Genomic DNA, 44,335 nt, shown 5'->3' on the forward strand with positions numbered 1-44,335 from the left:
TCCAGCAGCGACGCTGTCAGCTCGATCCGCTCCCCGGCAAAGGACAAGCCTTCGGGCCAGCCTCCTGCGCTCAAGAGCCAGGAGCTTCCGCTGTCCTCCAGCATGTAGGCGATACGCTCCAGCGGATAACCCGGATCGATCGGCAGATAGGCCCCGCCTGCTTTCAGAATGCCCAGCAGGCCCGCTGTCATTTCCAGCGACCGCTCGCACAGAATGCCGACCATCCGCTCCGGCCCTACGCCCTGTTCCCGCAGCTTCCGGGCCACACGGTTCGCCCGCGCATTCAGTTCGGCATAGCTCCATTGGCGGCCGCCCTCGACCAGGGCAATCCGCTCCCCCCCTGCTGCCGCCTGCTCCTCGAACAGTTCGCTGATTGTCTTCTCCTTCGGATACGCCGTTCGGGTATCGTTGAACCCGTACAGCAGTTGCTCTTTCTCTTCAGTCGTGAGCAGATCAAGACGGTTGATCTCCTGCTCTGTATGGCAAATGATTTCGTGCAACATTCTTTCCATCCATTGCCCTAGCTTTTTGACTGAGGCTTCGCAAAAGAGCTGGTCGTTATATTTAAACTCAAGCGTCAGCTCAGCCTCTCCCATAATGACTACGGACAGGTCGTAGTTGCTACTGCTATACTCGCTGACAGATTCAATTCTGAGCACATCTGAATCATTCATTTCCTGATCCACCGGGTAGTTTTCAACCACGACGATGGACCGGAATAATTCTTCGTTATTTTTCAATCCGCTCCATGATCGAATGTCCACCAACGGGGTCGTTTCATAAGGAACACGCCCGGAAAGCGCATCACGCACCGACAACACGGCATCAATAATTGTACAATTGTCGGGGAAACGCATATGCAGCGGTATTGTATTGATCAGAACACCCATTATGGATTGAACACCAGCTACAGGTACACTTCTTCCCGAAACCGTGGTTCCAAACACCGCATTTTTCCCGGTAAGCCTGTGGAGCAGCAACCCCCAGGCAGTGTAATATATCGCAGAGACAGGAACATGATATCGTTTGGCAACCAGGTTGATTTCATTTAAGGTATTACCCGGGATTTGTACATAGATGCTTCTAGTTGTTCCCTGCTGCGGCCTATGAATATGTCTGGTCATCGGTAAGGCTGTACTCTCCTCAGCATCTGCTAAATACTGCTTCCAGAAGAGTTCAGCCTCGCCGGACGTCTGATTGCGCAAGTATTTTATATAGGTCTTAAAGCTTCCTTTTTCCTCAGAGTAATACCTGTCCCCCCGAAATAATGCTTGATAGGTCCGCCAGAATTCTTTGATTAACAGAGACAGACTCCAGCCGTCAGACAGAATATGATGGTTGGAGATGACCATCTGATAGTGGTCATCTCTCAATTTAAGAAGTGTTACACGAAACGGACAATCCTCCAAATCAAATTGCTCCAACCGGTCCGATTGGATAAAAGCTTCCAGACGGTTCTGCTGCTCGGCCGTCTCATAGACTGACAAATCAAAGAAATGGAAAGATATCTCATGTGAACGTAACACAATCTGGACAGGATGGTCATTTTTCTTCCAGCGATAGGTCGTCCTTAAGACTGGATGGCATTCGGTCATGACTCGCCAAGCTTCCCGAATTACAGATTCCCGTATTTGCCCGGACAACTTAATATTCAACTGCATTGCATACAGATTATCGTCCGGGGAATGCAGAGTATGAAACAGCATCCCTTGCTGCAAAGGGGACAATGCGAAAATGTCCTCAACGTTCTTCTTGTCTAGTGGCTTTTTAGTCGACATGAATGGACAACCCCTCCTCTTCTTTGAAAAATGTCCGTCAAACTTAGTGATCGCTTACTCGAATAAAGCTTCCAACTCTTCGCTGCTAAGATCAGCAGCATCCAAAGCATCAGTTGTCAAATGGGTGTCATCCTCGGACAACTCCCCGATAATTGTCTGAATATGAAACAGATAGCGATCCAGTAAGTTTCGAATGGTTGCTTCCAGATAAGACTTTGAGTTGTACCGGAGAGCAACAGTCAGCAAGCCGTCTGTAATCCAGCAGGTCACATCTAACTTAACAAAGTGTTCGTGATCCTCATCCGTGTCAGCTGTCAATTGAAATCCCGAGAATAATTCATGATGACCAGAGGATGCAAATTCACCCAAAAAATTAAACTGAACCTCCTTGAAAACTTCCTTCCGCGCCGGTAATTGCTCCGTCAAATAGGTTAAAATCCCATAATGAAATCCCTGATTTGGAATGGCTTGGAGTTGCCGGCTGACATTCTGAATTTGTTGCTTCAAATCGGTGTCATCAGGGATAGACAACCGTGCAGGATACATGGAAGTAAACCAACCTACCGTTCTTGAACTATTTATCTCATCCGAATGTCTGCCATGGCTCTCCAGGTCCACTATAACCTCTTTCGTATTTGCCCAGTCCTTAAGACTTTTAACTAATGACGACAGAAGCACATTCTGTACAGAAGCTTGCGACAAGGCCCGACTGGCTATTCGCTTCAAGCTGCCCGTTTGTTGACGGTTGAGCACGCCCTCCAATGATTTAAAATGTTTAAATTGCCATTCCGTCGTATCCAGATCGCTAGGGATAGAAAAATCCGTTCTTTGAACGGTTGTCCAATATGCAAGTTCTTCCGAAAAGTCCATCGTTTTCGCATACGTTTCAAGCCAATTGCCGTATTCCTGCAAAGACACTGTTTTGGCAGGCAATGACGGTACCCGGTTTTGCAGCAGACTTCTGTAGATATGGAATAAATCGTCCAGCAAGATTCTCCATGATACACCGTCCACAACTAAATGATGCGCAGATGCCATCAGCTTCCAATCGTTACATTCAACTTGGATCAAAGAAGCGCGAATGAGCAAGTCATTCGATAAATCAAATGGCCTTTGCAGATCCTTACTTACCTCCTGCAATGCAGCCTGTTTGTCCTGCCGTTGACTAATGTCGACCACACCAATCTGAAAAACTGTTGCCAGGTGAGCTTCATTATAAAAAATATGTTTCTCCTCCAGATTACAATTCAAGCGCAACCCGTCATGATGCTCAAGCAGCAAGCGAAATGAGCTTTCCATATGATCAATTATCGGTACCATTGTCAAGTCCATCTGCACGGTTTGCACATAGTGGCCAGGTTTGCTCCAATTCAAATCCATAAACCAGTAGTCGATTGGAGTCAGCGGCTTTTCTCCCCTGACTAAACCCTGCTCGTATTGACGTCTTTCCCGATTCAAATTGACATTGCTGCAAATATTAGCTATGGACTGATGCTTCAAAATGTCTCCCACACTGATGAAGAAGCCTTGCTCATTCAGCTTGGCAGACAGCTGTATAGCCAGGATGGAGTCACCGCCCATCGCGTAAAAGCTATCACTCACGCGGATAACCTCGTTGTTAAAGACTCCTCTCCAAATTTCGGCCAATTGCTCTTCCAGATGGCTAAGAGCTTGCGAACTGCAATCTTCAGTCGGACCCGCTTCCGGAACCAACGGCATTTGTTCCAGCATTTTGCGATCGATCTTCCCGGAGTTTGTCAGAGGCAGCTGCGGTAACCGGACAAAATACGCAGGAATCATATAGTTTGGCAAAGCACGGCCCGCATGCGCTCTTAACGTATGGACCTCCAACGGCTGATCAGAAACATAGTAGGAGCAAAGAAAGGCACGTCCATTCTCGTCACGCTTGAGTACGACAGCAACCTGCTCGACCGGCTCGATTTCTACCATTTGCTGTTCAATTTCTCCCATTTCAATCCGATAGCCTCTAACTTTCACTTGAAGGTCGATCCTGCCCATATACTGCAATGTTCCCGCCTCGGCCCAGCGTACTAGATCGCCAGTACGGTACATTTTGCCGCTGCCGCTCACTGGACTTTGAACAAAGCTTCTGCCGGTCAGTTCCTTATTGTTCAAGTAACCCCGGGCAACCCCTGCACCTGCTATGCACAACTCACCCGGCACGCCTGGAGGCTGGAGCTGTCCGAGCTTGTTCACCACATACACTTTCACATTGCTTAACGGACGTCCGATCGGTACAGATGTAAGCGAATCATCCTGAATAGAATAGTTTGTAGCATAAACTGTTGCTTCTGTAGGACCATAAATATTTTCCAATCGTGCACCGGGAAGCATCCTGCGGAACTTGCGGGCCAATTCGGCTGGAAAAGCTTCTCCCGCAACAAAAACATATTTGATGCTTGATAAGTGATAAGCGAGTTGCTCGTATTGCAACATCATTTGAAGCATGGACGGTACAAAGTTCAGATGCGTAATTTTATGTTCCTGAATGCTTGCAAACAACTGCATGATGTCTTTTTCCCCGTCAGGGGGTAAAATGACAAGCTTGCCTTCCCCCACAATCCATCCAAATAATTCGGTTATGGATACATCGAAGGTAAATGTTGTTTTCAATAAATAAGTGTCCGCCTCCTCCAGAGGATACTCCGCCTCCAATGTGTATAACAGGTTCATGAGGCTGGCATGCTCGATCATGACCCCTTTAGGACGTCCGGTAGACCCGGAGGTGTAGATTACATAAGCCAAATCATCAGGCTTATGAATCCGGGCCAGCCCGCCGCCATCTCCTGTATACAAGGCTTCATCGGATAAATCAAAAACGTCCACATTTAGCTGCTCGTAGCTGCTCTTCCATTGCAATTGCGTAAGAATCAAAGCAGAACCGCTATGTTCCAATATGTAACGCACACGTTCTATAGGGTAGTTCGGATCAATTGGTAAATAGGCGCCTCCAGCCTTCAGGATAGCTATAATACCTACTAGCATTTCGAAGGAACGCTCTGCAGCAATGCCAACAATCGAATTTTCCTGTACTCCCTTCTCGCGTAAATAATGGGCTAATTGATTCGTCTTGCGGTCCAGCTCCCCATAGGTCAGCTGTTCATTCCCAAATACCAATGCCACCCGTTCTGGTGATGCAGCTGCCCGTTCTTCAAACAATTGCAGCAATGATGGGGGCGAATCAAAAATGATATCGGTATCGTTCAAGGTCTGAACCACATTATCATATTCCTCTGCAGACAACAGGACTGCCTTATCTATCTTCTCTTCGGAAGCATGAATGAATTGATACAAAATTTTCTCAAAATAAGCAATGAGTTTTCTTGTTTTCTCAGGCTCCCAAATCGAGCCGATACGGATGATGCATTGATCCAAAGTGACCGATACTGTAAAGTCTAATAATGTATGATTACGGTCATGCAGCAGTTCCATGTCCAGGCTAAAATAATCGTCATTGAGTCCGGTTTCCGCCAAATCTTCATACACATGGAAATCGACAAAATTAAACATAGTATCCACTAACGGATTCTCCCCTTGGGCCGCCTCCCCTAAACAGCGATAAATCTCCAGCAGGGAAAGCCTTCCGTAGGTCTTCATTTCGATCGTTTTGTTCTGAACCGACTGCAGTAAATCCCTCCAAGTCCAATCTTCCTCTATACGCGTTCTGAAAGGTACAGTATTCAAATAGCATCCCAATATGCGGTCTCCGTCTTCGCACTCCGGTCGGCAATGCTCAACCAAGCCAACAAGCAGATCATTGTCATAAGAAAACATATTCAAGGCGGCAATGTACGCGGAGAACAGGATGCTCTTTAAATTGGTACGGTATTTACGAGCGACGACGTCCTTTAATTGGTTCAGTATTGGCTTATCCAGCTCATGGATTACAAAGGAATGCTGCTGGGAATAATCTTCTGATGTGGAGACTTCGTATCTGCGGTAATCCTCCAACTCTTGTCTCCAGAAAGCTTTATAACTGTCGTAATTTTTTAATTCCTCCTGTTCCAGTATGAAGTCTTTTGGACTAGCATGGAGTTCAACCGGCCGTGTTGATGCCTCATTCCCCTGAACGTACAATTGAATCCATTCGGTCATGAACGCTGCCAGGCTCCAGCCATCGAGAATAGCATGGTGGCAGCTTACACAAACCTTCACATGATGGCCGCCCAAGCTGAATACCTTCACGCGCCAGAGAGGAGCTTGCTGGATCTGGAAAGGAGCTTGCTTATCATCTTCAAAATAGCGCCGAATGAGCTGATGCTGTTCGAATGGTGAATACATCTCCAAAGATTCCATTTCGATTGATATTGGCACCTCGGTGAAGACGATCTGTACCGGCTCAGCAAACCGATCAACACAGAGTGCTGTTCTCAAAACCGGATGGCTCTCTACCACAATCTTTAGCGCGTTCTTCAACTGCTGAAGGTTGAAAAGATTTACGTTCAGATCATAGCCAAACTGGTCATGATACATGGCTTCATCCGGATTTTTCAACCCGTGATATACCATGCCCAATTGAACATCACTCATGGGGTATACATCTGCAATTTTTCCGGACCATTCCTCCTGACCTTGAGCCGCTTCGCACACATCTTGCTTAAGCTTCTTCCACCTTGCGAGAATCTGATCTCGGGCGATGGCCCATTGGCCGGCCTCACCCTCGCTGACGCTTTCGCTTTGCATATACGTATACAGGCTGCGAATCGTCGGATATTGATAGAGATCTTTAATTTTAATGCTGCTATTCAGACATTCATTGATTGAGGTCACCATACGAATTGCCTTAATCGAATCTCCACCCAGAATGAAGAAATCGTCATGAACGCCAAAGTGCTCTACAGCCAACCTTTCACGCCATATGCCCATCAGCAGTTCTTCCTCTTCCGTAGCCGGCGGTTCAAACTGAATGCCACTATCCATTTGCTCATCGGGATTTGGAAGTTTCTTCCGATCCACTTTACCGTTAGCGGTCAAAGGAATTCGATCCATTTGTATGAAATAGGAAGGAATCATGTAGCCGGGAAGCCGCTGGTTCAAATAATCTCTAATTTCCGCTTTAGTTAGTTTTCGGTCTGACACTATATAAGCTGTCAATTCGTGGTTGCCGATGATATTAGGACGGGCCAAAACAATCGTTTCTGAAACCGCCGGATGCCTTAACAACTGCGATTCAATATCCCCCAATTCAATCCGGTGTCCTCTTATTTTCACTTGATGATCCATTCTCCCCTGATATTCCAGACTGCCGTCAGGCAGCATTTTAACCAGATCACCGGAACGATAAAGCCTTTCATTATCTGCAAATGGACTGTGTATAAATTTTTCGTTCGTCAGTTCAGGAAGATTCAGATAACCCCTGGCGAGACCCTCTCCCCCAATAAACAACTCCCCGGTAACCCCAACAGGAACGAGCTGGAGTCGAGAATCCATCACATATGCTTTGAGTGTTGGAATCGGTTGACCGATATCGCTTACATTACTATCGATTTCCTTGGAGGTTATTTTCTTAAATGTAACGTGTACTGCTGTTTCCGTAATTCCATACATGTTGATATATTGAATTGAAGGAAATACTGCCGCAATCTCTTGCAGCATAATCGGAGCCAGCGCTTCCCCGCCAAAGATTACATAACGGAGCGGCAAGCTTGTCACGCCTTGATGTAAAATCTCTTTCAAAAGTCCATAAAATGCTGTCGGCGTCTGGTTCAATACGGTAACGTGATGTTTATTTACAAGCGATAAAAATTGCTGCGGGTCTTGTGCAGTTTGTTTAGAGACAACAACCAGCATGCCCCCATGCAGCAAAGCCCCGTACATTTCCCAAACTGAAAAATCAAACGTATAGGAATGGAACATCGTCCAGACGTCGGTATCCCTGAAATTAAACAACGGTCTATCATTGAAAAACAGTCTGACCACATTACGGTGCTCCATTAACACGCCTTTGGGCTTTCCTGTCGTGCCTGAAGTATAAATGACATAAGCTAGATTTTCCGGACGGTTAACGGGCGGCAAATTGCTGCCGTCTCCTGTATAAAGCTCAGCGCGGTCTATATTCAGAGTGTGTCCCTGGAATCCGGCAGGTGCTGTCAAATGAGACTGTGTAAGTAAAATCCCGGCCTTGCAGTCCTTCAATATATAATCAATCCGCTCTTCCGGAAAGTCCGGGTCAATTGGCACGTAGGCGCCCCCGGCCTTTAAAACAGCCAGCACGCCTACGATCATTTCCAGAGAACGGTCCATTATCATGCCAACGAATTGTTCCTGCTCTATACCCTTGAGGCGGAGCTGGCGCGCAAGTTGATTCGCACGCTCATTAAGATTGGCATAGGTCAGCTGATTTTGCCCAAAACATACGGCTACATGATTTGGCGTACGAAAGACCTGCTGTTCAAACAGATCAGTCAGGCTGACGTCGTGCGGGTAACCAATAGCATGAAAATCATTAATGCTTCGCAATTGCGCCTGCTCCTCGGGCGGTATGAAGGAAATTTGCCCGATCGGCTGATCGATATTCCCCGAGATCCCCTCAAGCATCTGAGTATAATACTTCAAGAATGCATTCATCCGGCTGTCGCTAAAAAGCCCCGTATTGTACTCCAGATGGAGCACTATGTTATCCGAGGCCGGATAGGCATGCAGCGCCAAATCAAATTTGGCCGTATTTGTGGAGAGCAGACTGAATCTGGTCTGAAGCTTACCCATTCGGGTATGTTCAAAGTAATTCTCATGCAGGGCAAATAGTAACTGGAATAAAGGATGCCTGGACGCATCCCGTTGTACAGGAAGCCTTTCCATAATATTTTCAAAAGCTGCTTCACCGTGATCCAGAACTTCCAGCACTTCGTTTTTCACCTTTCTCAAACATTCCGCAAAGGTATCATCACCTGAGACATGAAAGCTTAGCGGAAGTGTATTCACAAAATAGCCGATCAGCTCTTGTGTTTGGCGGACGCGGCGATTGGCCACAATTGAACCGATAATCATCTCTTCCTGATGTGTGTAACGGTGCAACAAAGCGACAAAAGCAGCAAATAGCGTGACATAAAGCGTGCAATCCTCCGCCCTTCCAATCTCGATTAGACATGCCTTCAACCGAGAGTCGATTTCAATGGCGATGGTTTTTCCCTCGTGGCTCAATACTCTCGGCCTTGTAAAATCTGTAGGAAAATCAAGCACAGGAACAGATTCAGTAAATCGATCGGACCAATACTCCAGGTGACTGCTATACGATGGCTGATTGGAGAAGTCTCCCTCCCAAGCGGCATAGTCCGCATATTGAATAGGAAGCTCCGGCAGTACAATCGGCGCCTGCTCTGCAAAATGGGAATATAAGTCTGCAAGCTCATTCAAAAACAGCCCAACTGACCATCCATCGAAAATAATATGATGCATCACAACGAACAGAATATGGCTATCATGGCTGCATTTGATCAATTGAAACCGGTATAATGGCGCTTGTTCCAAATTAAACGGTTTGTTTGTCTCTGCTTGAAGCAGCCGGTGCAGCCTTAGCTCTTGTTCATCCATAGTTAAACCTGACAAATCTTGTACAGAAAAATTCAGTCCGCATTCGCGATCCACATAGGAGTAAAGTTCGCCGTCCGTTTCTGTATAGAAGGATTGTAAAACTTCATGACGGTTTACAATAGATTGCAGGCTGTCGGTCAGATGGTCTACGGAAAGGTCACCCTTTATTTCCAATGTGAATGCTGTATTATAGTAGGGACTCTCCGGTTCTCTTTTGAAGAAATACCATTGCTGTTTTTGTCCTTGAGAAACCATTAAGGAGCCCTGTCTGTTCACTAGAGGGATAAGCGGCTGCTCATTCTTATGGCCGTGAACCGCTCTTCCCGCTAATTCTGCTATCGTAGCCGATTGGAATAGATCTTGTATCGTAATCCTGACCCCAAATTGCTCCTGTACAATGGAAATCATCTGAATAATGCGGAGAGAATTCCCCCCCAGAGCAAAGAAATTGTCATGAATGCCGATCCGTTCTTTACCCAATACTTTGGCCCAAATACGGGCCAGCCTTTCTTCCGCCTCATTTCGAGGAGCCGTATATTCGGAATAGCCAAGTGATAGCTCCAATTGCAATAAGGCTTCCCGATCGATTTGGCCTGTCGCCGTTTCAGGCAGTTCATTTCGCATTCTGAATTTTATTTTGTAGTGAACTGACGGATAACGATTCATCATAAAGTGTTGAATATTGGCTTGTAAGTCTTGCACAGCCTGCTTATTGTCACCGGACGCAAGGAGATAGGCATAGAACGTATATTCCTGTCCGGGAGGGTGGAGCAACTGCTGCGCGATACGTGCCTTCCTTTCATTCAGACCGATATAGAGCACCGGCTGATTCAACCTGCTCCCTATTTCAAAAGAGAGTATCCCTTTTTCTGCTGTAATCGGATAGAAGCCTTTTTCCATCAGCATGGATTGGATCGCTGTATTTCCATGACTCATCCCAAGGCTATCCCACATTCCCCAGGCAAAACATTGGCAGCGCAGGCTGCTTGTATTTCGGATGTGCCCGGCAAATGCTTCTACAAACCGGTTGCTTGCGCTATAGGGACCCATCATCATACCGGGGTCCAGGGTCTCCGCTGAAGAAGTCGTTATGAACACAGAATCAGGACGGTCAAGGAGAAGTTGATGCAAGATAAAGGTCCCATATACTTTGGCATTGTACAACTGTTCGATTTGGTCATCATGACAGTTAGTCAAGGCCGTCTGAATACCAACGCCTGCCAGATGAATGACGCCGGACAATTGTTTTTGCAAGGAACTCTCATATTGTTCTATTAATTCCTTAATGCGATCATAATTGGTTACATCAACGGCCTGATACTCCACTTTACCACCTGATTCAGTCAGCTTTTGCAGCTCAATATAACGAAGCAGTGGCACAGCAAGCTCTGAGTCCTGTTCAATAACAGACCCCCATTGTTCCTGTGGCGGGAGAACAGTTCTTCCCAAAAGTACGATTGTGGCCCTATGGCGTTGAAGCAAGTGCCGAACAACAAGTTCCCCCACTGCACCCAACCCGCCTGTAACCAGATACAATCCTTCATCGTCAAATGCCGGCTTTTGCTCTTTCATTAAAGCTTCAGCATCGACTATTTCCAGAGCAGCAATGTAACGAATTGAGCCGGCATAGTACGCCATATCTCCGCCCATGCCAACCCTGAACTCTTCAAGTATCTGCTCGCTGTGCAGACCTGCATTAATATCCGAGAAATCGACCTGATGCGAAATGACAGCCGGATATTCTTGACTGCCAGCCCTCAGCATGCTCTCGATAGTTGCTTTCTCATAGGCAATTGAAGTATTATCCCTGCTGCCGGCATAAGTTGTCGCCACAAGCAGGTTAACGGACAGCTCCTTTTCCGCAATGGCTTGATATAATGCGACAATAGCAAGAGAGCCTGTCCTTTGCGCCAGGCGTAATTGTCCAATCTCCTTCATTTCCGAATATGGAGTATAGTTCCAAAGGTGGAGCATATTGCGGATCTGTACCTTCGCCTGTTCCAGTTCAACAAATAAGGTGACGTAGTCTTCCATCCGGTCCGGATTAATTTCAAACGTAAATTGGTCTATCTGCTTGTAAGATTCACCAGGATAAATGAAGTAGACTTGCTTGTCCAAACCGGGCGAAACGGCAAGCTTCTCTGCGATTGAGTCAGCCAACCCCAACCGGTCTGAAAACATAATAAGCTCGTCCAGAAACTGCTTCTCTGTCAATTGCACAAGGCGCTGCTCTTTCCAGACTCTCTGAAAAAACCAGGAAGGAAGTGTATTTATTTCTAAATGGGTATTAACAAGCTTAATTTCATTGTGAAACTCTCCAGCTCTAAACCTCTTGACTAATTCGCTGTGTTGAATCTTGCCGGAGTTTGTTTTTGGGAAAGATTCTTTTGAAACTGGAATAAGATAAGTCGGCTCAATGCCAATGTGCTTCACAATATGATATTTAATATCTTCAACCACCTGCAAATAGAAGGAAGGATCATATATGTACGGGGTGAAAAAGAGTGCCAACTGATCCTCATGTTCCCCCGGAGCTGATATGGTAGCTGCTGCCGTAAAGGTTGTCTCTACTCCGAACACTTCTTCCATGACCGCTTCAATTTCATAATTGAAGTGGTTTTTTCCGTTCAGGATAATCATATCCTTCTCGCGTCCGGTTAAAGTCAACACTCCATCCTGCAAAAAGCCCAAATCCCCTGTATTGAACCAGCCGTCTCCGACAAATGACTCTGAATTGGCAGTTGGATTAAGGTAATACCCATCCATTAAATCAGGACCCTTTACTTGCAATCGCCCGATCTGACGCTCCCTTTTCAACTGGTTGTCTTGATCCACAATACGGATAGACATATTGGGAATTGGCCTGCCTAATTCAACGAAGGATACACAGTTGATATGGTTTTCATTGATGACCTTAAGGGTGCTGCTCAAGCTCAACTTGTCAATATGATGAACCCCTGCCAACCGGTTCTGTTCCAAGCAGAATTCTTTTGAAAAGGTTACACCAGAAGATGTTTCCGACATCCCGAACGCAGGTGAAATTGCATTCGTCTTTAAACCGAATGGGGCAAGCAAATGTAAAAATGCATAGGCTGTCTTAGGCACAATACTTTCTGCTGCATTAATAATGTACCGCATAGAGGAAAGATTCCAGCTTTTTTGCTTCACATTTTCAGCCTCTGCTGCAACCAGTGCAAATGCAAAGTTCGGCGCCCAGCTCATCGAGGCCTGATATTTATCAATCAGTTCAAGCCATTGCAGCGGATCTGACATGAAGGTTTCCGTTGCAGCTATAACTTGCTTACAGCCCAAATAGACGGAAGTTAAATGAGAAAATACAATACCGCCCACATGATCCAAAGGCATCCAATTCAACCATACCTCCCTGGACGACAGTTCAAAAAATGCAGAGACTGACTGCACCAAAGCCAATAAGCTTTTGTTTCGATGCTGCACACATTTCGGAATGCCAGTGCTTCCAGATGTCAGCAGGCTTAACGCAAAGCTTTCCAAGCCTTTCACCGGAAGTTCAGTCGCGAATTCACTCTGCTCTAAAACTTCAATGGCAAACACCCGAATTGCTGTAAAATCCATAAACTCTTCCAAAGCTTGCAGGTGCAACACATTAGCTTCATCCGACAGAATAGCGGGGTGTCCCAGCAGCTCCCAGGAATTATACAATTTATTCAAGGCGGCATTCTTCTCCGTATACGTTGGGGCCGCTCCAATAGGAGCAGGGATAAAGCCTCCCAAAATACATGCCCAGAACCCGGAAATAAAGTTAAAGTTGCTTTTGCACTGAAATAGTACATGCTCACCTGGGGATAGTCCGGCTATCTGCAGCCCTTTGGCAATTCGCCTGGCACGGTTCAACAATTCAGCATAGGTTACGAACAATTCGGAACTAGGTTCATCCAAAAAAGTAATACCTTTCCCTTCATGAGAGGCTGCTTTGAGCAATAAATCGGCAAGGGAATCCAGATTGTCATTCAACTCCAGGCGGATGCCATGACTTTCCGCAAAAGGAGCCAGTACGGATGACTGCTCCGTATTTCCAGGGATTGTCTCCTGAACGCCCACGGCACGGGAAGCAAGCTGATCCCCGGATTCCTCCAGCAAGTCGTTGACGTATATGGAGGCTGTCTTCTCGTAACCGCTCTGCACCAAAATCGTCGATATATTGAAACCGATGTTCTCCTGCAAATCCTTTTCAAGATTGGCAGCCATCGTATCACTTGAAAGATCTGAATTGAATTCCATTCGTTTTCCCTCCTTATATAGACCCTTTGATGAAGCAACAATCGCCTGACTAACTGCAGCTTATTTTTGTCAACAAGTCATTCTGTTTTCTGCACTACTTGTTAACGTTATCTGGATACAGCTGGTCATTTATATGTTGAATAACTTCCGGATAGCGGTCTCGAATAAAAAAATGCCCTCCCCCAATGGCAATGAATGAAGTGTCGGCATGGGTATAGTTCTCCCACAAAGAGATCTCCTTGGAAGTAATCTTGTCTGAGTCCCCGTAGAACACCGTAATCGGACAGTCCACTTTAGCTGACAAGTTCGCCTTATAGGTTTCGATGAGTTCGTAATCAGCCCGGATAATCGGCAGGAAGGCCTCCTGCAGAAACACAGATCTGACAAACTCTTCGTTCACCCCTCCATCCCTATACAGTTTCTCAAGTAAAGCCTCATCATTTAATTTAGAATATTTTTCAATCAGATGATTGCTACACGGTGAGCTTTTTGCTGATATAAAAAGTCGTTCAGGCGATGCAAAACCAGCCTCCATCAGCTTTTTTACCATTTCAAAAGCAATCAGTCCGCCCATACTATGTCCGAAGAAGCTATAACGTCTATTCCTGCCGATGATCTCCATCACCTCAGCAACAGCTTGGTCAATTAACAAATCCATCCTGGTATGCAGAGCCTCGCCCAATTTTCTGCCTCTCCCCTGCAATTCAAAGGGAATCAAATCAATACCACCCGATCTCAGATAAGGCTGCCACTCATAATAAATCGCACTGGAGCCTCCAGCATAGGGGAAACAAATCAGTTTGATATTTGCCACAGTATGCACCTCACTTAGTAAAAATTTTGGGGCCAAACTAAAAAAGCCCATTCCTTTCAAAGGAATGGCTTTTCGTGGACATAGCTTCGCCCGTTCATGAATATGAAAATGCAACATATCCACTACATTTAGTCAGATTTGATCTCAGAGTTATCCCAACGTACCGAAGCAGCGACTGGTTTTTCCCTGATGCTTTTTTTACAGATCTTTAATCACATACATATGGAGACAGTACTTCAATTCCGACATCTATGCCTGTTTGCTTACCTAAAAAATCCAGAACGATTCGGGCTCTTTTTTTGCGCTTGTCAATCTTCTTTATCATGGCTTCCTTGCCTTTTAAGGGACCTTTATAAACTTTCACTTTAGCGTTTTCCACATATATAGATGAATAGCTGATGATCTCGTCATGATCAATAAGTTGTATTATTAAAGCCATTTCCTTTTCATCGATTTGGGAGAACAATTCCGTTTGGGGATCTTCTGTTTCATGAGTGGTGTCGTCATATCTGATAGGATCACAATCATCGTAACGAAAATTATTAAGAAGTTTGTAATATCTCGGAATCTTTTTTAAGTCGTGGTAGGTCTTAACATTCATTCGTGCCTTGATAAATACATATCCGGGAAATAACGTTCTGCACTTCTCGTAAATAACACCCTGTTTTCTTTCAATTAATTTACGCTTTGGTACTATTGAGAGAATGGTTGATGGATCAAATTGCTTACGGATTTCGGAACGGACAAAATCTTCTTTTCCAGTTTCAACATGCAATGCGTACCATTTCATTTAATACAATCAATCTCCTTTACCATGTCTATTATACAATCTGAAAATGGTTAAAAAAGATCGTCATTACCAAGATTAAGCGGCTGCTATATAAACAAGAGCGCCGATTAATGCTATACAAGTCAGGTTCTGTATCCGATGAAAATCTTGCTATCAAAAAAGATGGAGTACAGCCCAGTATACAGCTATAATGCTTTAATGTTTTGCGATTATCAACAATGTGTGAACCCCTATTACATAAATTTAGAGAAACACAGTTCCGATGTGAATGATAAACGATTATTTTATATCAAAAACATAAATTATTATTTTTTCCTTTTTAAGGACTTTATATAGAAGCCATTCTATCATAGTAAATCGACAGGAGTCAACCAAATTTTACCAACACATTTCGACACAGAGTGACTTTTAGAGTGTTGTTTCACCTATAAAAAATCTGTGAATTAGTTCTAAAATACTATCCATTCACAATCCCATTTAAATAAATTTCATTAATTGATTTCCTGTAAATATAAACAGAAGAAAGCGATAAACCTTATACCTATCAAATGAAAATGGTTTATAATGTAAAAAATACCATCACTATTCTCTCTTGCGTTAAAATAAATTGTACAAAAAAAGGACCGCAACATAGAGAGCCCTGCAAAACGAATACGCTGCTTCAGCAAGCCAGACAATTAGCCGCATCGTTCCATGCGGAGCTGTATAATCTTGTGCCTGAAGATCATCTGCTTCGCAGGATCCATGCAGCGGTGGACGTGCAAGCTTTCCCAATAAATGTCCGTCAAGGTACCTGTAGATCCCGAAGAGAGCATATCATCCACAAAGTGTTTGATGTTTCCCAGTACTGGTTTTGTAAAATAAAACGGTAGCTTCCACCTTTTAAATTTTCCCTGAAAAGAAACTTTATCCCTATTTCATACGTCTAGTCATCGAAAGAATTATAGAAATCATTGGGAGGTCTTTCATTTGCCAAAGCGGTTAATCGGAGCAGCAGCCATTATTCAAGATGCAGAAGGACGTGTATTGCTTGTCAGACATAGCTACGGGAAAAAAAATTGGGAAATTCCAGGCGGACTATCCGAGCAGGATGAATCTTCCGAGAACACCGCCATTCGGGAGGTTCAGGAGGAGACAGGGCTCGTTGTGACTGCAGGCCGGTTAACGGGGGTCTACTACGATCCCGAATATGACATGCACCATTTTGCCTTTATTTGCAGCTCAGCCGACCAGGAGCTTCCGAAAGCCTCCTCGGATGAAATCTTGGAGGTGCAATTTTGCGATGCAGATCATCTGCCGCGTCCGATCAGTGACTTTACGGTACAACGAATCAAGCATGCCTTGCAGGCAAATCATGAGCAGCTCTTCCATGTTATCGGCCCGCGGCAGTGGCTTGAATAGGCTTGAGAATTTTCATCCCCCTACAAACAGTGACCGCAGCGATTGATGGGGCATCTCTCGGGTTGTGTCCGCGTAATATCCAGCATAGCATATCGGATATCAAGAGTTTACGATGTACAGCAAGCTGATTGAACAGTTATTAATGAATAATTGGCAGACATTATCTACTTTATTTTATGGCGGCTGGGTGCTGCGCTTTGCAGACGGTTACACGTTTACAAAGCCTCACCAGCATACCGTATTTAAAATTACACCCCATACCTCCCCTGCAAATCTCGATCAGATTTTGGAGCAGAAGGGTTACTCGGTTAAAAATAAGTCGAATGTTCAAACTCTAAAGCTGGACAGCATCAAACAACCGGAATTGCACTCCTTTCAAATTGCTGAAAAACCTGATGCCGAGTGGATTGAAAACTTTTGCCGGCTTAACGAGGATTCAACCGGGCATAAAAATACGATACTGCAGCTCTTGTCCAACATTAAGACAAAAGCCGGATTTATATCACTCTATCATGACAACCAGGCAGTACCGGAATAAAGGATTCGCGGAACAGATGATACTGAATTTACTTCACTGGGGCAAAAACAATGGAGCTGCACACAGCTATCTCGCTGTCTTGTCCGATAATCTGCCTGCACTGCGGCTCTACTCCAAGCTTGGATTTGAAGAACAGTATCCCTACTGGTACCGGGTTAAGGAATACAACTGATGCCCATGCAGAATGAATCTATTTTCTCTGCCGGCCTTTATGCGATGGGCTATATTTCCTTTTAAAAATAATCGAGGCCAGCAGAATACCTGCAAATCCTCCTGTAATAGGGGCCACAACCACCATGCCGATTACATTGCCTCCGGATGAGAGCAGCAGTTTGAATAGAAGAGTCAACAGCGCCACAACTGCCGCAACAAACCAGAATAATACTTTTTGCCTGCTGTTTGCCCGGTCCTCTTCACGTTGCGGCCTTACCTTTGCCGTTCGTAACAAGTGAATGACAAATATAGCTTCAGCCAGCAGCCCCATCATGGACAAGCTGTATTGCAGCCATTTGAAAATAGGGAGCCCCAGCACCGCCTGCTGCAGTCCGTCCATCCGCACTACGAAATATCCGGACGCGTGGGTAAAAGCATCCACCACAATATGGGAATAAAACCCGATGATGACCGAAATAATGAATATCATCCATGCGCGAAAGCTTTGCATGCCCCATGGCTGTATAAGCCGCTGCGCCCTTTGATCAAGATTTAACCACGCCGGCAAATGTGCAGCGAGCGGCGCTTTTATGAGATAGTGAAAGCAGAAGGCGAGTACAACAGACAAAGGGATGGCTTGCAGGAGCAGGCCGCTTACTGTATGTCCGATGCTTTGGTACGGTTCCAGCATAATAAAATATTCGAAGTCTGGGGACATGCTTCCCAGGATAAGCCCGGTTAAGCTGAAATAGGCGGGCTTCAAGCTTTTAAGCGGTGCCGCATATAACGGGTGACTAAATGTAAATGGCAAAGCGAAACCTCCGTTACTGATAAATTCAAACTTCATAATCACCGGCATTCGGCTACCCGATATCGTCCGTTTCCTCCAGGAATCCAGCGTTTATTGCTGTATATATCAATGTATATAGTTCTCCATAATTTTGGTTAACTCCTTCACCATCAACCCTACGATTTCTGCAAAAATAATCCAAGCAGCGCGTACGCCCCACTTAGCTTATTTCAAAAGACTATCTTGCTTAATATTGATCCTCGCCGGGACTGTCACTTGGCAGCAATAAACATAACGACAAAAGGACCGCACCCTGGCGGTCCTTCCAGTTACATATAAATGTTGTACCTAACTGCGTTTGGTGAAAATTTGAAAAACAACATCGAACTTGTCCTTCACAATTCCATATGCCGGGCTAAAATAAATGGCCGCGAGCGGCCGCACTATTTGCCCGCCCTGCTGGAGCGATTCATACGTCTGTCTGGCCGTATCCGCCTTATCTACCGATATGCATATGGATACCTGACTACCTGGCTGATCATACTCGCCAGCATCTGCATCGGCAACGAACAGCTCCGTATCACCTGCCTTAATGACACAGTGGGCGATTCGCTTTCTTTCCTCCTCGGTCAGCGGACGATTCCAGCTTTGTGGCGGCGCATCGCCAAACGTTTGCTTGAAAACGACCTTTGCCTGAAGCGCCTCCTCATAAAACCGGATGGCTGCCTCTGCCTTCCCGTCCAGCATGATGAATGGGGTCATTTGCATGCTCATCATAAACAGCTCCTTTTAACATTTTAATTTCACTTGCTATTAAGCTTGGCTTCGATCTCATTGTAACGTATAATAGTGACAACTATTGTCATGATTAAACAAATGATTTGAAACCTTTTTTTGAATGTCAAATGGCATTCTCTAAATGAAATTAAGGGAGGTGCAAGCTTGTCCAAATCCAAACGTTTGCTGGAGCTGATGATGACCGTCAACCGGAAACGCAAATTCACGGTCAAGGAGCTGGCCCGTGAATTTGGCGTATCATCAAGAACGATATTGCGGGATTTGCAGGAGTTAAGTGAATTGGGAGTGCCTTTATATTCAGAGGTAGGACCGCATGGCGGCTATCAGGTGCTGAATGAGCGTATGCTGCCGCCCATTGCTTTTACGGAGGAGGAGGCTGTCGCGATTTTTTTCGCCAGCCATGCTCTGCGCCATTACTCCAGCCTGCCGTTTGAAGCGGAGATTGCGTCAGCGCTGAGCAAGTTCTACCATTATATGCCCGGCGATGTTAGAGACCGGATCGACCAGATGAGGAACCGGGTCGATTTCGTCGCCCCGTCGCGGCAGACCGAAGCTCCCTATTTGCCTCAGTTGCTTCATGCAGCAGTCGGCCAGAAGGTTTTAGAAATTAAATATGCATCGCGCAAGGGCACAGCCGTCCGCCAAATTCAGCCCATAGGAATCTATGCGAGCAATGGATTGTGGTACTGCCCGGCTTACAGCTTTGAACGCAATGGAGTGCGTGTATTCCGCTGTGACCGCATTCTCTCAGCTGCCGATGCACCCCCGGACATAGTGCCTCTCGATCTGGGCAACGTTCATCTCGGCAGCAGGGAGCTCGTACAGCAGGAATCTTCAGGCAGACGACTGCCGTTGCGGGTCAAGCTTAGCCCTGAAGGCATGCAGCGATGCGAGGCAGAGCTTTGGACAGCAGGCAAATTATTTCATTCCATGGATGGCAGCGGCTATCTGGAGAGTACCGTCTCCACAGATGACCTCCCCTTCTTTGCCAATTTCTTTATTAGCCTGGGATCGGAGGCAGCCGTTGAGGAGCCGGCCGAATTGCTGGAGACAATCCGGAGCCGACTGGAACAGCTTCTGGAAAAATACAGCGGACAGGATAAGTGATAGAAATAGCCGGTCATACTAAGCCAGCACTCGAAGCACATCATCGATTTTCCGTATATGGGACAAGACGCCATAGTTCATCCAGGACATGAAGTCCACCTCATACACCCGGCGGCTGCGTACAGCAGGGAGACTGTTCCAGATTTTGCTCTTCAGAATCTCTCTCCCTTCGCCCTCACGCCTGTCAAAGGTAATAAACAGATGGTCCGCATCCAATTGCCCAAGCTGTTCTTCGCTAAGCTCAACGCGCCGCTCTCCCCTGGCGATCCGTTCTGCGAACGGATGCGGCTGCAGACCCAAATCCTTGTACATCACGTTACCTATGTAGCCCAGTTTCACATCACCGTACAAAGAAACACTGCATGCCGAGATACGCAGTACCGCCACAGTCTGCCCCCTCATCGTCTTGGACAGAAGCTTTTTGGCATATTCGGCCTTCTTCTCATATGCGTGAATGGCTTCACGCGCCTCGTCCATTTTTCCAAAAACCGGAGCAAGTGAATATAGCGCAGTGCGCCAGTCCTCCCCGAAAAACGGAAACTTGAACAGCGGAGCAAGCTGCTTGCATTTCTCCAGATGCCAGCGGTCAAATCCCGCATCCAGAAGAATCAGTTCCGGCCTGTACACGGATAGCTGCTCGACATCCATAATGGATATATCGATTTCCGGAACAACATCCAGCCCCAGATAGTCCTGCTTGCCCCACAATGCATGAGACATTTGGGCAACTGGCGTAATGCCCAATGCCAGCAGATAATCCTCCATAAACGGCGCGAAGACACGCGGGTTATGATGCTGTCTCCGCCGGTACTGTCCAGGTGAAGCCCCAATCATCTGCTTGAATTTGCGGTTAAAATAATATTCATTGCTGTAACCGACCGATAAGGCGATATCATATAACCGGTCATCCGTCATCAGCAGCAGCTGCTGTGCCCGGTCCATCCGGATGCCATTCAAATATTCCAGTGGAATTTGCCCCGTAATTTCCTTGAATACTTGCGTATAACGCCAGCGGCTGATACCCGACATCTCTGCAAGCCGCTCCACATTCAATGATTCATAGTAATTCTCCTGAATATATTCCACTGTACGCTGCACGGACTCCCGCTCGCTTGGTGTACGGTTCTGGACCGCATTTCGCTGGATGATAAAGAGCAACAGCTCCTGAAACCGGATATGGTTATGAAAGGCCTCCACCTGCCCTCCTTCTCCCCAATGTCTGCTAATCGTATTCACAAGCAGCATGCACTGGGAGAATGGCTGGCAAGTGATTGCCCCGGGTCTGAGCATCAATATGCCATCAGCGGGCTTAAGCTGGCTGCTCGTGCTTCCATGCACATCGAAGCCGAGTTGATAATAGGACAAGCCTTGCTCTCCGGCTTCGATCCCGTGCGTCAGGCCCGGCTGGAGGAAAAAGCCGGTTCCCCGCTCTAGTTGATAGCCGGTTCCCTCCACAATTATCCTGCCGGTTCCTTCAGCTGTAATCAGAATGGTATAATGCTTGAATACATGATTAATCTTTTTCCAGTATCCAGCCTCCTTGCACAGCCTGATGTCAGCAAGGGAATAAAATAAAGACATGTCCGTCCCACTCCAAATTGAGAATAGTTTTCATTTACTAAGTGTATAGCATAACAGAAAGCTCTTCAACCGAAGTTAAAGAGCTTTCTGACTATTGTTATTTTACCATTGCATTCAGCAAATCATCGAGCTTCATGCTGTTGGCAATGATTTGTCCGCTTTGCCAGTGGGAGCGGTTGAATTTGTAGACATTGCCTTTCTTCACAGCCGGTACGGAATTCCACAGAGGGCTGTTCAGCAGCCTCAACGCTTCCTTATTTTCAGCCGTATCCCAGTCTCCGTTAGAAGGGAAAACAATTAAATGATCCGCATCCAGCTCCGGAATCGATTCCTCCGACAGAATCGCGTGATAATCAGTCATCTCTTTGGCCATTTTGTGCGGCTCCAGACCGAACTCCTTATAGATTACACCTGTGTAACGGTTTTTAATGCCGAATAATGCCAAAGTCTTGTCTGCGACATTGACCCGGACCACAGCGACCGTTTCTTTGCCCGCTGCCTGCTGCAGCTTCTCCTTGGCTTCGGCAACCTTATTTTCATACGTCTGCAATATAATTGCCGCCTTATCCGGAATGTTCAACACATCGGCAATTGTGGTCAATATTTGCTTCGAGTCCTGCAAAATATCTTCCTTCAGCCTGTAGGTTGGAGCAATTTTGGAGTACAGTTCATACTTGGCCTTATCAACAGCGCCGTCCACAAGTATCAGATCCGGGTCATGTTGGAGCAGTACCTCCAGATTGCCCGAAATATCGAATAACGGGAGATCGAGATTTAAATATTCCTGTGTTCCCCAGGACGGGTGATACCATTGTACAACCGGTGTTACATCCAGCGCTTTCAGATAATCCTCCAGGTAAATAGCGGCTACCCGCTTCGGATGTGCCGGAATGACGACCTCGCCGAACTCATCCGTTACTGTACGGGTTGCTGGATGCTCTTCATCCTTGGCCGCCTCTGTACCATCAGCAATTCCTGACTGCTGCGCCTGCTCTATATTTGTCTGCACTGGCGCCTCTTCCTGAGTATTCCCTGCTGAACCGCATGCCGCCAGACCGGTCATCAATATGAGCAGCACCATTGCTCCTGCTATCATTTGACCCAACCTTGCCATTACTTGTCAACTCCTGTCTCTTGCTTTATTGATTCTCATTCTCATTACGACAATGACTATACTACCCTTCCCTTTGCCTTGCTGCAATGCACTTTCACCATCCATTTTTTTATACAAACTCAAGAACTGAATTATCGTCTTGAGTGCCGACAAGCGGTGCTCACTTCATTTTCAGAGACTTTTTCCTTGAAAATTCCAGTCAGCAACCATACGTACCTGTCAACTTTTTTGATCACCAGTTTAAATGCTCATATTCCCAAAAAAAGAAGCGCCCTCTTGGAAAAAAGGTGCGCTTCTTGTGTTTTATCTATAGCTCCATATTAAATACGACGCCATTTGCTTCCGTTACAACATGGCAAGAATGCTAGGGTCTTTGATTTTGCTGTCTTCAGCAAGCAGCAGCAGCTTGGACATAATTTCCGCTGTTCTCGGGTCGCTGTCTGCAAATGGCAGGAATAAACGGCCTCGGCTCTGGGAATGCACAGGCAGAATGTTCAATGCGCTGCCGCCTTTCTTATGGACGATACCGGAGCCCATGTGCACAGAATACTCACCCAGCTTGCCGGTAATATGCGCATGTGATCCGTCAATCCGCACATTGCCAACTTTCAACAGCATGAGCAGTTCCCGGGCAATAGCGCTTCGCATCTCAATCGTAGAATGGCTCGCTTCCGGATCAACGCCACCTGCATGGGCTACACTTACCACAAGGTCGATATCCCGCATGACTTCCGAGAATATAATTTCCGGGATATCCTCCAGCTTGACCGGCTGCATCGACTCCCGGTTGAAAAATTCAACCGTCTCCAGCGTTGGCGGCTCGATTTCTGCCGGTGAGAACCAGTCAGCCATCGCGTACATGCGGGCAATCAGATTTTCCTTGTAGTACACCTTTTGCAGCCCTGATTCATAATCTACCGTCCATAGCCTGCTGCGCAGCAGCGCAACGGTACGCTTAGGCTGTACCTGATGTCCTGCATAACGGCGGGATACCGTTCCTGTATCCGTCTCATCCGGGGTCAGCCTGTAATACTCGCGGAACACCTGCTTGAACGGCTGCCTGATCTGCCTCTCGAACAGATCGCGCTGAAATGCGCTCCAGTCTCCCGACGCATACAGATGAACAGGGTGCGCCAGCAGCAGCTCAGCATCGGGCTGCAGCTCCGTTAGAGAGCCATCCGGCTGGCGCAACGCGAAACATGATTCAGCCTGCTCGTTTTCCGGTTGATGCATATAGCCGACTGCTCCGCTCTCCTGACTCACCCATACCAGATGCCGGGCAAGTGAAGCGACTACCGGATTGCGGGTTATGGCTGCCAGTTCCCTGGTTGTGAACCGCGAGCTTTTCTCCATAGCCTGCTCAAGGCTTTGCTTGGCACGTGCATGCTGGTCCTTGAGAGACTTTTGCATGTCCTTAAGCAGCAGCACCTGCTCATGCTTTTTGATCGCTGCCGGAACATTCTTCAGCAGCTTGCCTCCCTTTTCTGCCCGGAGTTCAACCTGGCCCTCTTCGTCAAATTCCAGCCACAGATTGGCACCACCAATTTCCTGAGGCTGAAAGAAATCCGAAATTTCCCCAAACTTCTCCGCTTCCAGTTCCCACATCATCCGGTTCACATCGCCGTAACCGAAATTGCGCGCCAGATTGCCCAGGGCAATGTCGCATGCCTTCCCTTCGCTCTCGCGGCGCTGGGCACCAAACTGTTTGCTTTCCTTCAGAAAACGCTGAATGAACTCATACCGCTCCAATGCCTCGTGTTTGTCACCGGACTTAATCGGCAGCAGCGTGTAGCTGAGAAGCTTGTCTTTATTGCGCGCGGCGCGAATTTCCTCCACAAGCACCTGCTTGTCCAGTTTGCCCAGGGCAGCATCGGCAAAAAGCTGCGCACGGCGGTGTGAGCTGCCTCCGTCGGTTATATATTTAGCACAGCTGTACAGCATATTGAAACGCTCGCTGCCCAGCGTCTCATAAGCGCTTTTGAACCATTCCCCGTCAAAAGCGCCGTCGTTGAAGCTTTGGGCACTGACCGGCGAATAAATCGCGACCTCTGTTTCCTTCTGGGCGGAGAAGCTCTCATTAATATGAGCGTGGAAATACCAGGCCGCGCTCTTAAGTCCCGGCCAGCCCAGATGCTGCTGAACGATATCCACCCATTGCGGGGCGTACATAGCAGCTTCCAGCAGCCGCTGCTCCGTAATACCCGATTGTACAAGAAGCTCGCCAAGCAGGTTGGCATCCTCTCCCGGTGCCGGGTAACAGCTCTTCAACAGTGAGCTGAGCACTTCCTTTTTCGTCTGCTTGCTGCCGTATACGTAGCCGCGCTGGAACGTCTCCTTGCCCAGGCCACGCAAAATACTGATAAAGAAGCGCATCCCCTCAAACCGGTTCACATTCTGGGCCAACTTGGATACCCCGGTAGGCAGATCTCCGCGGCTGGACTCGATTTCAACAATGCGGGTTACGGCCTTATCCACCAGCGGCGGCACCGAAGGATATTGCTGTATCAACTGCTTGCCCCACTGTGAATGGGTCAACAGGCGAATCAGATCCCCGGCAAAGTGGCCGGAAAACATTTCCTGCAGCAGCAACTCATCCCCGATCATTCCCAGGTAATGCGCCTTTACCAGGGTTTCTACCGACAGCCTGGCAGCAGATTTCTTCTTCATCAGCTTGTAGCTGGAAAATGAGGTGAAGAAGTATTCACGGAACTGCTCTTCATGATCTGTATGCTTTTCTGCTTTGCCGAGCCAATATTCCAGGTATTCCACGTCCAGAGCAGGAAAACCATCATTTTGCCGGTAGTAGTAGCTATTGCCTGGCCGCATGCGTTCGACTGCGCATTGCTCCACCGTCAGACGGTTGCGCAGAGAACGGTAAATGCCCATGCAGAGGGCAAAGTTCTGCACCGGATCGCCCTCGATAAAAAGCAGCCTTACCAGTTGTTCGGTAATTCGGATATGCTTGAAATCTTTCAGCGCATTATTCAGCCGGTTGGATTTCTCCTTGTCCAGCACATCTGCATACAAATTTGTCAGCCATTCCTCGTTTTGCTCATTGTTATTGCAAAAGTGCCGGCTTGCATACAAAAACTGCGCCATGACAACAGGTGTCAGCTCAAGTTCACGGACAGCCTGCCGCCATACCTCCGGCAGCGGATAGCTGTCCAGCTTATCCCGATCAAGTTCGCCTTCACCTGCAACCTTTACAGGGGACAGACCATAGTTCTGGTTGCCCATCAGCACCTTCTCGGAATAATGGCTGTAATATTGCGCTTCATACTCATAATCCCGGTAATGTTCAATAAGCGACTCAAAATGTTTGTAGATGCCCAGCAATTTATCCGGGTCCCAGGCAGCGAGCTGTTTCACATAACTATTCTCCAGCTCCGTCGCACCCGGCTTCTGCCCTCCAACGAGCTGATAATGATCAAACTGCGACGGTATCTCAAGCTGATTGGCAGGCTCATACAGCCCGAAGCCGTTCTCAAAACCGTATTCCGGCTGATCCTGATTGAGCAGCTTATCGATCAGCACTTGCTCCTGGGAGGTCGCTTTGCCTTTGGAGTGAAGCTGCTGAACAAGACTCATTGCCGTCTCAAGCAATTTTGCCCGGTTCTCATCCTGTTGAATGGACTCGGCGATTGTGAGGCCGGCCAGCCGCTGCTGCTCGTTTGATGCATTCAACAGCACCGACAGCCTCTTCCCAAGAGCAGCATCCTCCTGTTTTAACAGCAGCTGGATACTTGCTTGACGGATCGAACCTGTCTTCGATTTCAGCAGCGCTGTGACCTTGTCCAGCTCGGCTTCTGTAAGGTCCAGTGAGTCCAGCAGCTTCAGCGCGGTTTCCCGGTTGCCAGGGCTTTTGTCACCAAGCGCAGACAGCAGATACTCCCGCGGCTTTCCTTCCGCAGCGCTGCCGATCAGATTGACGAGGAAGCCATGGCGGATATGAATATCCATCCTGCTGCCGCAATCAATGAGATGATCAATCATGACGGCATCCAGATCATAAGCAGCAAGCGTCATCATGCAGCGGAGCAGGTCGTCAGCAGTAAGGGAGACGCTCCAAGGAAATGAATTCCCTTCAAAGCCCTGTGACGGCCCCTTCAGTTGGCTGAGTGCATGCATAAGGGCCATAAACTGTTCACGCCTTACATTCAGCTCGGCACTTATCGGAGAATCGCTCAGATCAATTTTTCTCTTGCTGTCGCCAGAGTCATAGTTATAAATCACCTGATGAGTGCTGTAGTAGCTTTTTAAAATCCAGGCTACCTGCTCGAGATCGTCTGCTGCACGGGTCAATTGCTCCCCCGCCACAAGATGCTGGAGATGGGACACATTGATTTGAGCCAGAAAATACAATGCTGCCAGCTTCTGATAACGCTCACCATGATTGAGTACCTTGGCGGCCCCTTCCACCGCGTCCTCGACAGCATATGTAGCGGCTGCCCAAAGAGAGAAATAGAATTCCAGCGAATCCCGGCTGCCTGCCGCTTCTTCCCGGTAAGCTTCATCTGTAAGTGTACGAAGTGCAAGCTCGAGGCATTTGCGGATGACAGCCGGCTTTTGATCGCTAAAGCCTAGCCCTGTCCACGTGTCCAGCGCGCGGATGACCGAACTGAAACGATCCAGCTTATGCTCAAGCACGATCCGGAGCAAATAAATGGAAGCCTCCACTGTACCTTCATCCAGGCTTTCCATAATATGCTGCCGCAAGCCTTCCTGCAGCTGGGCGGCAATCAGCAGACGGCCCAGCATGTCGTAGCACTCTTCGCTATGGCTTTGGACAATGCCGCGAATCATCGTCCGGGTCAGCAGCGCTCCCTGATTCTCACCAAACATGATGTTCCGCAGTGCTTCAATAACAGCCGCATTGCCATTGTCAACCTCGCGGGCGATCTTATCGGCCATAATGAAATCTGCATGCAGCACCATATCCTGTCTGGTCAAGTAATCTTCAAGTGTGAAATCATAAGCCAGGCCGGAGTAATAGTTCATAATCGTCGTCAGGAGCACATCAAAATAAAAGGCCATATTGCGTGACCGGTAGCCTTTGCGGTAATAATTCATCATCGAATACGGATACTGCATCCTCCGCTTTAGCAGATCCAGCAATTCCTCTCCCTGCTCCTGTCCAAACAACAGCAGAAGCGCGCCCGCAAGCGGCCCTTTCAGCAGTTGCCCGGCATCTGCCAACTCTTGGACCGGAGAGCCATACGCTTTATCAAGACCCGCCAGCAATTGCTGCTTGCGTTCCTCTTTAACCTGATATTCAGCTTCCAAATAGTCCAGCAGGCTCACAGCAATGGAATCATACGGCTGCCCCTTCTTTTGCTCTATCTGCTTATACAAATGATCCGGCAATGCCATGTTTCTTTCCACGTTCTTACGCTCCATGTCCCGTAGTCCCCTCCGTATTAGCGCATCATCCCTGATAACAGGGTCAAACGAATAAATGTCAGTACCGATCCCGGCTCAATTGTGAGCGGATCGTCCAGATTCTCTACAGCCTCATCATTGATCAGCACCTTGAAAATGCCATCCTCAAACGCCTGCAGCGCTGTCTTTACCGCCTGCCCGGCATCCGCTTTGCGGTCATCATATGCCGCCATAAATCCAACCTTGCCGGTATCAGCCTGCTCCTCAAGCCTCTCCGGGGTTAAATAAGGGAAAATCGACTGCTCCATGCTGCGAGCATTGAAGCGCTCCACTTCATCTGCAACAATGGCTTGAATCACATCCCGCAGACATCGGATCGGATCAGGCAGCGATGCTTCTGCCTTTTCCAGTACAGGTCTGCGTCTGCCTGCAGCCTTCACTCTATAATAGATTTGCAATTCTTTTCCTCCTTGGCGGTACTCGATAATGGCCTTCTTGTTGAGCCGTGCCCCATTTACCTCTTTGATTGATCCATTTTAATGAATGGATTATATCACAGCCTTTCCTTCCGTTCCCCTTTTTTCATAAAAATGCGAACATAAGACTACCCGCCCATGACTAGCGGCCTAAAAAAAGAAGACCTTAGGAGCACTAAGGCCCCAAAGGTCTTCTACAGAGTGCATGCCACATTACGGACACGCTGTATTCAATTAGGCATGGCTAAGTTCCAGCTCATCCTCTTCATCACGGTTGAACGCTTCACGGTCAAACTCGCCCTCAGCATTCGCTACAAGCAAGGAAGTAACGGTCGTGCCTGTCGCATTGACAGCCGTTCTGCCCATATCGATAAGAGACTCAACCGCAGCTACGATCGCAATCCCTTCCAGCGGAAGACCGACTGCTGTAAGTACTACAGTTGTAGAAATGGAAGCAGGTCCCGGTACACCAGCAACACCGACAGATGAAATAACGCTGACAAGCACAATCAGAATATACTGGGTCAAGCTTAGATCAATACTGAACACATTCGCAACGAACACTGCAACGACAGCCGGCCATACTCCGCCGCAACCGTTGAAATTCATTGATGCGCCAAGCGGAGCGACAAAGCTTGCAATACGCGGTGATACGCGCAGACGCTTCGTAATAACCTCCAGATTCACCGGCAGTGTCGCATAACTGCTGCGTGTGGTGAAGGCGACCGCAATCGTCGGATAAGCCTTCTTGAAGAACTTCAGCGGGTTGACCTTGGCAACAAAGGATACCAGCCCGCCAAATACCAGTACAAAGTGTACCGCGAGCGCAATGTAAGAAACAATAATCAACATCGCCAGCGGTTCAAGGGTTTCCCATCCGTATCTGGCTCCCATGACTGCAATCAGCGCATAGACACCATAAGGCGTAAAGCGAAGCACGAACTTAACGACCTGATGCAGCACTTCAGTCAGTGAAGCGAACAGCGCTTTGACCGGCTCAACAGCCTCTGGCTTCTTGCTTCCGACCTTGACAATTGCAATTGCAATGAAAAGCGCAAAGATCAGAATCGGAACGACCTTGCCGCCAGCCGCATCCGCGATCGGATTGGAAGGCATCTGATCCAGAATAACCTGGAAGAAGGTCGGAACTTCACGCGCCTGGAAATCAGCAGGCGTCTCCGCCGGAATTCCAGAGCCCGGATTGAGCGATACCGCAACCAGGAGCCCAATAATGGCCGCTACCCCTGTGGTTCCTAAAAACCAGCCGATCGTCTTTACGCCGATTTTGCGCAAAAACGCCAAATTCGTAATTGAAATGATACTGTTAATAACGAGAACAAAGACGAGTGGAATGACAATCATGCGAATCAGGTTAATATAAATAGAGCCAATGGTGCTCACTCCCTGATATTGCAGTTCAAACTTGTTGAAGCTGATCCCCGCGATCAAGCCAAGCCCCATAGCGATGAGAACCCGGTTACCGAAGCTTATACGCTTTTTCGCCAGAAAGATCAGCACAGCGATGACGACCGCCGATACGAGCAGGCTGATCCAGTTCGTCTGTAGATCATTAAGCAAATTATTTTGGACCATAAATCTCTCTCCCCTTATCTTCAGAAAATGCACACAGTAGAAATAGGCCTGAAGATCCCCTCAATAATTCCTATCAAGTTACTATGTTTTATGTATGCTACTATAATACCCCAGGCAAAGGCTGTCAATCCTTTTTCAAAATTTAGGAGATCGGGTAACGCTTACAAGCTTGTCCCAATCTTTTTGTCCAAATCTGCAAAGCCGCTGTGGGCCTGCATTCTTCCATTGTCCGCCACAACATTGTCCGCCTGAAAAAAATAAAAAGGACAAGCTTACTCTTATAGTGGTACAACCTGGGCAGACAATGCACGGGCACCCCTGCTGTAATCATTCTTTGCTGTAACTCTCTCAGCAAACTTCCTGCCCTCTCGGCAGACGCCATATTGTACATGGAAAAACAGATCTGTCTATGGCACAATAGTGATAAGATTCAACAGTAACCAATTTGCTTACCTATTAAGGAGCGTGTTTTACATATGACATTTTCAGCATTTGTCGTCGATTATAAAGAAGGCCAATTTACAAGCGGCATTCGCCAATTGGAAGAGCAGCAGCTGCCCGAAAGCGAGGTTACGATTCGGGTAGCCTATTCCAGCATCAACTACAAGGATGGACTGGCTTCGGTTCCGGAAGGGAAAATCGTGAAGAGCTACCCGTTCATTCCCGGTATTGATCTGGCCGGAACCGTAATTTCATCGGCCGATCCCCGTTACAAAGAAGGCGATGAAGTCATCGTTACCGGCTATGGGCTTGGGGTATCCCATTTCGGAGGCTTGAGCCAGATTGCCCGTGTGCCTGCGGACTGGATTGTGCCGCTTCCCCAGGGATTGTCACTGAAGGAAGCGATGCTCCTTGGGACGGCAGGATTTACAGCGGCGCTGTCCCTGCAGCAGCTTGAGCGAAATGGTCTGAAGCCGGGACACGGCCCTGTGCTCGTCACAGGTGCAACAGGCGGAGTGGGCAGTCTTGCCGCAGCGATGCTCACGCAAAGCGGCTATGAGGTCGCCGCAAGCACCGGGAAAGCTGCCGAGCATGATTATTTGCGCCTGCTCGGCGTATCCGAAATTTTAAGCCGGGAAGAGGTATCGCCTTCAGAGCTTCAAGCCCTGGGCAAACAGCGCTGGACAGGAGCTATTGATTCTGTAGGCGGCCATACATTGGCCCACGTCATCAGCACAACGCGATACGGCGGCTCCGTAGCCGCCTGCGGACTGACTGGCGGGACCGATGTGCCGCTGACCGTATTTCCTTTTATTTTGCGGGGGGTTAACTTGCTCGGGATTGACTCGGTACAGTGTCCGATGAAGGAGAGAATCGAAATTTGGCGAAGACTTGGCACTGACTTAAAGCCAATAAAGGGGCTCACGGAATTGTCCCGCGAGGTGACGCTTGAAGAAGTTCCTGACGTACTCGCAGCCATTTTGCGTGGAGAGATTCGGGGAAGGACAGTTGTTAATCTTCAAGAGTAAAAGTAAAAGATCTCTGTACGGCAATCGCTTCAGTGGAGCGGTTGCCGTTGTTTTGTTTCCAGGGTTATTGATGATTTTGATTTTTAGGCGTATAGTAGGATCAATAGATATCTTCTATAGTTTTACTTATTTAGAATTTTATTTAAATTATAAGAATTTTAAACAATTGCATGGAAATCCATCATCGAAATCTGCGGATCAGTCGTTTTTACTGCGGCTTCTCAGCAAGCGCATGACTATTTAGTACGTATAAGTATTGAGAGGAGTATTTACATGAAGGTATTAGAAGTAAATCATCCGCTTGTTGCGGTTATGCCAGAGCATGCCCACGCCTTGTCCATATTGAGTACACAACGCTCCTACGAAAACTGGGTGTACAGCAATTTTATTCAGATCTTTTTTGAACAAAAGCCTGTAGTTGATAATGATAAATTGCTTATTCGTTTTCGCGATGATGGTTTTGTCCATAAAACTGTGCTCTCAATGTCCGATGAAATTTTAATATCGACTTTTAAAAGATGGTTTGGCGAAGACGTAACAAAGCCTCTAATAGATTGTATTGATAACGGTATTTATGTTATTTCTAACCTCGACAGCTATTACATCCCTCCTCATAAATCCTTTTACAACCAAATACACAGACCACATGCTACTTTAATTTACGGCTATTGTCCTGTTGAACAGTATTTTCTAATCGCTGATTTTTTTGATGGATTTTATGGATTTGAAAAGGTTTCTTTTAATAATATCCGCTTAGCCTTTCAGAGCCTGAGTACAGAGCACTTTCCTAAAGCGCTGCTGGTCACGAAAAGGGATGCCAATTACTACTTTGACCTTCAATATGTCATCAAGTCGTTAACTGAGTATCAATTATCCATTTGCCCACAGGAGCAAGCGATACTGAGGAGTAATCGGCAATATCATATTGCCTATGGACTGAATGCATGCAGAGCCATAACCGACCTTATGCCATACTACCAAGCCTCTTGCAAAGATTGCATTGATATTCGCTCACTGCAATTAATATATGAGCAGAAGAAATTAATGAATGTTCGATTGAAGAAGCTAGGCGAAATTGTAACAATTGGAAGCGGACTCAAGGAGGACTTTATAAACCTTGAGTATAAGGCGCTTAAAATGCGCAATACATCTATTAAATATCTCGTAACAAATAACCCGCAATTCATAGGAAACATTGTAGAGCTCTTAACACAAATCGTGAAGGAGGAAAATGAATTACTATCACGGCTTCTGGATGTCCGGGGAATTCGAATTCTTGCATGAAATCAAAAATGATGCATAAATCTCAACAGATGTACTTGATGAGATACTTTCGTTCACCTAATAGAATTTAAAGGAGTGATTTTATGTCCGAGCTTATGACCCATGTCAAGCAATTCTATGAATGCCGCAAAATCCAGCTCTTGATGCTGCTTGAAGAACACAATCTTCCCGTAGAGCTGCTGTTCTACAATGCCTATGAGAGCACACAGCTTTTCAATGATCATATGTTTGTGCAAAATGAGAACCGCTGGACTTTTGAAGGCAGCTCAGCGACCCGCGAGGATATCGGGCTATTCAATATCAGACTGGAAGAGATTCGTATTACATCCGCAGAAGAGCTGGATACACTGTTGCCGGAACGCTTGAAGAGCGGACAATTTGTCTATATTTGGGTCAATCTCGACTACATGCCGCATTGGATATTCGGCAAGGATTATTTGGAGACAGGCTCCCTCCATTCTGTATTTCTCAAGGGTGTGCGGACAGACGGGGATAAAACGCTGTATTTGCTGGAGGACAACTACCCCGAATTTTGTGATTATGTTGACAGCAGCGTGATTAACAATGCGATTGCCACTGGTGACCGGGTGTGGACGCATCTGGTGACGATTGTACATCTTGAAGGATGGCACGCTCAGCGTCTGCCGGTCGAGCTCGGAAGTCGCTTCCATAACTGGCACGCAGCATTGACGGATGATTTCCGGCTTTATGATCATATTGAACAACTTATTGAACTGGAGCCTGAAGATCCGAAAACCTTCTATGAGAAGCTGGAGCATACGCTGTCTCTCATTACCGGCTCCAGATATTTGTTTAGCCGCTTTTTGAAGTTTGCAGGAGGGCCGGCCGAGCTTACAACGCGGCTGGATGAATGCAGCCAGCTCGCAGAACGGATGAAAAATGCTTTTGCGAAGGCTGTGTTTACAGGCAAAGTAAACCGGAGCAAAATGCTGCCCCTGTGCAGGGAGCTGAAGCAGATTGACATGGAGTGCTTTCAACTTCTGAGAAACAATGACTTTGCTCCGGATTTCTCTTCCTCTACAATAACTCCAGCCGTATAATCTTCTGATTATACGGCTTTTTTCTTCATGAATGATCTGCCTGAAGGCTATTCTGCCTGTGCTCCCTGTCCGTATAGCATCCCGGCTCTTCCCAGCGTTCCAGGCTTCCTCTTACCTTCCGTAATTATACAGCAGCACGCAGCGCGAGCAGACCGGTGTCAGCCCTTCCCCCAGCACCTCCCGGTGCTTGCGGAAATTGTCGCCATGGAATACTTCATGCAGACCGGCATTGTTCAGATCGCCCAGAGTAAACTCCGGAAAAAATTTACACGGATTCACCTTGCCGTCCGGCATAACGTCCAGACGATTGGCAATGGACAGGCACTGTGCACGTTTCATTGCCGGTTTCTCCGAACCGAGAATAAAGTCGCTCACCTCGCCTGGCTCCAGTGCAGGCTGGAACCGGATTCTGCGCTTCCATACCCGCCGGTTAATCCGCTCCATCTCGGCCTGCAAGGCCGGAATATTGTCCGGCGATACGCGGAAGGAGAAGGAATGCCAGCTGTAACGCTGCTGCTGCTCGATCGCTTCCAGCCAGTGAAAGCGTTCCTCGTAATATTCGTCCATTTTGGCCGCGATCGATTCCGGAATATACCAAGGGAATACGAAGTAGACCGTGTCTACCCCAAGATTTTCGAAATATTCCATGAAGTCGTACAGCTTCGTGACCATCGAATCGCTGATCGTCAAGCTGATTGAAATCCGGCCCCGGTATTCTCCTGTCTGCTGCAATTCCAGCATTCGGTTTACCGCCTGGACGACCTTCTTGAAGGTTCCCTTCCCACGAATGGCATCATTCTCCGCCTCGAATCCGTCAAGACTGATCAACAGCGTCATATCCTCGGATATTTTCAAAATGGAAGGCAAATTCTTTTCAATCAGCAGGGCGTTCGTGCAAATCGTCGTATTGCGCGGATCACGGGCCAGCAGCTCCGCCAGCTCATTGAATTTACTGTAGAAGAGCGGCTCCCCGCCCCACAGGTACAGCCTCGATTTACGCTCGCGCGTCTGCTCCAGAATGCTCTCCAGCATGGAAAATTCGATCTCCTGATTTTTGACCTCCTTGGCCATATCATGATGGAAACCGTCGTTCGCCCACTCAAAGCAGTGCTTGCACCGCAAATTGCAGCCGTTGTTCAGCTTGATTCCGATATCATCGGGAATATCAAGCGCAAATGCCGGATCGCGCTTCAGCGCCCGGCTTGCCCGGGATATGTTCTGAATGGTCCGCTTCATATTATCGAAGGTGTTGCGGTCAAATTTGATTTGTGTTTTCGGTTGCATGGACGCTCCTCCTTGCTCTATGGACTTGCAGCAATACTGGCGGACTACTGGAAGTCCGCATCGCACGTACGCAGCTTAACTGGCTGCAGCTTTCTCGCGCTCCAGGAAGCTTGCCAGACGCTCAATCGAGCTCATATGCTCGTAATCGAAGGTTTCAAAGTCGATCTCCAGGTCAAAGGCATCCTCAATCGCCAGCACAAAATTAATCATTTGCAGAGAGTCCAGCCCGACTTCCTGAATAATGTCAGTCTGCGGCTTTAATGAGGGCCGCAGCTCCGGAGTGTTTTTCACTTCGCATAAGATAGTCATAATGGTTTGAATCATGTAGAATGCCTCCTTTTTTATGTGTGGGATACTTGTATGCTCGCCCGAGCATGCTGCATAAGCTTCTCCAGCAGCCCGATCCTCGCCAAGGAATCCTGTAGTGGAATGTTATCCCGATTGCCGTCTATGATATCCGAGAAAAAGGCCAGTTGATTGGTAAAATAGTTTTGTGCGTCGAAGCTGATCTTCTCCGTCTTCCCGCTTCCCTTGTGTTCTATGCGAATGGCAAGCTTGTAGCTGCCCATGCTCGGACGGAAGAAATGCTCGACCGTGACAGCAGCTCGCTCAAATTCAATTGTATGCCGGGAACCGGCCGGCAGCTCAAAAGAGGTCAGCAATTCTGCACGGATGCCCCCTGCTAGATTCAGCTCCGCGCGGAACGACCAGTCGCACCCGTTCGGGCCGTCAAAGGCCGATTGTGCATTGAAGCCTTCCAGATCCAGGCCAAATACCGCTTGTATGAATTGCAGCCAATAGCAGCCGAGATCGTAGAAGACGCCGCCCCCGCATTCGGGGAGACTCCGGTAATTGAGCTGCTGCGGGTCCTGGAACGGGACTGCGATATAAGATTTGACCTCTGTCACACATCCGTAAGACCGTTCCTCGACCATCCGTCTGAGCTCCTGCTGCCAGGGGTGGTGCTGAACCATCAGCCCTTCCAGCACCGGCAGCTGTACCGCCGATTGAACTGCCATCAGCTTGGCAAGCTCATCTGTATTCAGGCTCACCGGCTTTTCCACCAGTACCGGCTTGCCGTATTGCAGCGCCTTGATGGCCCATTCCTGATGCAGTTCATTGCTGAGCGCAATATAGACGAAGTCAATTTCCTTGCAGCCGAGCAGCTCCTCATAGCTCCCGAATGAACGGGCAATGCCGTACTGATTCGCATATTCTGCGGCCCTCTGCCCTGACCGGCCCGCTACAGCATACACATTCAGATGCTGCAGCTGCCTGACAGGCTGGAGCAGCGCACGCTCGACGATCCGGGCGCACCCCAGGACACCGATTTGTTTGATGGTCATCACGATGACCCCGCCCTCCTTATTTGGCCGAAGTCGTCTTGAAGTTCAGACAGCAGGCCTGGCAGATCGGGAAGGAATTGCGCTTTAGATAATTGCGGTATTCCTTGTATTTGGGCCCGTTCCAAATGTCCAGCAGCCGCTCCTCATAGACATTGCCGAGCGACAGGTCGTAAAAGGCGTGGCAGGAGGTGACATCGCCTCTGGCGTTAATTTCCGTGCTCAGCCATGGGAATTCGCATCTCTTTTTGGCATGGGGGAGCTTGTCACTGTTCCCGCTGAAATACAGCTCCACCGTCTCCTCTGTCATGTTGGACGGATAAGCGTTAAAGAAGACGCCCTTCTCCTTGCAATACCGCTCGATATTGCGCACCTGCCTGGCGATCTCCTTCGCGTCCATCTCGCTGAACTCCGACAGTTCGCGGACAAACCCTCTGGACCCGTCAGCCGTCGTATCCACATCAAATTGTGTCTTCAAAATGTTCCGGTAGTTGACATGGTCCTCAGGTGTAATGAAGGACTGGAACTCCAGACTGATATGATCGAGCTGTGTGATATCAATACTATTAAAAAACAGTTCCTCCACATGCATGTAGGTGAGCGGGGTAATAATGAAGATCGTGCCAATCTTCGGGAACTGCTTTCCTTTCTCCTCACGCAAATTATGCAGCTTCTCAATCCCGCGGGTTGCCCGTTTGAACACCCCTTTGCCCCGCTGCTGATCATTGATTTCCTCTGGCCCATCCATGGAAATCCAGACGCGGTGCGGCTCATTCTCGATAATCATCTCCGCATGCTTCTCAAGCAGTGTTCCGTTGGTCGGGAAGGCGACCTCACTGCCATAATATTTAAGCGCCGCCAGCACCTCATCTATTTTCGGGTACATCAGCGGCTCCCCGCCGAACAGATCGTAGTAAGGCCTGGCCGGACTGCAGTCTTCTATAATTTGCTTAACAACATTAATATCAAGCTGTTTTAATACCCCTCTTTCCTTGTAAGCCCCGTTGTCTCCCCACTCATAGCACATTTTGCATCTCAGATTACAGGCCTCCAGAAGCTGCAGCCAAATCCAGCGGGGCATGGACCTGCTGAGTGATGGCGTAATACTTTCATTTTGAAGTTGTACAGACATAAATAGGCCTCCTAATGGTCGATATCGTTGTGATCCGGTGCTTGCCGACTATCCACAAACCAGTTATCGCTGCAAAATCTGCCTGACATTGCTGCTTACGCCGAAACATCACCTCCCATTCGTAATTTCATGCAGCAGATTGCCGGACTCATCCCGCGCGCGGACAAGGTTATGATGAATCTGCTCCAGCACATCCGCTGAATAATGCTGTGCCTGCCAGGCCTCATAGCTGATTCCCAGGCCCAGTGACTCCCAGAGTCTTGCGTTCGACCGCTCATGCTCCCCGAAGGGCTCCAGGAAAATGAGCGGCGTGGCGGCTGCCAGCGAATCCAGCAGTGTCGCTCCCCCCGGCTTGCTGATAATGCCGCTACTGTGCCGGATCAGCTCAAAGGCCCTGGGATAATCATGCGAGTCCCCATATGTATTGGGCTGGCTTGCATGGATCTCGGCAAACGGAGGAAAATCCAAGTCGCCGTCCGCATTGCGGTGCCACGGGCTCCATTCCGGGTCCAGCAAATAGTAACGGTGGTTCCCTCCGGCATGCGCTGCCTGCTGTGCTCCTTCACGGTAATAGGTCACGATATGCAGAGCCGCTCCGGCAGACGTCAGCTCGGAAATCTTGTCCTTGTACGTGCCGATCCCCCAACCGCCGCCATGGATGACATAGCGCCTCTCCCTTTTTTCAAAGGGGACAGCCTTCTCCGTGCTGACCGCTATTGTCTGCGCAATCCGTTCCTCTCCGGGCGGGTAGAGCCAAATATTTTCAAATTGGCTGCAAGCATCCCCATAGACGGAGAAAGATGGCGTATCACTTGCATCCAGACGAATGAGCCGAATATCTACTTCCGTCCCGCCGAGCATATCCCGGTAACGCTCCAAAACTGGAATCCAGAATCCTGTCAGCGCCAGAAACCTTCGCCTGCCATCCTGCCTCCACTGCTCCAGCAGCGCAGCAGTCTTGCTCTCATCCAGACTGCTGCGGCTGTCCCTGGCCAGCTTGTAGCCTGTCTTGGCTACCTTGAAGCTGTCATGGAATGCCTTGCGGTAACGGGGAATATTCTCCCGCGTCTCATCATCATAGAGATGCTCCAGCATGTAAATATCTGCCGGTATACCCTCCTTGCGAAGCTGGAGCTGCAGCAGCTTTGCCGGTATATAGACGCCCAGGGAGTTGCCTGCACTGAGCAGCGTCACCGTATGCGCCATCCAATCGTCCTCCTTATTATTCCTGAGCGTAATAGCTTGAGGCAGTGTTCTAGGCACGGACAATAAACGAAAGTTGCCTATATGGAGGCGGACTGTGCCTGCACAGCCGAGAATCGTTCGAAGTCTTCCAGCATTTCTTGCAATCTTGACGCTTCATTTCCGTAGAACAGAACAAAAATACGGTACAAATGCCGGTCCGCTTCCTGGGTGCATGCGAAGGTATAGATTAAAAATTGATGGTGCTGGTCCGGGCGAAGCTCGACCTCCAACTGCTCTTTCAACTCTTCAAAAGCAAGTCTGTCGCTGGTCTCCAGACGAATATAGCGGCTCTCAATATGCTGGTAATGCGGAAGAAGAGATTCAATAAGAGGCAGCAGGTAGGTCACCTGTGTAAATCTGGCATTGATTTCGATAACCGGATACAGGGTTCCGGTATGATCAACAATCGAATCGATCCCGGCAATTCCGCGGTATCCCAGCTCTCGCAGCACCTCGCCAAGCCGGAGTATTTCCGTGCGGTACTGACCGATAACATCAGCTTCATAGTTTGGCGTATAGTTCGTGCCAACGTAGACACCGTAGGTATTAATTCGCTGCTCCGTTACCGCCAGCAGATGGACAGATTCAGGCCCGATCCACAATTGGGCGTTCAATGACTGACGGATCGGGTGCCATGCCTCCAGCAGCAGCTCAAATGAGGCTGTCCGCTTACGAATATATACCGACAGCTGTCTGAATTTATGCTCGTTCTCAATGATCGTCAGCCCTTTGCCGGATGAACCGTATGCCTGTTTCAGCACGGCCTGTTCGAATCCGGCCTCGCGAAATGCCCCATAGGTTTCATCCAATTCCTCCGGAGTCTTGCAAAATCTGCCTCTCGTTACGGCAAATCCGTTTTCCTCTGCCAATTTTCGTGTCCTGTACTTGCTATTCAGTTCTCTGACCTTACGGGCATCAGAATCGATTAGCTCCCAGCCGTACGTGTCGGCCAGCACTGTAAATTCCGGAGTCAGGATGAAGGGCATGAAGGTGCAGTTGCCGGGGGCTGCTGCTGCTGCAAATGACGCAATCTCACCTGCGTCCCGGGTCACACATAAATGCGGCAGCTGACCTTTGTGTCGTTTGACATCGGCCAGAAACTGCGGGTCGGGAACATGCAGCAGCCAGACGACATCACCCGGCTCGGCGATCCACAGCAATTGCTGCTCCTGCTGCTCGATTAGCGCGTTGTGCTGCGGTTTCGCAAATGACGGAAACAACGGCTTTTCATTCCAATTCTGATCCTCATTGATGTTCGCATGCCAAAGCACATGTCCTTCTCTCGCCTTGCGAAACGGTTCAATGTCCAGAATACGGCCATTCATAATCTCACCTCTAATCAAAAGTGGATTGCGATTAAAGATTGGAGCTGCTGTAGGCTTTGAGCGCCTGCTTCCACAGGAGCCGGATGAGGATGAAGAAGATTAACGGAGCCAGTATCCCCCATAGAAGATGAATGCCTCTTAGCCTGTTTAGAACAAGCAATGGCGCATAGTTCGTAATAATAAAAACCGGAATGATAAAAGTGCCGATGCGCTGTATCCATTTGTTATAAATCATGTATGGCATGTTGTTCGCATCCCATATCGAATAAGATATTTCGCTTGCAGCGCTTGTATTCACAAACCAGAATGACAAGAGAGCCGGGATGATCATCACACAGTACGTCAAAATGGTCGCAAGCGCCAGAAAGATAAGAAACGCCCCAAGATTAAACAGCGTAAACGGAATCTCCGAAGCCTTCCAGCCAATTGCCACCATGACAGACCCGGCCACGATATTGGGAAGGGGCATTCCTGTCTCAATATAGCGGAAGGAGACAAGGAATTGCAGGGAGACGGGCTTGACCATCATCAAATCCAGCATTCCGGTACGAACGTATTCAGTAATGCGCAGAAAATTGTTATAGAATAGCCCCATATATAATCCGGTCAGCAAAATATGGGTGCCCATAAACATAAGAATCGTATCGGGCGTCATGCCATCCACATGTACATTGGTTTGATAGACGACAGATACATACAGCAGCTTCGCCATTAGAAAGGCCGTTTCTACGAATATCCCCGCCACAAAATTAAATCTGTACTCCATTTGGGACAAGAGCGAGTTTTTCGCGAATAAAACGAGAAGATACAGATGCCTCCGCAGCTCGATGACCACATTCAAGCGTTCAGCCTCCCAGTCCGAGATACCTTTTCATCCCCTGCTTCCAGACGAGCCGGCAAATGACCAGCAGCAGCAATATCCAGATGGCTTGCCCGGCCAGTCCCTGCCAGACCATCGGCCCGTCAATTCTTCCATTCAGCAGATTCACAGGGAAATAGATTAAATAATGAAACGGCAAAAATCGAAATAACAGCTGCAGCTTCTCTCCGAAAATTTCGAGCGGGAACATGCCGCCGCTCATAATTTGAATCAACAGGCTGGTGACGACGAAAAAATAAGAGATTTCCGACAACCAGAATGCAAAAGCACAAATGCTATATGAAATCAGGAAACTAAGAATAATAGACAAGATAAGAGAAAGGCAAAAGACCAGGATGCGTTCTTTTGATGTATGAAGATTAAAGGAATTATTTAATGCGAAGGTCAAAACTAAAATAATAATTAAGGAGGTTGCAAAATGAATCAGCCGCTGTCCAAGATAAGAGCTGATGCGAAAGCCGAAATAGGTAATCGGCTGAATAATATACTTATTCAATCCGCCGCTCTTGATATCCTCTGCGATGGCATATTCCATATGGGTCAGGACAAGCTTGGAGATAACGGCCGCCAGTATCGTATACATGATCATTTCATGATAGGTATACCCGAACACCTGCTGTTCCCCGGCGCTTGCATACACCGCGGTCCATATATAATAATGCACAATCATCGGGAACACGGCACTGATCAGGGAGAGAAAAAAATTAAAACGGTATTCCAGCGAACTCTGAAAACCGATACGGAATGACACGGCATATTTGTTATTTCTCATACACTGCCGCTGTACAGTCGGGCAATGCCGTCCTCGATCTGCAAATCTTCAATATTGAAGTCAACGACAGGGAACTTGTCCAGGAACTGTTGAAGGCATAACCGGACCTCATCCTTCCCTACCTCGACAACAGCATAATTCCCGTCTGATTCCTTTACATCACCGAAGGCTAGCAGCAGTTCAGGAGAAATCTCTTCGGAGAAGAACAGCTTGATCAGCTTGCGCTCCTCATGCCGGGTTCCAATCCGCTTCAGCTCGCCATCGTACAGAATCGTGCCGGCGTTAATGAGAATAACTCTGGAGCACAGGTCTTCAATATCCTTCATATAGTGACTTGTCAGTATAACCGTTGCGCGGTATTGCTCATTGTAATATTTGAGAAAATTGCGTACCGCCCGCTGTGACATCATATCCAGCCCGATAGTCGGCTCATCCAGATACATTAGCCTCGGACGATGGATCAAAGAAGCTATCAGTTCCATCTTCATCCGCTCGCCCAGCGACAGTCTGCGTACCTGTACGCCCAATAGCTTCCTGACCTCCAGGAGACCAGACAACTCATCAAGCGTTCTGCGATATTCCTCATCAGGAACCTGATAAATGCATTTGTTGAGGTAAATAGATTCTCCTGCAGGCAAATCCGGCCATAGCTGGCTCTTCTGCCCCATTACAATCGAAAACAGCTGCTTGAACGGCTTCTTCCGCTCCCAAGGAGTATACCCGAACACATTGGCACTCCCCGAGGTAGGATGCAAAATACCCGACAGCATTTTGAGCGTCGTCGTCTTCCCGGCTCCGTTGGGACCGAGGAATCCGACCATTTCGCCTTCCTCGATAGCGAAGGATACAGCATTTACAGCCTTCTTCACCAGCTTTTTTCGGAAAAACAGATTTTTGAGCGACTGCCGCATGCCAATATCTTTCTTGTAATACTCGAATTCCTTGACCAGCTGGCAGACCTCAACAGCATTCCCCACAGGCATTCCCCTCTCCAGGAGCAAATCTCAGCATGCCCATACATACAGCGGGCCATAACTTTCTTTCATTGTAATTAAATGACAGCTTTTTGTACATAGCACCAGAGTATTATTTTGAGAGAGGGGCATAAGCGAGGGAGTTAGACGCCGGATGTCCGGGCGTCAACTTTACAGGGGAATACGGTATTCGGAGCATTCTTCGATAATATGCTCGCCCTGATTATAAATCCACTTGAAGCGGAAGACGTCCCCGGCATAGCGTGTCTGGCGGAGAATATCCGGCAGGATGATCTGCTCGAAATTGGCGCGGATTGTGTGTTCGATTTCATTCAGCCGCGCTTCATTGGCAGCCCGCAGCTTCTCCGCTTCCTCCAAATCAGCTGTATTCTGAATATAATAAGCCAGTCCGATTTGCTTGGCTGTTGCATGCTCGGGCAGCGGCTGTCCCGAACCGTCGAATATGTTTTTGACTGTTGCCAGCCAGTCCTGATACAAATTCATGTGAAGCTCTATCGCCATCATGTTCTCCTTTGTTCCATGAAATCAGTTTTTATGTTCCTTGCGGCTATCAGCCGTTCCCGCCTGCTTTGGGCGCATGCAATATCGCGGTCAAGAGTCCCGGAAAGCGGATTTCCAGCTCATTTGCGCGAAGCGACAGAAAGTGCTGTGTCCCTTGTACCCGTACATAGATCACCCCGGACTCGCGCAGCGTCCGTACATGATGCGTCATCGTCGATTTGGCGATTTCATACTGGAAACTGCCGCAGGATTGCTCACCGCTGACTGCAAGCTCACAGACTAGCCGCAGACGAATCGGATCGCTAAGCGCCGAAAGGACCGTTGTCAGATGAATGTTGTCCCGGTCCGGGTGATGCAAAATTTTCATAAGCTTTCCCCCAATGGCCTGCTGTTTGGGAATGACAGCTGTTGGATCTATTTTTTATGTGCTGTCGAACAGGCCGCTTATGCCCGTATTATACCATTCCCGCTGCGAGTTTTACATTCATTTTACAAGGTTTTCTCTTTACTATTTGAAAGCATATAGCGCAAGTTATCCCCTTGGATTTCCTCCCGAAACTGTATTCGGCAAATTCCCCGCAGGTCATACGTGTAAGTCTCGTTGAACTGGGTCGATGTCGCGATCCGGTTTAGCGAATCATAACCGAACGTATACTGCGCCATGCTCTTGAGTCCGCCTGAAGCATTTATCGCTTCCTGCTTCACCGGACGGCCCAGGATATCCATCGTTTCTTTGGTTACGTTGCCTTCCGGATCGGTCGTTTGAACCGTGCGCTGAATATCATCGTAGAGCACAGTCGCGAATGCATTGTCGGTTCCCGGGAACTGCGTACGCGTGAGCCGGTCCCAGGCGTCATACGTATAGGTCGTCCGTTTTCCGGTTGCATCGTCGCTTCGGACTAAGCGTCCGTAGACATCGTA

At 48.0% G+C, this 44,335-nt stretch carries 30 protein-coding genes; 7 read left to right on the forward strand and 23 right to left on the reverse strand.

Annotated elements, in window-relative coordinates; translation table 11 throughout:
* The 4 genes from H583_RS32980 to loaP form a co-directional block, all read right to left on the reverse strand.
* The coding region (locus H583_RS32980) for a condensation domain-containing protein (RefSeq protein ID WP_036709723.1) at positions 1–1,778 on the reverse strand (1,778 nt) is incomplete at its 3' end.
* A gap of 54 nt (positions 1,779–1,832) precedes the next feature.
* Positions 1,833–13,589, reverse strand: a complete 11,757-nt coding sequence (locus H583_RS0113990) for a non-ribosomal peptide synthetase (protein ID WP_028560987.1) — start codon at positions 13,587–13,589, stop codon at positions 1,833–1,835.
* A gap of 94 nt (positions 13,590–13,683) precedes the next feature.
* The gene (locus H583_RS0113995) at positions 13,684–14,403 is read right to left on the reverse strand and encodes a thioesterase II family protein (protein WP_051236466.1); all 720 of its coding nucleotides are present in this window, start codon (positions 14,401–14,403) and stop codon (positions 13,684–13,686) included.
* Positions 14,404–14,611: 208 nt separating this feature from the next.
* Complete coding sequence (gene loaP, locus H583_RS0114000) at positions 14,612–15,193, reverse strand: antiterminator LoaP (protein ID WP_028560989.1); 582 nt, start codon at positions 15,191–15,193, stop codon at positions 14,612–14,614.
* Positions 15,194–16,162: 969 nt separating this feature from the next.
* Between loaP and H583_RS35350 the strand changes: the two genes are divergently transcribed.
* The 3 genes from H583_RS35350 (at position 16,163) to H583_RS37600 (ending at position 17,304) form a co-directional block, all read left to right on the forward strand.
* Entirely contained in the window at positions 16,163–16,594 is a 432-nt protein-coding gene (locus H583_RS35350; protein WP_051236468.1) for an NUDIX hydrolase, read from the forward strand.
* A 112-nt stretch (positions 16,595–16,706) separates the two neighbouring features.
* Complete coding sequence (locus H583_RS0114010; protein WP_028560990.1) at positions 16,707–17,132, forward strand: hypothetical protein; 426 nt, start codon at positions 16,707–16,709, stop codon at positions 17,130–17,132.
* 16 nt (positions 17,133–17,148) lie between these two features.
* Positions 17,149–17,304: a GNAT family N-acetyltransferase gene (locus tag H583_RS37600; RefSeq protein ID WP_245585917.1), complete on the forward strand. Its 156-nt coding sequence runs from the start codon at positions 17,149–17,151 to the stop codon at positions 17,302–17,304.
* A gap of 18 nt (positions 17,305–17,322) precedes the next feature.
* On the opposite strand, the gene H583_RS32990 is transcribed toward H583_RS37600, so the two are convergent.
* Positions 17,323–18,096, reverse strand: coding sequence for a DUF4184 family protein (locus H583_RS32990; protein ID WP_161631200.1), 774 nt, complete (start codon positions 18,094–18,096; stop codon positions 17,323–17,325).
* Positions 18,097–18,423: 327 nt separating this feature from the next.
* Positions 18,424–18,852, reverse strand: coding sequence for a VOC family protein (locus tag H583_RS0114025; RefSeq protein ID WP_342663529.1), 429 nt, complete (start codon positions 18,850–18,852; stop codon positions 18,424–18,426).
* 165 nt (positions 18,853–19,017) lie between these two features.
* On the opposite strand from H583_RS0114025, the gene H583_RS0114030 reads away from it, so the two are divergent.
* On the forward strand, positions 19,018–19,980 hold the full coding sequence (locus tag H583_RS0114030) for a helix-turn-helix transcriptional regulator (protein ID WP_028560992.1): 963 nt from the start codon (positions 19,018–19,020) through the stop codon (positions 19,978–19,980).
* An 18-nt stretch (positions 19,981–19,998) separates the two neighbouring features.
* Here the strand turns inward: H583_RS0114030 and H583_RS0114035 are convergent, their stop codons facing one another.
* From H583_RS0114035 to H583_RS0114055, 5 genes are all read right to left on the reverse strand, one after another.
* Complete coding sequence (locus H583_RS0114035; protein WP_036709725.1) at positions 19,999–21,561, reverse strand: helix-turn-helix domain-containing protein; 1,563 nt, start codon at positions 21,559–21,561, stop codon at positions 19,999–20,001.
* Positions 21,562–21,658: 97 nt separating this feature from the next.
* Positions 21,659–22,675 carry an ABC transporter substrate-binding protein gene (locus H583_RS0114040; RefSeq protein WP_028560994.1) on the reverse strand — a complete coding sequence of 339 codons (1,017 nt, stop codon included), beginning with the start codon at positions 22,673–22,675 and terminating at the stop codon, positions 21,659–21,661.
* A 345-nt stretch (positions 22,676–23,020) separates the two neighbouring features.
* The gene (locus H583_RS0114045) at positions 23,021–28,072 is read right to left on the reverse strand and encodes a DUF4132 domain-containing protein (RefSeq protein WP_028560995.1); all 5,052 of its coding nucleotides are present in this window, start codon (positions 28,070–28,072) and stop codon (positions 23,021–23,023) included.
* Between the two features lie 20 nt (positions 28,073–28,092).
* Positions 28,093–28,512, reverse strand: a complete 420-nt coding sequence (locus H583_RS0114050) for a hypothetical protein (protein WP_028560996.1) — start codon at positions 28,510–28,512, stop codon at positions 28,093–28,095.
* 252 nt (positions 28,513–28,764) lie between these two features.
* The gene (locus H583_RS0114055; protein WP_028560997.1) at positions 28,765–30,123 is read right to left on the reverse strand and encodes a dicarboxylate/amino acid:cation symporter; all 1,359 of its coding nucleotides are present in this window, start codon (positions 30,121–30,123) and stop codon (positions 28,765–28,767) included.
* A gap of 476 nt (positions 30,124–30,599) precedes the next feature.
* Here H583_RS0114055 and H583_RS0114060 point away from each other — a divergent pair, with 476 nt between their 5' ends.
* The 3 genes from H583_RS0114060 (at position 30,600) to H583_RS0114070 (ending at position 33,937) form a co-directional block, all read left to right on the forward strand.
* Positions 30,600–31,592 (forward strand): acrylyl-CoA reductase family protein, encoded by a 993-nt coding sequence (locus H583_RS0114060; protein ID WP_036709728.1) that lies wholly within the window; start codon positions 30,600–30,602, stop codon positions 31,590–31,592.
* 273 nt (positions 31,593–31,865) lie between these two features.
* Positions 31,866–32,876, forward strand: coding sequence for a cysteine peptidase family C39 domain-containing protein (locus H583_RS0114065; protein WP_028560999.1), 1,011 nt, complete (start codon positions 31,866–31,868; stop codon positions 32,874–32,876).
* Positions 32,877–32,959: 83 nt separating this feature from the next.
* Positions 32,960–33,937 carry a hypothetical protein gene (locus H583_RS0114070; protein WP_028561000.1) on the forward strand — a complete coding sequence of 326 codons (978 nt, stop codon included), beginning with the start codon at positions 32,960–32,962 and terminating at the stop codon, positions 33,935–33,937.
* Between the two features lie 111 nt (positions 33,938–34,048).
* On the opposite strand, the gene H583_RS0114075 is transcribed toward H583_RS0114070, so the two are convergent.
* The 12 genes from H583_RS0114075 to H583_RS0114130 form a co-directional block, all read right to left on the reverse strand.
* Positions 34,049–35,221 carry a radical SAM protein gene (locus H583_RS0114075; RefSeq protein ID WP_028561001.1) on the reverse strand — a complete coding sequence of 391 codons (1,173 nt, stop codon included), beginning with the start codon at positions 35,219–35,221 and terminating at the stop codon, positions 34,049–34,051.
* A 75-nt stretch (positions 35,222–35,296) separates the two neighbouring features.
* The gene (locus tag H583_RS0114080) at positions 35,297–35,545 is read right to left on the reverse strand and encodes an acyl carrier protein (RefSeq protein ID WP_028561002.1); all 249 of its coding nucleotides are present in this window, start codon (positions 35,543–35,545) and stop codon (positions 35,297–35,299) included.
* Between the two features lie 17 nt (positions 35,546–35,562).
* Positions 35,563–36,567, reverse strand: a complete 1,005-nt coding sequence (locus H583_RS0114085) for a Gfo/Idh/MocA family protein (RefSeq protein ID WP_028561003.1) — start codon at positions 36,565–36,567, stop codon at positions 35,563–35,565.
* Between the two features lie 19 nt (positions 36,568–36,586).
* Positions 36,587–37,696 (reverse strand): radical SAM/SPASM domain-containing protein, encoded by a 1,110-nt coding sequence (locus H583_RS0114090; RefSeq protein WP_245585918.1) that lies wholly within the window; start codon positions 37,694–37,696, stop codon positions 36,587–36,589.
* A gap of 108 nt (positions 37,697–37,804) precedes the next feature.
* Positions 37,805–38,902, reverse strand: coding sequence for a hypothetical protein (locus H583_RS32995; protein ID WP_051236474.1), 1,098 nt, complete (start codon positions 38,900–38,902; stop codon positions 37,805–37,807).
* A gap of 77 nt (positions 38,903–38,979) precedes the next feature.
* The gene (locus H583_RS33000) at positions 38,980–40,266 is read right to left on the reverse strand and encodes an ATP-grasp domain-containing protein (protein WP_051236476.1); all 1,287 of its coding nucleotides are present in this window, start codon (positions 40,264–40,266) and stop codon (positions 38,980–38,982) included.
* A 31-nt stretch (positions 40,267–40,297) separates the two neighbouring features.
* Positions 40,298–41,101 (reverse strand): ABC transporter permease, encoded by an 804-nt coding sequence (locus H583_RS0114105; protein WP_036710000.1) that lies wholly within the window; start codon positions 41,099–41,101, stop codon positions 40,298–40,300.
* A gap of 10 nt (positions 41,102–41,111) precedes the next feature.
* A complete protein-coding gene (locus H583_RS0114110; RefSeq protein ID WP_028561006.1) occupies positions 41,112–41,918 on the reverse strand; it encodes an ABC transporter permease in 807 nt (268 codons plus the stop codon).
* Positions 41,915–42,901 carry an ABC transporter ATP-binding protein gene (locus H583_RS0114115; RefSeq protein ID WP_028561007.1) on the reverse strand — a complete coding sequence of 329 codons (987 nt, stop codon included), beginning with the start codon at positions 42,899–42,901 and terminating at the stop codon, positions 41,915–41,917. The genes H583_RS0114110 and H583_RS0114115 overlap by 4 nt, the downstream gene beginning before the upstream one ends.
* Before the next feature lie 162 nt (positions 42,902–43,063).
* Complete coding sequence (locus H583_RS0114120; RefSeq protein WP_245585919.1) at positions 43,064–43,417, reverse strand: hypothetical protein; 354 nt, start codon at positions 43,415–43,417, stop codon at positions 43,064–43,066.
* Between the two features lie 46 nt (positions 43,418–43,463).
* On the reverse strand, positions 43,464–43,781 hold the full coding sequence (locus H583_RS0114125; RefSeq protein ID WP_028561009.1) for an ArsR/SmtB family transcription factor: 318 nt from the start codon (positions 43,779–43,781) through the stop codon (positions 43,464–43,466).
* A gap of 122 nt (positions 43,782–43,903) precedes the next feature.
* Positions 43,904–44,335, reverse strand: a 432-nt coding sequence (locus tag H583_RS0114130) for an RHS repeat domain-containing protein (protein ID WP_154665926.1), incomplete at its 5' end; no start/stop codon positions are given.

It is taken from the genome of Paenibacillus pinihumi DSM 23905 = JCM 16419 (assembly GCF_000422505.1).
GTDB classification, from domain to species: domain Bacteria; phylum Bacillota; class Bacilli; order Paenibacillales; family Paenibacillaceae; genus Paenibacillus_D; species Paenibacillus_D pinihumi.

Bases quoted from the DNA above. Each gene is read 5' to 3' on its own strand.
- H583_RS0113990 (WP_028560987.1), bottom strand. From the start codon at position 13,589: ATGGAATTCAATTCAGATCTTTCAAGTGATACGATGGCTGCCAATCTT.
- loaP (WP_028560989.1), bottom strand. From the start codon at position 15,193: ATGAAATGGTACGCATTGCATGTTGAAACTGGAAAAGAAGATTTTGTC.
- H583_RS0114010 (WP_028560990.1), top strand. From the start codon at position 16,707: ATGTACAGCAAGCTGATTGAACAGTTATTAATGAATAATTGGCAGACA.
- H583_RS37600 (WP_245585917.1), top strand. From the start codon at position 17,149: ATGATACTGAATTTACTTCACTGGGGCAAAAACAATGGAGCTGCACAC.
- H583_RS0114025 (WP_342663529.1), bottom strand. From the start codon at position 18,852: ATGATGAGCATGCAAATGACCCCATTCATCATGCTGGACGGGAAGGCA.
- H583_RS0114035 (WP_036709725.1), bottom strand. From the start codon at position 21,561: ATGTCTTTATTTTATTCCCTTGCTGACATCAGGCTGTGCAAGGAGGCT.
- H583_RS0114040 (WP_028560994.1), bottom strand. From the start codon at position 22,675: ATGGCAAGGTTGGGTCAAATGATAGCAGGAGCAATGGTGCTGCTCATA.
- H583_RS0114045 (WP_028560995.1), bottom strand. From the start codon at position 28,072: ATGGAGCGTAAGAACGTGGAAAGAAACATGGCATTGCCGGATCATTTG.
- H583_RS0114055 (WP_028560997.1), bottom strand. From the start codon at position 30,123: ATGGTCCAAAATAATTTGCTTAATGATCTACAGACGAACTGGATCAGC.
- H583_RS0114060 (WP_036709728.1), top strand. From the start codon at position 30,600: ATGACATTTTCAGCATTTGTCGTCGATTATAAAGAAGGCCAATTTACA.
- H583_RS0114065 (WP_028560999.1), top strand. From the start codon at position 31,866: ATGAAGGTATTAGAAGTAAATCATCCGCTTGTTGCGGTTATGCCAGAG.
- H583_RS0114070 (WP_028561000.1), top strand. From the start codon at position 32,960: ATGTCCGAGCTTATGACCCATGTCAAGCAATTCTATGAATGCCGCAAA.
- H583_RS0114075 (WP_028561001.1), bottom strand. From the start codon at position 35,221: ATGCAACCGAAAACACAAATCAAATTTGACCGCAACACCTTCGATAAT.
- H583_RS0114080 (WP_028561002.1), bottom strand. From the start codon at position 35,545: ATGATTCAAACCATTATGACTATCTTATGCGAAGTGAAAAACACTCCG.
- H583_RS0114085 (WP_028561003.1), bottom strand. From the start codon at position 36,567: ATGACCATCAAACAAATCGGTGTCCTGGGGTGCGCCCGGATCGTCGAG.
- H583_RS0114090 (WP_245585918.1), bottom strand. From the start codon at position 37,696: ATGTCTGTACAACTTCAAAATGAAAGTATTACGCCATCACTCAGCAGG.
- H583_RS32995 (WP_051236474.1), bottom strand. From the start codon at position 38,902: ATGGCGCATACGGTGACGCTGCTCAGTGCAGGCAACTCCCTGGGCGTC.
- H583_RS33000 (WP_051236476.1), bottom strand. From the start codon at position 40,266: ATGAATGGCCGTATTCTGGACATTGAACCGTTTCGCAAGGCGAGAGAA.
- H583_RS0114110 (WP_028561006.1), bottom strand. From the start codon at position 41,918: ATGAGAAATAACAAATATGCCGTGTCATTCCGTATCGGTTTTCAGAGT.
- H583_RS0114115 (WP_028561007.1), bottom strand. From the start codon at position 42,901: ATGCCTGTGGGGAATGCTGTTGAGGTCTGCCAGCTGGTCAAGGAATTC.
- H583_RS0114120 (WP_245585919.1), bottom strand. From the start codon at position 43,417: ATGATGGCGATAGAGCTTCACATGAATTTGTATCAGGACTGGCTGGCA.
- H583_RS0114125 (WP_028561009.1), bottom strand. From the start codon at position 43,781: ATGAAAATTTTGCATCACCCGGACCGGGACAACATTCATCTGACAACG.